Here is a 57,173-nt window from a genome sequence, read left to right as displayed (position 1 = left end):
ATCAGAAATCCGAAAGATGACGACTTCTATTCGGACGTTGGGTTCGCAACTGCCTGGGGAATCTCCGTTCCACTCACGCGCGAGCTCGGCCTGCTCATGAGTGACCCAATGGTCATCATCGAGCGCCTCGATCTCGCCGATCCGATGATTCAAGAGATCAGAACACGAACAAATGAGTGGCAGCTCTGACCGCGTCGAGTCCGGAACCACGGCTATGGAGCGCCTCTTCAATGAGCACACGGCTGAGAGTGCTCGCGAGTACATCTACTGATCCCAAGACAGCTAATCCGGCTCAACTAAGGTTGGTTCCATGACGCGATATGCGATCGACGCTCCAACGCTCCTGCATCTCGTCGCAGACAACTTCGGAGCCGATGTAAAGCACCAACTCGTGGCACCTAACCTGATCCGTTCCCAGTCGCTCTCGCTTTTATTCGAAGCCGTCCAACAGGGGCGAATTTCGGAGGACGAAGCTCTTCAACGGCATGAGCGGGTGACGGAAATGAAAATGCGATTGCTAGGCGACAGAGTATCCCGCCGTACGGCTTGGAGGATCGCCCGCGAGCAGCGCTGGGGATCAACCTATGACGCCGAATATCTGGCTGTCGCGAAACTGCAGGCCGACGCCCTCGTCACCATCGACGCGGAATTGCTGGTCAAGGCGCAGGGAATCGTGCCCTTTGCCCCACTCGAGGCACTTTTTAGTGACTGAGTCCAGACACAGTGACTTCGCAGATCACGAGAACAACACTCCGCCAAAGGCCGCGTAAGCCGAACGTCCAGCGCACGTCTCCGATTTGCGATCCCGCGGGAAGCACCGCGTGAAGGTCGGTGTGCATAAAGGCCGCACGCTACCCAATGCGACGAGGGCGGGATCAGCGCACGGGCGATTGGAGTGTGCTGCTATCTCGGCGGCACTCGATCTGAGCGGCTCATCCCGCCATTGATCCCGGGACCCAACCACTCGCACCGCTGCCCTGCCGATAGGCTAAGAGCCAGCCGCAAAGAGAGGAACACATGCCTGAGCCAAGCGTCGATCAGCAGTCCCACCCCTGGCAGCAGCTGGGGGACCGCGTGTGGAAACTTCAGAGCGATCCCTTCGGTGTGAACACCGGACTGGTGGTCGGATCGGAACGCGCGCTGGTGATTGACACCGGCGCCGGGCCGGTGCAGGCCGCGCAGATCCTCGACGCGGTGCGGCAGCTGACCGACCTGCCTCTCTCCGTAGTGAACACCCACTCGCATTTCGATCATGTCTTCGGCAACGCGTATTTCGCTGCCCACGGCGTTGAGGATTTCTGGGCAACCGGACGCTGCGCCGCCGTCGTCAGCGAAAGCGGGGACGCCCAGCGGGCCCAGGTGGCCGGGATGGAGCCGGCCATGGCAGCCGGCGACGGTGAGCATACGGCCCTCCATCCCGCGAACAGGCACGTTTCCGGATCACCGGTGGACCTGGATCTCGGCGGTATTTCAGTCACGCTGTTCCATCTGGGCCATGGCCACACGGACAACGACCTCCTGGTCGGCGCCGGCAACGTGCTGTTCACCGGAGACCTGGTGGAGGAAGGCGCAGACCCGGGCTTCGAGGACTCCTTCCCAACGGAATGGATCCGGACGCTCGGCAAGATCTCCGCCCTGGACGACCTCTACGACGTCTACGTCCCCGGGCATGGCGCCGCGGTGGATGTCGATTTTGTGGACACCCAGCTGAACAAGATGCGCAGCGCCGTCCGGGTCACCAAGACCGCCATGGACGAGGCCTCGGTGGACATGACCAAGGCGATTCCCATCCTGCCCTACGGCCCCGAGCAGTCCCGTGCACTACTGACACGCCTGCGCACCCTCGCCCACTGGAAGTGGCTGGAGCGCCAGCCCGGCAGGAGCTGACCGGGACTGAACGCCAGGCCGGAGCCTCGCCTCAATCAGCGCGAGGAGACCGGCTGCGGTATCCGCTTCCGTCCCCTCCGCATCGACGACGGCATACTCCCCGAACCCGGAGAGCTGCCGGTAGGCGGCGTCCAGCGCAGTAAGGAATTCCAGGCTTTCGGTGTCGGTGTTCCGTGCAGCGATGCGGCCCTGCGCGGTCTCTGGATCGACGCTCACATACACCACAAGATCGGGCTGAGGCAGCACACGCAGCAGCCACGGCAGCACAACCCCCGCCGGAAGCCCGCGCACGTGACGCAGCGCCAGCTGGCACTGCAGGTGGCGGTCGAAGAGGACCACGCCGCGTCGTCGTCGTGCCTGCAGTGTTGAACGCAGCACGGCCAGCACACGGAGGGTGCTCTCCAGCGCGTCCAGGCGGTGGGGACCAAGCAGCGCTTCGGCCGTGGGTGCGTGACGGGCAGCCCAGTGGTCGAGCGTGCGCCGCCCGCCCGGATTGCGGTACAGTGCGCCCTCGATGCCCTGCTGCTGCAGCGCCCGGATCACCGAACGGGCGGACGTGGTTTTGCCTGCGCCGTCGATTCCTAGGAGCACCACGTGAAGATCCTGTGGATTCCTTGGAACGGCGGTCATGTGAGCCTCTCGCGGGTGTACTCTTTCGGCATAATCTTCCACGGTAATCCTCGCAGGGATGGCTGGGTGAAGACTGGTAGCCGGCAGTGAGGGGACCACCATGAACATCCCACGCAGCGCGCTTGGCCTTGTGCTCGCAGCAGCCCTGGCCGGACTGGCTGGTTGTGGGTCCGGTGGAGAACCAACCAGCGAAGCCCCGCCGGCTGAAACAAGCGCCGCCGAAACAACCGCCGCAGAGCCTGAGGCAACGGCGGAAGAGACGGCGTCGTGGGCGGCCTCGGAACCAGCCGAGGAGGCACCGGCCGAGGAAATCGTCATCACCATCCGCAACTTCGAGTACGAGATGCCCGACTCTGTGCCCGCCGGCGCCGAGATCACCGTGATCAATGAAGACACTGCACCCCATACGGTGACGACCACCGAGACAGAGGACTTCGACGCCATCGTCGGAGGCGGCGAGACCACCACCTTCACCGCACCGTCGGAACCGGGCGACTACCCCTTCATCTGCACCTATCACCCGAACATGACGGGGACCCTGACGGTGAGCAGTGATGGCTAGCGCCGCAGCACACGGGCCCGTAGCGCACGGACGCTCGGCCCCGCTGATGATGGGCCTTCGCATACTCATTGCGCTGGGGCTCGCCGTCGACGCGTACGTCCACTTTGTCCTCGCGCCGCAATATCAGCAGGCGTATCCGGACGGCATCGGCGGCGGGAATCTCTTCCGGATCCAGGCCGCCGCGGCCATCCTCGCAGGGCTTTATGTGCTGGTCCGTGGGAGCCGCCTGTCCTATGCCATCGCCGCGGTGGTGGCGCTCTCGGCGTTCGCCGCCGTCGTACTCTCCGTGTACATCCAGCTTCCGCAGGTCGGTCCCATCCCGGCAATGTATGAGCCGCTGTGGTTCTTCGAGAAGACCGTGAGCGCGGTGGCCGAGGGAATCGCCGGAGTCCTCGCGATCGTCGGCTTCTTCCTGGTGCCGCGGAAGGACGCTCCTCTGCGCTAGCGTTGAACGGTGCGCCAGGAACCGTTCAGTCTTCGGAAGATCGCAGTCGGCGCCTACGGTCCGTCGCTCCTCTACGGCGCAGCCACCGGATCGATCGTCCCCGTCATCGTGCTCTCGGCCACCGAGCTGGGCGCCGATGTGGCAACCGCCGCGCTGGTCCTTACCCTCACCGGCATCGGATCGCTGGTCACCAACGTTCCGGCCACCCTGATCACCTCCCGTTTCGGCGAGCGCTGGGCGCTGGTCGGCGCATCCTTGTGGTGCTCCGCCGCGATGATCCTGGCGCTGTCCGCAACCAGCCTGGCGGTGTTCGCGGCGGCCATCTTCATGATCGGGATGGCCGGAGCGGTGTTCGGCCTTGCCCGCCAGAGCTACCTCACCGAGGCCGTGCCCCTGCACTTCCGGGCCCGCGCGCTCTCGACCCTGGGCGGGGTGACCCGCATCGGCGTCTTCCTCGGCCCGTTCGCGGGAGCGCTCGCAATGAGTGTCCTCGGACTCGACGGCGCCTACTGGGTGGGTGCCGGAGCCACCCTTCTTGCCTCCATCCTGAGCATCCAGGTTCCAGAGCTGGGAGCCCGCCGCACCTCGCCGGCAACGGCCGCCGCCGCGGTTGCCCCGCCCACCATGAGGAGGATTGTCCGCAGCCACGCCCCGGTCCTCGGGACTGTGGGAGTGGGCGTGCTCCTGATTGCGGCGGTACGGGCCACCCGGCAGGCCGTGCTTCCGCTCTGGGCACAGGAGATCGGTCTGGACCCGACGACGACGGCACTCATCTACGGCCTCTCCGGCGCCATCGACATGCTCATCTTCTACCCGGCGGGAAAGGTGATGGACTTATATGGCAGGCGGTGGGTCGCCGTTCCCTGCATGCTGATCATGGGGGCGGCTCTGCTCCTGCTGCCCCTGACAGGGGACGCACCGAGCCTGCTGGCGGTGGCCCTGCTGATCGGTTTCGGCAACGGCATCGGGTCAGGGATTGTCATGACGCTCGGCGCCGACTTCTCGCCCACGCCCGGCCGCCCGCAGTTCCTGGGGCTCTGGCGGCTGCTCACGGACATCGGGACCATGGCCGGTCCCGGAACGGTGTCGGCGGTGACCGCAGTGGCATCCTTGGCGGGTGGGATCTGGGCTACCGGTGTGCTGGGCCTGCTGGGGGCGCTTGTCCTGTGGCGGTGGGTGCCGCGGCGCCCGGCGCGGACGGACCGCCCCTAGGCGGAGTCCGGGCCATACAGCCGCGCCTGCCAGCCGAACAGCCAGCAGGCCGTCGCGCTGAGCGTGTAGCCCACGCCGACAATGAGCGAAAGCCCGGACCAGAAGAACAGCGGCACACCGGCCGTACCGGGCACGGGAGCCGGGCCGCTCAGCTGCACGTAGACGTACAAACCCAGCGACAGGGCCAGCCCGATCAGGCCCGGGACCCAGCACAGCGCCAGCCACACCCGTGACGCGGCCCAGAACTCGCCGAAACCGTCCCACACGTTCCAGCGGCTGCCGTTCCGCATGATCAGGAGACCGCCGATCAGGGTCCACGCCCCCACCACGAGGAACGCGGCGACCACGTCCGCAGGCCGGTGCCACAGGTTGATGAAGGTCGCCGCTCCCGCCAGGACGGAGTAGGTGCCTCCGGCTGCCGCGGCAAGGGGCCGCCAGCGGGGCGAGACGACCAGGAAGATCGCAGCCGCGGCGGAGGCGGCGAGCGTCGTGTGGCCGGAGGGAAGCGAATTGAAGTCGAGCGTGGGTACGCCCCGGTCGGGCCGGTCGAAGAGGAGGTTCTTCAGCACCTGGGTGGTGAGGTTGGCGCCGACGATCGTGCCGAGAGCTATGGCGGCGGCGGCCCACCGCCGTCGTCCCAGGGTGACGAACAGGATCACGGCGGCCGCAATGAACACCGAGATCACGGGCAGGCTGTCGAGAAAGCGGAGGAACGGGCCCTGGGTGTCCGGCGCTGCAATCCCCGCTTCGGCCCACGCAGATTCATCCGCGAACTGGCCGGTGGTGGTCCGGACGAAAGCCCAGTACGTCCACCCCAACGCCAGGAAGCAGCCGATGGCTCCAAGGACAAACAGCACGGGGTGCCGTGCGGCCGTGGAAAAGCGGTGTTTCTTGGTCGAGTGCTGGGTGCTCACGCGTTTAACACTGTCACAACTGCGTAAAGGTTCCGGTATCGGCTTGACTCGTCTGCAGGCCGCAGGCCGCGGGCCGCAGGCCGCTTCCGCGTACGCTGGGCGGATGGAGCACCCCACCACCGAGGAACTGCTGGCCTCCGCGCGCGTCGTCTCCCTGCCCATGCGGGTCCGCTTCCGCTCGGTGACCCACCGCGAGGTGCTGCTGCTGTGCGGACCGGCGGGCTGGGGCGAGTTCGCCCCCTTCCCGGAGTACGACGACGCCGAGGCAGCGGCCTGGCTGCGCGCCGCGGTGGAGGCCGCCTGGGAGGGATTCCCGACGCCGGTGCGCAGCCGCGTCCCCGTGAACGCGACCGTCCCCGCGGTGGCGGCGGCCGGCGTCGAACCTGTCCTTGCCCGTTTCGGTGCGGTCACCGCGGTGAAAATCAAGGTGGCCGAGCGCGGGCAGTCGCTGGACGACGACGTCGCGCGCGTCGCCGAAGTGCGCCGCCTGCTGCCCGCGGCCAACCTGCGCATCGACGCCAACGGCGGCTGGAACGTGACCGAAGCCCTCTCGGCGCTGGAGGCGCTGGCTCCCTACCGGCTTGAATACGCGGAACAGCCGGTCATGGCGGTCAGCGATCTGCGCGCCGTGCGGCTGGAGGTGCAGCGGCGCGGACTGCCCGTCCTGATCGCCGCGGATGAGAGCGTCCGCAAGGCGGAGGATCCGCTGCGGGTGGCCCGGGAAGACGCGGCGGACCTGCTTGTGGTGAAGGTGGCACCGCTGGGCGGGGTCCGGTGCGCACTGGACATTGTGGCGCAGGCCGGGCTTCCCGCCGTCGTCAGTTCCGCCCTGGACTCGTCGGTGGGAATCAGCGCGGGGGTGGCGCTCGCCGCCGCGCTTCCCGACCTGCCCTACGCCTGCGGACTGGCCACCCTGTCACTGATGGACGGCGACGTGTCTCCTGCGCCGTTACTGCCCGACGCCGGTTGGCTGGCGGTGCGCCCGGTGCCGGTTTCGGAGGAGCTTCTGGAGCGCTTCGCCGCTCCGGCGGACCGCACCCGGTGGTGGCTGGAACGGCTGGAGCGGGTGGCCGCGGCCCTGTAAAGCGAAAGGCCGGAGGTGCGCCGTTGCGCACCTCCGGCCGCATCTGCGGAAGGGGTTACTTCCGCAGGCCGTTACCGTTCTTGCCGCGGAACACCTGGACCACCGACGGGCGGGGTGCCGGGGTTCCGTCGTAGGGGAACAGCGAGGTGTTGTTGCCCCAGATGCCGTCCTCGCCCGGGTGCTGCACAGCAACAAAGACCATGCCTTCCTGGTCGTGGATGACGGGGCCGCAGGTTTCGGCGTCGCGCGGGACGGACAGGAACTGCTCCACCTTGCCGCGGTCCGCTCCCTCAAGCTGGACCTTGAACAGGCCGTCGTTGTAGCCGATGCCCGAGGGCGCGCCGTCGGTGGAGATCCAGAGGTTGCCCGCTGAATCGAACGCCACGTTATCCGGGCAGGAGATCGGGGAGACCTGATCCACCGGGTAACCGCTGAAGTAGGTGACGTCACCCTGCGCAGGATCACCGCAGACCATCAGGAGGTTCCAGTTGAACGTTGCCGCAGTGGCGTCGTTGTTGGTTTCGGTGATCTCGATGATGTGGCCGTCGCGGTTCTGCGTGCGCGGGTTGGCCTCGTCCGCCGGAGTGTTGGAGCCGACGCCGCGGTTGGAGTTGTTGGTGCAGGCCACGTAGATCCTGCCGGTGACAGGGTTGGGCTCCACGTCCTCGGGACGGTCCATTTTGGTGGGGCTGACTGCGTCCGCTGCGAGCCGGGTGTGGACAAGGACTTCCTCGGTGCTCATGCCCGGAACCGCGCTCCGGCCGTTTCGGGTCAGCGGGATCCACTCGCCGCTTCCGTCGAATGCGCCGTCGGTGGGGACTGCGCCGGAACCGTCGATCTCGGACTCCGAGTTGCCGCGGAAACGCGCCACGAAGAGGTCACCGTTGGCCATCAGGGTCTTGTTGTGTGCCCGGTTGCCCTCGATGTACTTGTCACGCGACACGAACTTGTACAGGTAGTCGAAGCGCTCGTCGTCGCCCATGTAGGCCACTACCCGGCCATCGGCGTTCACCCGGACGTTGGCGCCCTCGTGCTTGAACCGGCCCATGGCGGTGTGCTTGACCGGGGTGGAGGTGGGATCCATCGGGTCGAGCTCGACGATGTAGCCGAAACGGTTCGGCTCGTTCCTGTACTCTTCGGTGGACGCGTCGAAGCGCTGCTCGTCGAGGTGCCAGCCCCGGCCGGGGTTGGAATTGGTGAGTCCGTAACGGCGCTGTGCGGCCGTGGGCGCGGTCACCTTGAAGTAGCCGTTGAAGTTTTCCTCGCCGGAGAGGATGGTGCCCCAGGGGGTGGTGCCGCCGGCGCAGTTGTTCAACGTACCGAGAACGGTGCGTCCCTCGGAATCCGCTGCCGTCTTGACGAGGTCGGAACCGGCTACCGGCCCGGACAGCGTGAACGGCGTGGACATGGTGATGCGGCGGTTCAGTTTGGCGCCGCGCACGTACTTCCAGGGGAACCCTTCGGCCTTGCGTTCGAGTTCCACGACGCTCATCCCATGGGCGTTCTTTGCGATGGCGCGGACGGTGGCCGGATCCATGCTCGGCGGGAACATGATGCTCTCATTGGTGTATTCATTGTTGGCAACGAGCACTGCCCGGGTGTTCTTCTCATCCAGCGGAAGGATGTCCAGGTAGTCGTTGTTGTACCCGAACTGGCCGGCCTGTGACTCGGGGGTCTGGTTGTTGATGTCGAAATCCGGGGTGTCCCTGAACAGGGGATCTCCCCAGCGGATGACCGGCTCCCAGGAGTAGGTCTTCGGGACTGTGAACTCATCGACCGACGCCGACACGGGAGCAATGGCGGAGAACTGCAGGCGTCCGCCGGCCCTGGCGGCGGGGGAGAGTCCCTGGGCCTGGGCACCGGGTGCCTGGTTTACGGCATTGGCGCCGAGCAACAGGGTCAGGGCGCCGACGGCGCCGACGCCGAGGATGTTGCGGCGGGAGTACTCCGCGGAAACAATGTCCCGCATGTAGCTGTTGTTCGACGGGTTGCAGACGTCCTTGGCACACGCGTTGTCACACTTCAGCGCGCAGGTAACCGCGCTTCGCTTGCCCTTCACATGGTTGAGCATGGGCAGGAAACGGCGGGGGGATTCGAGAGTCATGGGAGGGAGCCTTCCGATGGTGAACGGTCGATTCCGAGGCTGTCAGCGCCACCTTTCCGCATGAGGACCAGAAGGTGAACCATGGGTGAAATCACGGACGTGCAACACAACAGTGTGAGGATGGAGGGGTGGACTCCTCTGACTCAGCCCGCCGCGTGACCGCCGCCCTCGCTACAGCCGGAATCACCGACGTCGTTCTTGCTCCCGGTTCCCGGAGCGCACCGCTGGCGTATGCGCTCGCCGAGGCAGCCGAACGCGGCGAGCTCCGCATTCACGTCCGCGTTGACGAGCGGGTGGCCGGGTTCACCGCGCTGGGGTTGGCCCTGGGCTCCCAGCGTCCCGCCGCCGTCGTCACCACCTCCGGCACCGCCGTCGGAGAACTGCTCCCCGCGGTGATGGAGGCCAACCACGCCGCTGTGCCGCTCGTGGTGCTCTCCGCCGACCGCCCGGACGAGCTCCGCGGCACCGGCGCCAACCAGACCACCCGGCAGGCGGGCCTGTTCGGGGTGCACGTGCGTGCCGCCGTCGACGTCCCGGCGGGCACCGACCCATCGCCTTACCTGGCGCGTGCACTTGCCGAGTCGCGCGGCGTCAACGGGCCGGCCGGTCCGGTGCAGGTGAACCTGGCGTTCCGCGACCCGCTGGTCCCCTCCATGCCTTCCACCGACACCGACGCCGAGGTCACGTCCGAGGCTGGGGTGCACGCCGCATCCGGGATGACAGGCGGTGATTCCGCAGGTCCAGACCGGGGTACGACGACGGCGGCACCCCCTTCCGGGGCAGCCGCGCGTACCGTGGTGGTCGCCGGGGACGGTGCGGGGGAGCTGGCGGCGGTGTTCGCGCAGCATCTTAGCCTGCCGCTGCTGGCCGAGCCGTCGTCGAACGCGCGGTTCGGCTCCTCGGTGATCGGCGCGTACCGGTTGCTGCTCGAGGGGTTCGGGCCACGGATTGAGCGCGTGGTGGTTTTCGGCCGGCCCACATTGTCACGTCCGGTCGCCGCCCTGCTGGCCCGAACGGATGTCGAGAGGGCACTGTACGTCCCGGAACAGCCGGCGTGGTTTGAGGAGGGCAGGCGCCCGGAGCGGCTGATCGGCACGCTCGATGAGCTTCTGGCCTTCGCCGGGCGCGGACCGGACGGCTGGCTGCGGCAATGGCGTGAGGCCGGTGCCCGCGCCGAGGCCGCACTGCAGTTGCTGCTGGACGAGGAACCTGCCCTGACCGGTCTTCACGTGGCGGACGCGGTGTGGGAGAACACGGCGGACAACCTCATGCTCGGGTCCTCGAACCCCATCCGGGACGTGGACCTTATGGCCTCCGGAGACTGGCACCCGCTCGAGGTGTACGCGAACCGGGGGCTCGCCGGGATCGACGGCTCCATCTCGACGGCCGGCGGCATTGCGCTCGCCGCCGGTATTCCCACCCGGCTGCTGGTCGGCGACCTGACCTTCCTGCACGACGCCGGCGGCCTCCTCCTGGGCCCCGGCGAGGAAGAGCCGGACCTGCAGGTGGTTGTCCTCAACGACGCCGGCGGCGGCATCTTCGGGCTGCTCGAGCACGGCCAGCCGGCCACGGTGGAACGCTACGGCACCGCCGTCGAACGCCTCTTCGGTACGCCGCACTCGGCTGATCTGGCGGCGCTGGCTGCCGGTTACGGCGTCCGGCACCGTCTCATCAGCACCGCTGCCGAGCTGGATGCGGCACTGGCGGAGCCGGTCACGGGCCGCTTGGTCCTGGAGGTCAGGACCGACCGCGCCGGGCTTCGCGGCTTCCACGCGCGTGTGAAGCAGGCGGTGCTGGCCGCCGTCGGGCACTGAGTACTCAGTAAGGTGGGTCAGTGTCCCCAAGGCGGTCAGTCTCCCCCAGCCAGGTCAGCTTCCTGGAGCCGGGTCAGTGGAACAGCCGGTAGGTCTGCCAGCCCTGCCCGATCGAGGCCGCGGTTCCCCACCGGTTGCCGGGCATCGGGTAATACCTCAGCTGCCCGGTGGACGTGCGCGCCCGCAGCCCGTACGAGCCCGGTCCCTGGAAGCCGGAGATGGCCTTGAGGCTGTCCATCGACTGCCAGCCGTTGCCGATGACGCGACGGGTCTCGTTGACAAAGGCACCGGCTCCGTTGGTGCGGTACAGCACCAGTGCGCCGGTGGGCCTGGCGGCCATGAGGTCCGAGTTGCCGTCACGGTCCCAGTCAGCGAGGGTGATGCGCAGGTCCTGCCAGCCGTGCCCGAGCCGGGCGGCGGTGGACAATCCCAGACCGGCGGGGTTGGCGTAGTGCCAGAGTCCGCCGCTTCCGTCCTTCGCCACCACTGACGGGAAGCGGCTTCCGCGCACCCACGTTCCGACGGAGATCTCGAAGGAACCCCAGCCGTGACCGATGCCGACGGGCGCCTGGAATCCTCCACCGACGAGGCCGCGGTACAGGGTCAGCCGTCCGTCATTCCACTGGGCGAGGATGTCCTGGATGCCGTCCGCGTTCCAGTCCGTGGTGAAGCCGGCCTTGAGGCTGGACCATCCGGCGCCGAGGCGGGCGCGCGGGCGGAACCCGTTCAGGTAGTTCGGCGGGTAGGTCCACAGCGTGCCGGTGGAATCGGCGGCCACAAGGTCCGCGGAGTCCTTGATGGACGGGTTGGAGCCGTTGTAGTAGTGCTCCATGGTGGGGATGCCGCGGGTCCGCATCTCGGTGGCCACGGACCGGCCGACATAGCGCAGGTGCCACGGCTCGAAGGTGTACCCGGTGGTGGACTGGTATCCGTCCGGGTAGCGGATGATGAACCCGTACCGGTAGGCGTTGGCCGCCACCCAGCGGCCGCCCGGCGTGGTGGCGAAGCAGGCGCCGAGCCCGCAGGAGCCGTCCACATTCCCGACGTCGACCGCCAGCCCGGTCTGGTGCTCGCTGTGCCCGGGGCGGGCGGAAATGGTGTCTGCGACAGCCTGGCCGTAGAGCGACACGTAGTAGTTGTAGAGCGACGCCTGCTCGTCATAGGAGCGGTAGGCGCTCACCACGGCAAGCGGCGCACCGGCATTCCGGGCGGCCGCGAACAGGTTCTGCAGCTGCCCTGAAACCTCGCGCCGCAGCAGGTAGCTGGTGCCGGGGTAGGCCACGAGGTCCGGTGGGACATACCGCAGCGGGTTCAGGGGCCGGGACTTGGTCACCAGCACCTGGACGTTGTTGGGGTCGCTGACCGGGAGCGCGGCGGTGGCCGGCGGCGCGGTGAGCAGCCCGGTAAGCAGGGAAAGACAAACAACGACGACGGCGGCGAACCGCGCCCTCAGGCGCGGACGTCCGGCGGTAACGGGCTCGGACATGGGATTCCTGGGGTAGGGGAGACCAGGCTGGTTGGTGCGTACATTGTTGCACGCACCAACCGGATGTGGAATGGGTCCTGCTCCGGGTCAGAGCACCTTTGAGAGGAAGCCCTGGGTCCGCTCGTGCTGCGGGTTTCCGAGGACGTCCTCCGGCTTGCCCTGCTCAACCACCACGCCGCCGTCCATGAACACCACGCGGTCGCCGACCTCGCGGGCAAAGCCCATCTCGTGGGTGACCACCATCATGGTCATGCCGTCGCGGGCGAGCTGCTTCATGACGTCCAGCACGTCGCCGACCAGCTCGGGGTCCAGTGCGCTGGTGGGCTCGTCGAAGAGCATCATGTCCGGGTCCATGGACAGCGCCCGCGCAATGGCCACGCGCTGCTGCTGGCCGCCCGAGAGCTGCGACGGGAAGGCATCGGCCTTCTCCGCCAACCCCACCTTGGCAAGGTTGCGCCGGGCGATCTCCTCCGCCTCGGCGCGGCCCCGTTTTTTCGCGCGGATCTGCGCCAGCGTCAGGTTGCGCAGCACGTTCAGGTGCGGAAACAGGTTGAACTGCTGGAACACCATGCCGATGCGGGTCCGGACCTTGTCCAGGTCGGTGTCCTCGTCGGTGATGTCGACGCCCTCGACGATGATGGTCCCGGAGGTGGGCTCCTCAAGCCGGTTGACGCAGCGCAGCAGCGTGGACTTGCCCGAACCGGAAGGCCCGATCACGCAGACCACCTCGCCCTGGTCAACATGGAAGTCAATGCCCTTGAGCACCTCGTTGTCCCCGAAGGACTTGTGCAGATCGCGTACCTCGATCGCGGGTACGTCGGTCCGTGGTGTTGCGGCCATGGCTTATCGGCCTCTCTTGTTATGGCGTTCCAGTTTGGCAACCAGCTGGGTCAGCGGGAGGGTGATCACCAGGTACATCAGCGCCGCGAGCACCAGCGGCGTCGCGTTTGCCTGGGACGAGACAGAGTCGCGGGCGAAGGTGGTCAGTTCCCGGTCTCCCAGCGCCATACCGGCGATGAACAGCAGCGAGGTGTCCTTGATGAGGATGACCAGCTCATTGGTCAGCGGCGGCGTGATGATCCGGAAGGCCTGGGGAAGGACTACGGACACCAGGGTCCAGGACGGCCGCATGCCCAGCGAACGGGCCGCTTCCACCTGGCCCTTGGGAACGGCCTCGATGCCGGCACGGATGGTCTCGGCGATGTAGGCGGCGGCGACCACGATGAGCGCGATCAGGCCGGCGCCCGCGCTGCCGCCCGGCGGACGCCACTGGAAGGCGATTGGAACCGCGAAGGCGAATCCGAAAATCACCAGCAGTGCGGGCAGGCCGCGGAACAGTTCAATGTAGGCGGTGGCCAGCCAGCGGTAGGGTCCGACGGGAGAGAGCTTCATCAGGGCCAGAATGAGGCCGCCGATCATGCCGCCCACAAAGGCGATGGCGGTGTAGACCACGGTGTTCTTCGCCGCGGTGGTGATGATCCCGGGAAACGCCTCTGCGGCGACGTCGAGATCGAAGAAGTTGGATTGGATTGCTTCCCAGTCAGCCAGCACAGCAACGACGACGACGGCGATGATGAAAATGGCGTACAGGGCACCCCGGAAGAGCCGCTTACGGGTGGTGGGTTTCACGTGTTATTTGCCTGTCTTTCAGGAGGTGAACACGGCTGCGGCAGTTCCAGCACCTGGAACTGCCGCAGATCCGTGGGGAGGTTACTTCTCCTCGAAGTAGGTGTTATAGATTTCGTCGTACCGGCCGCTCTCGCGCATTTCGGCGAGCTGGGTGTTCACGGCCTCGACCAGTGCCTCGCTGCCCTCCTTGGGGAACGCGAAACCGTACTGCTCATCTGTCTCGAACTCGGCGGCGATGGTGAAGTCGCCCTCCTGCGTGTGGTTGAGGTTGACGGGCAGGTCCTGGAGGATTGCCGCGACGTTGCCTGCCTGCAGGGCGGGGTAGAGCTCAGCATCGCTCGGGAAAGCCACTACTTCGGTGTCTTCGGGAACGTTGTCACGGGCGTACTGCTCACCCGTGGTGCCCTGCTGGACACCGAGGGATTCACCGGCGAGGTCCTCCAGGGAGGCGATGTCCGAGTCCGCCGGAACCAGCAGCGACTGCAGGGAATCGTAGTAGGGCTCGGAGAAGGTCAGGTTTTCCTCGCGCTCAGGCGTGATGGTCATGGCGCTGGCGCCGACGTCACACTGACCGGCGGCCAGGACTGCCCCGGACTGCAGGCCGTCGAAGCCGACATCCTGTACGGAGAACTCCAGGTCGAGACCGGTAGCGATCTCCTTCATCAGGTCCATGTCAAATCCGACGTACTCGCCGTTTTCTTCATACTCGAACGGCTCGTAGGGGATGTCGGAGCACACGGTCAGCGTGCCGGGCGACACGAGGTTCAGCTCGGAGCCTCCGGCTGCCTCGCCGCCCTCCTCTGGCTCGGAGCCGCCGCCGCAGGCGGTCAGTGCAAGGGTGCCGATGGCCATAACGGCAAACGACCGGGAAATCTTCGAAAACATGCAGTACCTCAGCTCGGGACGGGGTGTAAAGAAACGTCATCGACGATTCTAGCTGTAATAGAGATGTGCATCACAGGCTACAGGTATTGCCTATTGGTAACCAAGCGCCGGGTGAGAAGAAATCACGGCCGGAAGGGCGTGCGCAGTCCAAGGGCTTCGATCATGGGCCGGAACTTGCTCCAGGTCTCGGCCAGTTCCGCGACGGGTTGCGAGGCCTCGACGATCCCGCAGCCCGCGTACATGCGCACCCGCGTGGGCGTCTCCACCACTGCTCCACGCAGGGCGATGCCCCACTCGCCGTTCCCCTTCGCGTCCATCCAGCCCACCGGGCCGGCGTAGGGCCCCCGCTCGAGATGCTCCAGTTCACGGATCAGTTCACCGGCCACCGTGGTGGGCGTACCGCACACTGCCGCCGTGGGATGCAGTGCCTCCACCAGGGCAAGCGACGACGGCACATTCCCGTCGTCGTCGACCGCCAGTTCGGCACTGACATCGGAGGCCAGGTGCCACACGTTGGGAAGTTCGAGGACAAAGGGCTCGCTGTGCGAGGTCATGGTGCGGGTGAACGGCTCCAGCTGGTGCGTCAGGGAGTCGATCGCGATTTCATGCTCGTGCTGCTGTTTCTCGGAACCGGCCAGGACCCGCTCGGCGTAACCGGCCTCGCCCGCAGGAGCTGTGGACCGGTCAAGGGTTCCGGCGAGCACCCGGGCACGGGCCGTCTGGTTCTCGACCTTGATGAGCATCTCCGGAGTGGACCCGATCAGTCCGTCCACCGAGTACGTCCAGCAGTCCGAGTACCGGACGGCGAGCTCTCGGAGCACCTGCGCCGTCGAAATGGGCGAGCCGAGCTCGGCGACCACGTCCCGGGCCAGCACCAGCTTGGTCAGCTCACCCGCCCGGATGTGCGCGACGCCGCGGCTGACCGCCGTCATCCACTGTTCCTCGGTGAGGATGCCCGGCGCCAGCCGGTCCGCCGGACAGGGCTTGCGCTCCGGCTCGACCCCGTCGAGGTAGGAGGCGAGTTCCGCCTCGGCGGCGGAGGCACTCAACTCGGCGCCGCCGTCGTCCGTGATATAGGTCAGCCAGCTCCTGCCCTCGACACACCCGACGATGATCCGCGGCACGATCAGGCGGGACAGATGCCGGGACGTCTTCGAAAAGGCAAAGGAACCGAACGACGCCAGCCCTGTGCCGGGCTGGGAGACGGGGTCGACGACGTCGGCCGCCGCAACAATTTCCCGCCACCATGCCTGGGCCTGGGAGAACCGGTCGGGGCCGGCGGTGGTGAAGCGGGCGGCCTCCCCGAAGCCCACCATGCCGCCGCCGCGGCGGATCCAGGTGTGCACGTCACTACGTACTACATAGTCAAGAAGGCCGGTGTCCAGCTGGAGGTCGCCCCGCTCGAAGGTGATGCTCCGAAGCGCCGGCGCCTGCTGCAGCGGCGTCGCCACTGCAACTGGGGACGGATTGCTCATGATCCACTAGCGTACTCCCGCGCACTCTCCTCCCTGTTCCGCCCGTTCCACCGGATTGGGGGTGAGGTTCAATGTTTGAGACAATGACGGAGTGAATCGAGCATCGCTGGATAAGCGTCCCGACGAAGTAGCCGCAATGTTTGACGGTGTGGCGCCAAAATACGACGTCGTCAATGACGTCCTGTCGCTGGGGCAGACCCACCGGTGGCGGCGCATCGTGGTGGATGCGGTCGACGCGAAGCAGGGTCAGCGGGTACTTGACCTGGCCGCCGGAACCGGCACCTCAAGCGAGCCCTTCGCGGACGCGGGTGTGAACGTCGTGGCGTGTGATTTCTCTCTCGGGATGCTGCGCGTAGGCAAGCGCCGCCGCCCGGACATCGACTTCATCGCCGGTGACGCCACCAACCTGCCGTTCGCCGACAACTCCTTCGACGCGTGCACCATTTCCTTCGGACTGCGGAACGTGGACCGCCCCACCCGGGCTCTCGAGGAGATGCTCCGGGTCACCAAGCCGGGCGGCCGGCTGGTCATCGCGGAGTTCTCCCAGCCCACCGTCGCCCTCTGGCGGAACCTCTACACCGAGTACCTGATGCGCGCGCTCCCCGCGATCGCCACCAAGGTCAGCTCCAACCCCGAGGCGTACGTCTACCTCGCCGAGTCCATCCGTGCCTGGCCCAACCAGGATGAACTCGCCGCGTGGATCACGCAGAGCGGCTGGGAGTCGGTCCGGTACCGGAACCTGAACGGCGGGATTGTTGCCGTGCACCGCGCCACCAAGCCGGAAGGTGCCATCACCAGCACTGCCGCGGGCTCCCAGACGCGCCAGCGCCGCCGCAGCAGCAGGGCCGCAAACTAGGTGTCAGTCCTCATCATCGGCGCCGGCCCGGCCGGATCCACGGCCGCCTACTACCTGGCCGCCGCAGGCATTGAGACAACTGTCGTCGAGAAGACGTTCTTCCCCCGCGAGAAGGTGTGCGGAGACGGCTTCACGCCGCGCGCCGTCCGGGAGATCCAGTTGCTGGGCCTGCCCCACGGCGAGGAGCTCGGGTGGCGGCGAAACGTGGGGCTTCGCCTTCTTGCCGGCGGCAGGAAAGTTGAACTGCCCTGGCCGGAACTCTCCGACTTCCCGTCCTACGGCCTGGTCCGCACCCGGCTTGGCTTCGACGAGCAGCTCGCTTCGCACGCGCGGTCCGCTGGAGCGCAGATCCTCGAAGGCCACGCGGTGACCGAAGCGGTGCGGGACGCATCCGGGCGGGTGACCGGCGTCGTCGTCAACGTCCTTGGCCCCGACGGGCGCCGGACCGGTGAGAAGAAAACGCTGAGCGCCGACGTCGTACTGGCAGCCGACGGCAACTCGACGCGGACCGCCGTCAGCCTCGGCATGGCCAAGCGCGACGACCGGCCGCTCGGCGTTGCCGTGCGCACGTACTTCACCAGCCCCCGGCATGAGGATCCGTGGATGGAAGGCTGGCTCGAGCTGCCGGATGCTTCCGGCAAGCCGCTGCCCGGGTACGGCTGGGTGTTCGGTGTGGGCGACGGTACCTCGAACGTTGGGCTGGGGATTCTGAACTCCTCGGCGTCGTTCGGGAAGCTCGACTACAAGCAGGTGCTGCGCGACTGGACCGCCGGGATGCCCGCGGACTGGGGGTTCACTGCGGAGAACCAGGTGGGGGAGATCCGCGGGGCTGCGCTGCCCATGGGATTCAACCGGACCCCGCACTACTCCCCGGGCATGCTGCTGCTCGGCGATGCCGGCGGGATGGTGTCGCCGTTCAACGGCGAGGGGATTTCCTATGCCATGGAGTCGGCGCGGTATGCGGCCGAGTTCATCGAGCGGTCCCTGGCGGTCGTGCCCGGACTCGCGCGGGACAATGTGCTCTCCGGCTACGCGCCGTACATCCGGGACCAGTGGGGGAGCCACTTCACGCTCGGGCGGATCTTTGCGGGGCTGATCGGCAAACCGGCCATCCTGCGCCTTGCGTTGCGGACCGGCATGCCGATCCCGGTCCTCATGCGGTTTGTGGTGCGGATGCTGGCCAACCTGACAGACGCCCATGGGAAGGGGTTCGAGGACCGGCTGATCCACGTGCTCGAGAGCCTGGTCCCGGCCACGGACAACCAGTCCGCGGCCCGGACCCGGTAACCCCCGGGGAACTTTTGCGCACCTCTGGTGGGCTGAGCGGCCCGGAACCCGCCAGAGCTACACAAAAGTTCCGGCTGTTTCCCCCCAATACTCGCTGCGCTCGCATCGGGTCCCTCGCCCGATAGCGCCTGTCGGGCTCCCAATACTCGCTGCGCTCGCATCGGGTCCCTCGCCCGATAGGCTTAGCACCATGACGGATTCCCCCCCAACCAGCTGGACCAGTGCTGGCCATCCGCGCCCGCTCATCGAGGAGCTGGACCCGAGCACCGGCGTGATCGCTACCGGGCTGCGCCTGCCCGCGGGTTTTGCGCTGATCGCCGAGGACCCGGAACTCGGCCCGGCAGTGTCCACATGCCTGGCGAAGGTGGAGAAGCAGCTGCGCGAGGCGATCTCCAGTTCGGACCCCCTGGCCGATGCAACCTCACGCCACCTGGTGGAGGCCGGCGGCAAGCGGATCCGTCCGTTGCTGACCATCCTCGCCTCCCACCTCGGGGACGCAACGAAGCCGGAGGTGGTGGTTGCCGCCGTCGTCGTCGAACTGACCCACCTGGCCACCCTCTATCACGACGACGTCATGGACTCCGCGCCCTACCGCCGCGGTGCGCCGACGGCCCACGAGGTGTGGGGCAACTCCGTGGCCATCCTGACCGGTGACCTGATTTTTGCGCGGGCGTCGATCCTGGTGTCGGAGCTCGGGTCCCGTGCGCTGGGCATCCAGGCACGCACGTTCGAGCGGCTCTGCCTGGGACAGCTGCACGAGACGGTGGGCCCGCGGGACGGCGAGGATCCGGTGGAGCACTACCTGTCGGTCATCGCGGACAAGACGGGCTCCCTGGTTGCCGCGTCCGGCCAGCTCGGAGCGATTTTTGCTGATGCACCGGCGTCGGCTGTTGACGTCATGGTCTCCTACGGGGAGAAGGTCGGCGTAGCCTTCCAGCTCGCGGACGACGTCATCGATGTCACCGGCCTCAAGGTCAAGTCCGGCAAGTCCCCGGGCACCGACCTGCGGGAAGGTGTGCCGACGCTCCCCGTGCTGCTGCTGCGGCAGGCGGCTGCTGCCGGCGATGATTCCGCGCAGCGTGTGCTCACCCTGGTGGACGGGGACCTCACCTCGGACGAGGCACTTGCCGAGGCGGTCTCAGCGCTCCGGGAACACCCCGTCACCCAGCAGGCCTGGACGGTGGCGCAGCAGTGGGCGGAAGACGCCGTCGCCGCGCTGGATCCGCTGCCGGAGAGCATGGTCAAGCGGGCGCTCGCGAGCTTTGCCCAGGCGGTTGTCAGCCGCGACGTCTGATTCCGGCGTACCGCTGTGCCGGTTTGCTCAGTATTCAGGTCGTGTGACGGGGCGACCCCTGCAACGGGGGCGGTAACCAGCCGCAGCACCATGGAAAGCTGAGCAATCCGGCACGCGAGTTATGCACATAGCGGCATTTCCTGAGCCCGACGGGCTCATTCCCGGCTGAGCTGGTCCAATGGACACACTTGGACTAATGAGAAACTGGGGCGGCGTCGCCCGCACCGGAATGCTCCTTGACACGGGCGTCACAAACGGCAGATCGCAGCCCACGTCCGTCGCGGCGAGCTATTACGACTGCGGCCTGGGGGCGCTCGCATTGCCTGATGCACGCCACGATTTTCTGACCGCCATCCGGAACGACGGCTTTCTGACCTGCGTATCCGCGGCAAGTCACTATGGTTTATGGCTCCATACACCCTCGCCCTTACTCCACCTGAATTGCCTTCATGCACGCTCGAAAGATGTGGTCAACCACCGGTCCAGGAGCGTTCCTGCACACCCATACCTCCCACTGGTTGGCCTAGTCGATGTGCTGGTCCACGCGCTTCATTGTCTTCCGGGAGACCAGGCCGCGGTTATCGTCGAGAGCGCGTTGCGCCGGGGAGACACGGTCCGCAGCTTCCTGCTCGAGCGGCTGGAAGGACCCCGCAACGGGAAGGCCCGGGCCGCGCTCGATAGGGTGACAGGTTGCGCCGAGTCGCCCATTGAGGTTGTGGCCCGACTGTTGTTCAGGGACGCCGGTATCCGTTTACAGACACAGGTTCCTATCAGGGGCGTGGGCAGAGTCGACTTTTTGCTCGAGGGAATTCTCATTGTGGAGGTTGACGGAGATGCCTTCCACTCCAGCCGGAAGGAGCGGACCCGCGACCGCAGGAGGGACAACGCGGCGCTTGAGCAGGGGTATCCGAGCCTGCACTTCGGCTATGAAGACATCATGTTCAATCAGGAAAAAGTGCTGTCCCAGGTGATGGCCGTGCTTGCGAGGACTCGGAGGCGGTAGGCGTTCCGGTTTGCTCAACTTTCCGGCCTCGGCCGCCGCACCGCGAGTAGAATCCCAGGTCGCAGACGGGTCTATGCCGGAATCAGCCCGGGGACGGTGGGAATAGTGAGCAGTCCGGGACAGTGCACAGCTAAAGCGCATCCCGGAGTTCAGCAGCCTTGCGGGCACGGATGGCGGGATCAACCACGGGGCGCTTCGGCGTGAAGTAGAAGCCGTCGTCGTGCCAGCGGGGGAGCACGTGCTGGTGGTAGTGCCAGACGTGCTGGCTGCCGGCGGGCTCGTTGTGCTGGCGGGTGGAGACTCCGTCCGGATTCCAGGCGCGCTTGATGGCGATCGCCATGTCCCGGGTGACGGTCATGATGCGGCCGGCGACGTCGTCGGGCAGTTCATACAGCAGCTCGTAGTGGTCCCGCGGGGTCACCAGCACGTGGCCGGGATTCGGCTCGAACCCGTGGGAGGCAATGAACGCCATGACCAGGTCATCCGAGTAGATCAGGTCACCGGGCTCGCAGAGGTTCGAGGCGAACCGGAACTCGCCGGAGGCCAGATCGCAGAACGGGCACTCGTACCCTGCGGGAGCGTGGGTGTGCCAGGTCATTCTGCCTCGTCGTCGAACACCCAGTCGAACATGTCGAGCATGAACTCGCTGAACGTTCCTTCCTCGTTCTTCCAGGACCCCCGGGCGTTATTGCGCCGCCACACGATGGGATCGGGGACGGTCAGCTGATCCGCCTTGATGCCCCAGACGAACTTCTCATCCGCGTCTTCCATGAACAGCAGGAATCCGTCTTCGATCTCCAGCTCATCCGGGTCCCACACATAGTGGAAGGCTTCCATGAGGTCCTCGGAGGCGCCGACGGCGAGGTAGAACTCGCGCACGGCCAGAGGCAGCGGGAAATCCTGGCCCTCACGCAGCTCTGCAAGCTCGGCTTCGGAGAGTCCGTCTTCCGGGACCCAGGGCTCGTCAAAGTAGGCCGGTACGAGGGCGCGGAATTTATCCAGGAACAGCTCGGTCACGGTGGCTCCAGGTGAGGTTGGGGGATGCCCCCAATCCTATCCCGCCGTGGGAGGCTCGGAAGGACACGGTGCCCGGGTGGCCAGGGGAGCGTGCCAGCCGCCCCGCCAGGCAAGAACCCGGAGGAGGAACACCAGCGCAGCCACGGCGATGCCGGTGACCACGTTGAACAGGTCCAGCTTCGCAAGCACCACTGTGAGCGCCGCCCCGAGGAAGGCCGGCAGCGCATAAATGTCTCCCGGATTGAACAGTTGGGGAACCTCATTTGCGACGACGTCGCGCAGCAGTCCACCCCCGACGGCGGTAGTCACCCCGAGCAGCACCGCCGCCACCGGATTCCACCCCTCATCCACCGCCTTCAGCGCACCGACTATGCAGAACAGGGCCAACCCGCCGGCGTCGAACAGCATGAGCAGCGTGGACACCTTCTCGAGCCGCGAGAAGAGGAAGAACACCAGAAGGGTGGCCAGCACCGGCGGCGCGAGGTAGAGCGGGTTGGTGAAAGCCACTGGGTCGACGCCGATTATTACGTCGCGTGCCACACCGCCGCCCAGTGCCGCCAGGGACGCCAGAAGAAGCGAGCCGACCAGGTCGAACCCCTTGCGTGCAGCCAGCAGCGACCCGGAAACGGCGAAAAAGAAAACGCCGAACAGGTCGAGGATCAGCGCGGCGTTCATGAGGTCTTTTCGTTACGGCACACAACTGTCAATAGTCGCAGGCGGGTGCTTCAATGGCCAGCATGCAGACTTCCACGCCACCTGTGCTCATTGCGTGTTCACACGGCACCAGCAGCGCCGAAGGACAGGCGGCCGTCAACCGGCTGCGCGATGAGATGCGCGCACTCCGCCCGGAGCTGGACATCCGCGAAGCCTACGTTGACGTCCAGGAACCGGACCTTCCCGGGGTGGTGGCTTCCCTGCCGGACGGGCCCGCCGTCATCGTTCCGCTGCTGCTGTCGGTGGGTTACCACGTGAAGGTGGACATCGCCGAAGCGGTGCAGAGCCGGCCGGACACGTACGCCGCCGCCCCGCTGGGCCCCGACCCGCGGCTTGCCGCCCTGCTGCAGCAGCGGCTGGAGGAGGCGGAAGTGGGTCCGGGAGACGCCGTCGTCCTCGCCGCCGCCGGCTCTTCCGATGCCTGCGCGTCCGTTGACGTCGGAGAACTTGCGGAGCAGCTGGCCGCGTTGCGGTCCGGGCACATTGTGGTCGGGTACGGGGCGAGTGCGCGGCCGTCCGTTCCCGAGGCCGTCGCCCAGGCAGGGGAAGCCGCGGCGATCGCCTCCTACCTGCTGGCGCCCGGTTACTTCCACGACCAGCTGGCCAAGGCGGGCGCTCCAGTGGTGAGCGCGCCGCTGCTTCCCTCGAAAGCCGTCGCCGAGATTGCCCTCGCCCGGTATGACGACGCCGCCGCACGCCTTCAGGCGCCGGATCCCGCCCGGGACTGCGGCCGGCCGTGCCGGCAGCTTGTCACGGTGTGCGCCCGGCCCTAGCGCCCGCATTTCACGATTGAACGCGGAAGCTGTCAAGACCCTTACGGCATTGTGACGCGCCGTGTCCCCACGTGAACGGGTGTTGCCGAACCTTTGAAGGGGCTCTGACCCCGGTCCTACTGTCGTTACATGACGAGTTCAGTCGCAACCGAAGCAAGCCCGGCAGCCGCAGGGAAGCCCCGCGCATCCAGGCCTGCCGCCAAACCGCACGGCCAGTGGAAGGTTGACGGCACCACCCCCCTGAACGCCAATGAAACGTGGAAGCAGGAGGACAACGGCCTCAACGTCCGCGAGCGGATCGAGCAGATCTACGCGAAGAACGGCTTCGACTCGATTGACGGCACGGACCTCCACGGGCGCTTCCGCTGGTGGGGCCTGTACACCCAGCGCAGGCAGGGTATCGACGGCGGCAAGACCGCCACGCTGGAACCGCACGAACTCGAAGACAAGTACTTCATGCTCCGCGTCCGCATCGACGGCGGGGCGCTGACCACCGGGCAGCTGCGGGTCATCGGCGAGATCTCCACCGAATTTGCCCGGGACTCCGCTGACATCACGGACCGCCAGAACATCCAGCTGCACTGGATCCGGGTCGAGGACGTGCCGGAAATCTGGAACCGCCTCGAGTCGGTGGGGCTCTCCACCACCGAGGCCTGCGGCGACGTTCCCCGCGTGATCCTCGGTTCCCCCGTGGCCGGCATCGCCAAGGACGAGATCCTGGATCCCACCCCGCTGATCCACGAACTGAGCGAACGGTTCATCGGCGATCCGGAGCTCGCCAACCTCCCGCGCAAGTACAAGACCGCCATCACCGGCCACCCCAGCCAGGACGTGGTGCATGAGATCAACGACTTCGCCCTGGTGGGCGTGGTCCACCCCGAGCTCGGCGCCGGTTATGACCTGTGGGTGGGCGGCGGGCTCTCCACCAACCCCCGCCTGGCCGAACGCCTCGGCGTCTTCGTCTCCCCGGACGTCGCCGCCGAAGTATGGCTCGGAGTGACCAGCATCTTCCGCGACTACGGCTACCGGCGCATGCGCACCAAGGCCCGCCTGAAGTTCCTCCTGAACGACTGGGGAACCGCCAAATTCCGCCAGGTCCTCCAGGACGAGTACCTCGGCTTCGAGCTGCCAGACGGCCCGGCCGCACCGAAGCCCAGCACCCCGGGTGACCACGTCGGCATCCATGAGCAGAAGGACGGCAGGTTCTTCATCGGCGTTTCGCCGACGGTGGGCAGGGTCTCCGGAACCATCCTCACCTCGCTCGCCGACGCCCTCGAAGCCCACGGCTCAACCCGCCTGCGCACCACGCCCCACCAGAAACTCGTTGTCCTCGACGTCGAGAAGGACCAGGTGGAACCGCTGGTGAGCGAGCTCGAAGCCTTGGGACTCTCGGCCCGCCCGTCCCTGTTCCGCCGTTCCACCATCGCCTGCACGGGCATCGAGTTCTGCAAGCTCGCCATCGTCGAAACCAAGGCCACCGCGGCCACCGCCATCGCGGAACTCGAGCGCCGGCTCGCGGACCTCGTTGACAACGGCACCCTCACCCAGCCGATCGCCCTGCACATCAACGGCTGCCCCAACTCCTGCGCCCGCATCCAGACGGCGGACATCGGCCTCAAGGGCATGATGCTTCCAACGCCCGACGGCGACCCCACCCCGGGCTTCCAGGTGCACCTCGGCGGCGGGCTGGCCACCGTGGACCGCGGTGAAGCCGGCCTGGGCCGCACCATCCGCGGCCTCAAGGTCACCGTGGACAACCTGCCCGACTACGTTGAGCGCGTTGTGCGCCGCTACGCCGAGGACCGCCACGACAACGAGACCTTCGCCCAGTGGGCGCACCGTGCCGAGGAAGGAGTGCTGCAGTGAGCCTGTCACGCGAACACGTCGTCTCAGACACCGTGCGTCCCGCACGCCGCACCGAGGACGAGCTGAAGGCGCTCGCTGCCAGGGGCACCGAGGAACTGGGTTGGGACTCGCCCGCCGGGCAGGTCATCGCCTGGGTAGCCCGCAACTTTGACCTCTCCCAGGCGGCCGTCGCCTGCTCCATGGCCGACGCCGTCCTCCCGCATCTGGTCTCCCAGCAGTTCCCGGGCGTGGACGTGCTCTTCCTCGAAACGGGCTACCACTTCACCGAAACACACATCACCCGCAACGAGGTCGCTGACCAGCTGGATATCACGATCGTGGACGTGATGCCCGAGCTGACCGTCGCCGAACAGGACGCCCAGTACGGCAAGGACCTTTTCGGCCGGGACCCCGCCCAGTGCTGCGCCATCCGCAAGATGGACCCGCTCAAGAAGGCCCTCGCCGGCTACGAAGTGTGGTTCACCGGTGTACGCCGCGACGAGGCGCCCACCCGGACCAACACGCCCCTGGTCACCTGGGACCGGGTGCACAACCTGGTCAAGATCAACCCGCTGGCAGCCTGGAGCTTCGATGAGCTCCTCGACTACGCAGGCGAGCACCAGGTCCCCGTGAACATGCTCCTGTCCAACGGCTACCCCTCGATCGGCTGCAAGCCGTGTACCCGTCCGGTAGCCCCAGGAGAAGACCCGAGAGCCGGCCGCTGGGCCGGCCTAGCGAAGACAGAGTGCGGAATCCACCAATGAGCTCTTACACGAATACTTACGAGGTCGCCGTGGGCGCCGCATCCGATGCCGCCCCCGCCCCTTCGCGGGACGGCAATGCTGCAAGCAGCATTGCGTCCCGCTCCGACAGCGGTGGCAGCCTACCCAACGCTCGCGAGCTCGCGTCGGGACCCTCGGCTGACACCTTAGATGCCACTCCCTGGGCGGCATCGGATGCGGCTCCGCGAGTCGCTCACCAAGGGGCGGCATCAGCGGTTCCGGCTCGGCAGTCGGCCCACCTCGCTGCCTCCGCGCAGCACCGCTTGAGCTCACTGGACGCCCTCGAGTCCGAAGCTATTCACATTATTCGGGAGGTCGTCGCCGAGTTTGAGCGGCCCGCACTGCTGTTCTCCGGCGGCAAGGACTCCGTGGTCATGCTGCACCTTGCCACGAAGGCGTTCTGGCCCGGCAAGGTTCCGTTCCCGGTGCTGCACGTTGACACCGGCCACAACTTCCCCGAGGTTCTCGAGTTCCGCGACCGCACGGTTGAGCGGCTTGGGATTCGCCTGGTGGTCGGGTCCGTGCAGGAGTACATCGACCGCGGCGAACTGAGCGAACGGACCGACGGGACACGGAATCCGCTGCAGACCGTTCCGCTGCTGGACACCATCAACGCCAACCGGTTCGACGCCGTCTTCGGCGGCGGCCGCCGCGATGAGGACAAGGCCCGCGCCAAGGAACGCATCCTGAGCCTGCGTGACGAGTTCGGCCAGTGGGACCCGCGCAACCAGCGGCCCGAGCTGTGGAACCTGTACAACGGCCGGCACACCGTCGGCCAGCATGTGCGCGCGTTCCCCATCAGCAACTGGACCGAGCTGGACGTGTGGCGCTACATCGAGCGGGAGAACATCGAGCTTCCCGGCCTGTATTACGCCCACCCACGCGAGGTGTTCCGCCGCGACGGCATGTGGCGCGCCGTCGGAGAGGTCTCGCAGCCCACGGAGAAGGAAACCGTGGAGACGCGCACCGTCCGCTACCGCACGGTCGGTGACATGTCCTGTACCGGCGCAGTGGAATCCGACGCAGCGACCGTCGCGGAAGTAGTCCGCGAAGTCGCCCTCAGCACACTCACCGAACGCGGCGCCACCCGCGCGGACGACCGGATCTCGGAAGCCGCCATGGAAGACCGCAAGAAGGACGGCTACTTCTGATGTCTACCCCCACCGCTGTTGAGACAGCACTCGAACACTCCACGCTCTTCCGCTTTGCCACGGCCGGATCGGTCGACGACGGCAAGTCCACCCTGGTGGGCCGCCTCCTGCATGACAGCAAGTCTGTCCTCGCAGACCAGCTCGACGCCGTTGCCCGCACCTCCGCGGAGCGCGGTTTCGGCGGGGAACGTGGCGGCCTGGACCTCGCACTGTTGACCGACGGCCTGCGTGCCGAGCGTGAGCAGGGCATCACCATCGACGTGGCCTACCGCTACTTCGCCACCGCCAACCGGACGTTCATTCTCGCGGACACCCCGGGGCACGTTCAGTACACCAAGAACACGGTGACGGGCGCCTCCACGGCGGACGCCGTCGTCGTACTCATTGACGCACGCAAGGGTGTGCTGGAGCAGACCCGCCGCCACCTCGCGGTGGCGCGGCTGCTGCGGGTGGCGCACATCATCGTCGCGGTGAACAAGATCGACCTCGTGGACTACAGCGAAGCCGTGTTCCGCGACGTGGAAGCTCAGCTCAAGCAGGCCGCGCGGGAGCTGAAGGTCGACGAGCCGGCCATCATCCCGGTGTCCGCCCTCGAGGGCGACAACGTGGTGGACCGCTCGGAGAAGACACCCTGGTACGGCGGACCGTCGCTGCTCGAGACCCTCGAACAGCTGCCCGCGCTCGCCGACCTGGAAACCGACGTCGAAGCCTTCCGGTTCCCCGTCCAGACCGTCATCCGGCCGCAGGGCGCGGTGGCTCCCGGACTCGACGCCGACACGTACCGGGACTACCGCGGGTACGCCGGGCAGGTAGCGGCCGGGTCCATCCGGGTGGGTGACGCCGTCACCGTCCAGCCGGCCGGCCGCGTCACTACCGTCACCGGCATCGACTTCGCGGGTCAGGAACTGGACGAGGCCTTCGCCCCGCAGTCCGTGGTGCTGCGGCTTGCCGATGACATCGACATCGCGCGCGGTGATTTGCTGGCCGAAGCGGGACCGGCAGCTAGCCTCCCGCAGCCCACACAGGACCTCTACGCGGCTCTGTGTTGGCTCTCGCCGAAGCCGCTGAAGGAGGGCTCACGGCTCCTCATCAAGCACGGCAGCAGGACGGTCCAGGGACTGGTTCGCCAGGTCATCAACAAACTGGACCTCGCCACGTTCGCCGATCAGCCGGCGTCGGGCCTTGAGCTCAACGACATCGGGACCGTCCACATCCGGCTCGCAGCAGCGCTGCCCGTGGACAACTACATCAACTTCCGCCGTACCGGAGCCTTCCTGGTCATCGACCCTTCCGACGGCAACACCCTGGCCGCAGGCCTGGTGGAATCAGACCACCTTGAGCTGGCGGCCCGCGAGGACGAACGTTATGACATATGACCCCAACACAGCCACCAACGAGAATCTGATCCGCCCTGCAACCCGGGGCATTCTGCTGAAGAGCCGCACCGCTGAAGGCTTCATTGCCGGTGCGGCAATCGTCGCGGTTGCGACCGGCGCCGCGATCGCGGCCTATGCGTCCTCCCAGTCGTCACCCCAGACGACGACGGCGGCAGCACCTGTTTCCGATGCGGAACAGCTCCGGCTGGGCTACTTCGGCAACCTCACCCATGCCCCAGCGCTGGTGGGTTTGGAGAACGGCTACTTCGCCGAGGAACTGGGCGACACGGAGCTGGCTACCCAGGTGTTCAATGCAGGTCCTTCGGCGATCGAGGCACTGAACGCAGGGGCTATTGATGCAACCTTTATCGGTCCCAACCCCGCCATCAACTCGTATGTTCAGAGCAAGGGCGAGTCCCTGCGGATCGTGGCAGGCGCCACGGCAGGCGGTGCGCAGCTTGTAGTGAATCCCGGCGTCGAGTCGATCGAGGACCTCGCAGGCAAGACACTCGCCACACCACAGCTTGGCAACACCCAGGATGTCGCGCTGCGCGTATGGCTCGGCGAGCAGGGCTACGAGACCACGATCGACGGCGGCGGGGACGTCGCCATTGTTCCCACCGAGAACGCGACAACGCTTCAGCTGTTCCGGAACGGCGACATCGACGGTGCCTGGCTGCCCGAGCCCTGGGCTTCCCGGCTTGTGGTGGACGCGGGCGCCGAAGTGCTGGTCGACGAGGCGGATCTGTGGCCGGAGGGCAAATTCGCCACGACCGTACTGGTGGTGAACAAGCAGTTCCTCGCCGAGCATCCGGACCAGGTCGAAGCCCTCTTGCGGGGCGAGCTGCGCGCCATCGAGTGGTTGAACGAAAACCCGCAGGAGACTCCAGCGCTCATCAACGCGGGACTCACGGCAGCGGACGCCAAACCGCTCGCGGAAGCGGTCCTGGAGCGGGCGTTGGAGAATGTGACCTTCTCGCAGGACCCTTTGGCTGGGGCACTCGCCCAGCTTCTCGCGGACGGGGTAGCGGCCGGAACCACCTCTGATGCCGACATCACCGGCATCCTGCACCTCGATCCGCTCAATAGTCTGCAGGAAGAATCCGGCGGCCCAGTGTACGACGACGCGGGGCTTGGCTCCGGGACCACCTCCCCATGAGCAGCGCACAGATCAACATCGCCGGACTCTCCAAGCGGTTCTCCGCCGGCGCGCCGCTGGTCCTCGACAACGTCAACCTGCAGGTCCAGCAGGGCGAGTTCGTCGCCCTGCTGGGCGCTTCGGGTTGCGGCAAGTCCACGCTCCTGAATCTGATCGCGGGACTGGAGGAGCCGACGTCGGGCACCATCGCCTCACCCAAAGCCGCCTTCATGTTCCAGGACGCTTCACTGTTTCCGTGGCTGTCCGCGCAGGCAAATGTTGAGCTTGCGCTGCAGTTGCGCGGAGCCTCGAAGTCCGAGCGGCGTTCCGAGGCTGCCCGGCTCCTGGAACTGGTGCATCTGTCCGATGCCGCTGCGAAGCGGCCGCACGAGTTGTCGGGCGGCATGCGTCAGCGGGTCGCGTTGGCACGGTCCTTGGCCCAGAACCGGGACATTCTCCTTATGGATGAACCGTTCGCTGCGCTCGATGCCATCACACGCGACCTGCTCCACGATGAGCTGCAGCGGGTCTGGAAGGAAACGGGACGGACCATCGTGTTCATCACGCACAACGTCCGTGAAGCCGTCCGTCTAGGCCAGCGCGTGCTGCTGATGTCGTCTCGCCCCGGCCGGGTGGTCGCCGAGTGGCCCGTAGGAGAGCAGGACCCGGCGGTCCTGACTGCGGACATCACCACAGAGTTGCGCAAGGAGATCCGCCGCCATGCAGCCTGAATCAACGCTGACAAAGGCAGAACCGTCCTCGGGTCCGCTGACGAAGCTCCCCGCCGAGGACGATCGCGCCCTTGAGAAGGGCCTGGACAACCTTCAGCAGGAAGCGCGCGTCCAGTCGTCCTGGAAGTCCAGCATCACCAAGGCCCTGTTGCCGGTCGCTGCACTGGTTGCGGTCATCTACCTATGGCAGATGTACGTATGGATTGTCCGTCCACGGCCCGACCAGTTGCCCGGTCCCGCCGACGTCTTCGGAACCCTCGGCTCGCTGTGGCAAAACGGCGACGCAGTTGAGACAGTCCTGACAAGCCTGCAGCGCGGCGTTGTCGGCTTCATCATTGCCGTCCTCATCGCCACCCCGCTTGGACTCGTGCTCGCGCAGAGCAGGGTCCTGCGGGGTGCTTTCGGTCCGTTGATTTCCGGTCTGCAGGTGCTGCCTTCCGTGGCGTGGGTTCCTGCTGCGGTCATCTGGTTCGGGCTGAGCGATGCCACCGTGTACTTCGTGGTGCTGATGGGTGCCATCCCGTCCATCACCAACGGGCTTATCGCCGGCGTCGACCATGTCCCTGACCAGCACCGCCGCGTCGGGCACGTGCTGGGCGCCAGCCGGTGGCAACTTGCTATCCGGATCATTCTTCCGGCTGCGCTGCCCAGCTACGTGGCCGGCCTGAAGCAGGGGTGGGCATTCTCCTGGCGCTCGCTCATGGCTGCGGAGATCATTGCGACCGGCGGAACCCTCGGGTTCGGACTGGGTGCACTGCTGGACCAGGGACGCCAGTTTTCCTCGATGGCCACGGTTATCTCGGCCATTCTCCTCATCCTTTTCATCGGAATCGTCGTGGAGCTCCTTATCTTCGGACCGCTTGAACGCCGTCTGCTGCGCCGCCGCGGCCTGCTCGTTGGAGGCTCACAATGACCTACCCGCTTGGACTTCAGCTCCGCGGCCGCCGCGTCCTGGTGGTCGGCGGCGGTCCCGTCGCCGCCCGCCGGCTGCAGGCACTGCTCGACGACGGCGCCCTGGTCACGGTCGTGGCCCCCTACGCCTGTGAGGACATCACCGAAGCCGCTGCAGCCGGCCTCGTGGACTGGCAGCAGCGCGAGTACGGCTCCGCGGACCTCGACGGCGCGTGGCTGGTCCTGGCACACTCCGGCTCCGCCGAGGTGCAGGACCGGATCGCCGCCGAAGCCGAGGAGTTGCGCATCTGGTGCGTCAAGGGCGGCGACTCGGCAGCCTCCGCCGCCTGGGTTCCCGCCGTCGCGCGGATCGACGACGTCACGGTGGCGGTCAATACGAACGGTGACCCGAAACGCGCGGCCGCCCTGCGCGACGGCGTTGCCGCCGCCCTGGAATCCGGTGAACTGCCGCTGCGGCGGCACCGCCGGTCTCCGGAAGACGCCATCGGGACTGTCGCCCTGGTGGGTGGCGGACCGGCCGACGCCGGCCTTCTGACCGTCCGTGGGCGCCGGCTCCTGGCGCAGGCCGACATCGTCGTTGCTGACAGGCTGGGGCCGCGCTCCCTGCTCACCGGGCTGTCCGCGGACGTCCAGGTGATCGAGGTCGGCAAGCTCCCCGGCCACCACCCGGTACCGCAGGATGAGATCAACCGCATCCTCGTCGAGCAGGCGCTGCTCGGACACCGGGTGGTCCGGCTGAAGGGCGGCGACCCCTACGTCCTCGGACGTGGGGGAGAAGAGGAAGCCTACTGCCGCGACCACGGCATCGCCGTCGAAGTGGTTCCCGGCGTCACCTCCGCCATCTCGGTGCCGGCGGCTGCAGGAATTCCGGTCACGCACCGGGGAGTGGCGAAGGGCTTCAGCGTCATCACCGGGCACGAGGACATCCGGCAGCAGGCCGGGCACATCCCGCCGGGCAGCGACCACACGCTGATCCTCCTCATGGGAGTGTCACTGCTGCGGTCCTCCGCCGCCTCGTTGATCACCGGCGGCCGGACGCCGTCCACTCCCGTCGCGGTCATCGAGGACGGGTGGATGGAATCGCAGCGCGTCACCACCGGAACCCTCGCGACCATCGCGGACCTCGCGGAAGCGCGCGGGGTGAAGTCTCCGGCCGTGATCGTGGTGGGAGACGTCGTCGCGCTTTCACCGCATTGGAAACCCCCAGTCTCCCGCTGAACCCAGCCCTTCCGACCTGCGCACCCAGCGCCGCTTCACACGAACCACCATCCACAGCAAAGGAACACAGCCGTGTCGCAACCGTCCACGTTCTCCTTCCAGCGTCCCCTGCGCGTCGCCGTCGTCGGATCCGGTCCGGCCGGAGTCTACGCCGCCGACATCCTGACGAAGTCCGCGCCCGTCGCCTCCGGGGAACTGACCGTCAGCATCGACCTCTACGACCGCTACCCGGCACCGTACGGCCTGATCCGCTACGGCGTGGCCCCGGACCACCCGCGCATCAAGGGCATCGTCAACGCCCTGCACAAGGTCCTGGACCGCGGCGACATCCGCTTCTTCGGGAACGTTGAATACGGCACGGACCTCACCCTGGAGGACCTGCGCACCCATTACGACGCCGTCATCTTCGCCACCGGCGCCATCAAGGACGCTGACCTCAACATCCCGGGCATCGAGCTCGAGGGCTCCTTCGGCGGCGCCGACTTTGTCTCCTGGTACGACGGGCACCCCGATGTTCCGCGCGAGTGGCCGCTCGAGGCGAAGGAGGTCGCCGTCATCGGCAACGGCAACGTGGCGCTCGATGTAGCCCGCGTCCTGTCGAAGCACGCCGAGGACCTGCTGGTCACCGAAATCCCGGACAACGTCTACCAGGGGCTGAAGAACTCGCCTGTGACGGACGTTCACGTGTTCGGCCGCCGCGGCCCCGCGCAGGTGAAGTTCACGCCGCTGGAGCTGCGCGAGCTCTCCCACTCCCGCGACGTCGACATCGTGCTCTACCCGGAGGACTTCGAGTTCGACGCCGAGTCTGACCGGCAGATCCAGACGAACAACCAGACCAAGACCATGGTCGGGACCCTGACCAACTGGATCGCCGAACAGCCCGAGGACCCGGCGGAGTTCACCGCGTCCCGCCGGCTGCACCTGCACTTCCTGCACAACCCGGTGGAGGTTCTCGGTGAGGACGGCAGGGTCACCGGCATCAAGTTCGAGCGCACCGAACTGGACGGCACGGGCAACGCCGTAGGAACCGGCGAGTACATCGACTACCCGGTGCAGGCGGTGTACCGCGCGGTGGGCTACTTCGGTTCGGCGCTGCCCGAGGTGGAGTTCGATCACCGTCGCGGTGTGATCCCGAACGACGGCGGCCGGATCCTGGACGCCGCCGGCACCTCCGTGCCCGGTCTCTATGCGACCGGCTGGATCAAGCGCGGACCTGTGGGGCTCATCGGGCACACCAAGGGCGATGCCCTGGAGACCGTCACCTACCTGCTGGAGGACCTTCAGGACCTGCCCGCAGCCTCCGCGCCGGAGGAGGGCGCCGTCGTCGGGCTTCTTGCGTCACGCGGGGTGCAGTTCACCACTTGGGAAGGGTGGCTGGCGCTGGATGAGCACGAGCGCGCGCTCGGTGGCGCTGCGACGGAAATCGACGGGGTGGTCCGCGAACGCATCAAGGTGGTGCCCCGCGAGGACATGGTGGCGATCTCCCGCAGCGTCCACGCCGAAGCGCACCGCTAGGGGAGCGGCCCCTCGAAGCGGGAAGGGGTCAGCGGATCCGGGTGGCCAGGCCGGGGTATTCGAGGACAATCCCTTCCCGGTCGATCTCCAGCTCGGCGGTGAAGCCGTGGTTGTCGGAGCTGTAGAGCACCACCCCGTTGCGGTCTCCATCCGAGGACCGCAGCTGGCTGTACATCTGGCTGCTGCGCTTGACCTGGAGGCTGGGAACGTCAACCCATGCCATCACCATGGACGTCTCATCGACGGGTGCCAGCTCCTCGGAGTGGAGGTTCAGCCGCAGGATGGGCATGGTGTTGGTGACCGGGCACAGGCCGAGATCGCAGTCCAGGGCGCCGGTCAGCAGGGACGGATCCTCGATGCCGGGTGCGGGGAGGCTGCACTCGCCGGCGGTGGAGCCGGTGGCGGACCAGACGCCGTCGTCGTCTCGTTCCAGCTCAAGGTGCCGGCTCCAGCCGTGGCCGTGGACCGTGGCAGTCAGGCGGCGGGTGACCCAGCCGTCGGTGGTGGTGAGCGCCCAGCTCATGGCATACGAGTCCGTCCGGGAAGTGCCGTGCGCGCTTAGCCGGCCCGGCTCCAGGTTGATGGTGGCGGAATCCAGGCGAGCCGGATCGTCGATGCCCTGCCAGGTGTGCAGCAGGCTCGTATGCAGTTGATTTCCCATTCGCTTACCTTATGGAGCGGTGGGGGCGGCGCGCCAGAGGGCGGCCCGGAGTTCGTCCCTGCGCTGGAGTTTTTGTCGCTTATCTGCTGGAATTACGCCTCCAGAACAGCAGATAGGCGACAAAAACTCACCGGAGGACGCATGGGCGTTTCTGAGCATTTCCGACCGCTGCTTGTGCGCGAGCTTACCGAGACGAGGAAGGCCCGGGCGGGCCTGAGCACGGACATCACCTCGACCAGCGACCTGCGCCGGGAATCCAACGTGGACGATGAACACGACCCCGAGGGCTCAACCATCGCCTTCGAACTGTCGCAGTCGGCAACGCTGCTGCGTGATGCCGATGCCCGTATCGCCGAGCTCGAGGCTGCGCTGCTGCGGCTGGAGGAGGGGCGGTACGGTTCCTGCGAAGTGTGCGGGACTGCTATCGCCGAGGGGCGGTTGGAGGCACGGCCGTGGACGCGGTTCTGCATCAACCACGCCGGCGGCCGCTGAAAAACTCACCGGAGAGCGCGGACGTTCAACGCGAGGTAGAGGTGCACCCGGTCCGCGGTGACGGCCGGGTCATAGCCGGTCAGGTCCACGATCTGCTGCAGCCGGTACCGCACGGTGTTCCGGTGCAGCTGGAGTACGTCCGCGACGGCGGCCACCGACCCGTTGTGCGCGAGGTACTTCTCCAGCGTGAGCATCAGCTCGGCGCCGTGTCCCTCGTCGAAGGCGGCCACGGGGTCCAGTGCTTCGGCGGCCAGGTCCGCCAGCGGCACATCCTCGCTCGCCATGAGGAGCGAGGTGAGGCTGAGGCGGTCGGGCCGGTTGACCGCCTGCCCGCGGGTCAGCGACTCCCGCGCCTCGAAGTAGCTCCAGCGCAGCCCGCTGGCCTGTGCGTAACCGCCGCCGAAACCCACCTTCGCCGTGAAACCGGCCCCGTGCAGGTAACTGCTCAGCGCCCGGCCGAGGGACTCACCGTCACTTTCCGGCACCGCGATCACCAGACGGTCATCCACCACGGCCGTGACGACGTCGTCGTACTTCCCCGGCAGCGGCAGGGTCCGCAGCGCGCGGCGCTGGCCGGTGGCAACATCGGCCAGGACAATGCACTGCCGGCGCGCCGTATCGATGCCCGCGCTCCCGAGCCGGGCCGCCGCATCACTGCCCGTCAGCGTCCCGCGCACCACATCCTGCAGCAACTGCCCGACGACGGCGCGGTCACTGGCCCTGCGCCGCGCCTGGTTGCTCAGCTCGACGCTGATGAGGCTCTGCGCGTAGTCCGTGATGGCGTCGCGCTGGTAGGGCTCCGCGATGGCCAGGGTGCAGCGGTCCTTCAGCCCGGTGGCCACGGGCACCCGGTGCCAGTCCCGGTCCTCACCTTCGCGTGCAGGCCCGGTAGCGAACAGCTCGGTCCCGTATTGGGAAAGCGCGACGTCGGTGCGCAGCATCGCAGCGAGCTCCCGGAGGAGCTGGGGCAGGCCCCCTCCGCCCAGCAGGGCAGCGGCGAGAATCTGGTGCCCCCGAAGCAGGTGTTCGAGGCGTTCATAGTGCTCGGCGGAGAGCGAATCGGCAACGATTTTCCCGATCGCAATGAACGGGGTCTCGTACGGCACGAGGAAGACCGGCAGGCCCAACTCATCCGCCTGGTCGAGGAACGCGGCCGGAACCTTCTCGTGGCTGAGGCCGGTGGCGAACCCGACGGCGAGCGCACCGGAGGCATGCACATGGCGGACAAAATTGCGCTGTGAGGTGGCCGATTTCTGCCTCAGGCCGGTGGTGAGCACTACCTCCCCGCCGCTCAGGAACGGTTTGGGATTCTCGAGCTCGGTGACCGCAACCCACTGGACCGGCACGTCCGTGACCTCGCTGGTCCCGACCCGCTGGAGCTTCAGTGCGGGCGTGGCCAGCAGTGCCGACAGTGTGATCGCCATAACGTCCACTATAGGGCTGGAGGCTTGTGCGGCTGCATCACGGTTTTGGGTATGCATTGTGCGGATCACCCTAGGCGGCGTGGCGTGCACCACGTAGGGTCGGCAGTGAATTTGGGCACCCCCTGTCCGGGAAACGAGAGGAAAAACGCTGTGGTCGCAACCCTGCAGAACTTCATCAACGGCCAGTTCGTGACGCCGGGCGGCAGCGAGCTGCTCGACATCGTCAATCCGACCAACGGCGAGGTGGTCGCCAAATCGCCGGTGTCCGTCCAGGCGGACGTCGACGCCGCGATGAGCGCCGCCAAAACGGCCTTCACCTCGTGGAAGCGGGTCACCCCCGGCCAGCGCCAGCTGATGCTGCTCAAGCTCGCCGACGCCGTCGAGGCCCACAGTGAAGAACTCGTCGAGGCCCAGCACCGCAACACCGGGCAGGTCCGGGAGATGATCGCCGCCGAGGAGGTTGCCGCCGGAGCGGACCAGCTGCGCTTCTTCGCCGGCGCTGCCCGCCTGCTCGAGGGCAAGTCCGCCGGGGAGTACCTCGAAGGCCACACCTCGTACGTCCGCCGGGAACCGGTGGGAGTTGTTGCGCAGGTGGCGCCGTGGAACTACCCGTTCCTGATGGCCATCTGGAAGATCGGGCCGGCGCTGGCCGCGGGCAACACCATTGTGCTCAAGCCCAGCGACACCACCCCGGAATCCACGCTTGTCCTCGCCCGCCTCACCCAGGGCATCCTGCCCGACGGCGTTCTGAACGTGGTCCTCGGCACCGGTGAGACCGGCGCTGCCATGGTGGAACACAAGACCCCGGCCATGGTGTCCATCACCGGTTCGGTGCGTGCGGGCATCGCCGTCGCCACCGGAGCGGCGAAGGGGCTCAAGCGCGCTCACCTCGAGCTGGGAGGCAAGGCTCCCGCCGTCGTCTTCGCTGACGCGGACATCAAGAAGACGGCAGCGGCCATCGCGGAGTTCGCCTTCTTCAACGCAGGCCAGGACTGCACCGCCATCACCCGCGTGCTGGTGCAGGATTCGGTCCACGACGACCTCGTGGCCGCCATGGTCGACCACACCAAAACCCTCACCACGGGTAATGCGGATGACTCGAAGAACTACTTCGGGCCGCTGAACAACATCAACCACTTCAACGCCGTCAACGCGGTCATGGATGCGCTGCCGTCGCACTGTTCCGTGGCGGTCGGCGGCAAGCGCTCCGGTGACAAAGGGTACTTCTACGAGGCCACCATCATCACCGGCGCCAGGCAGACCGATGACATTGTGCAGAAGGAGACCTTCGGCCCGATCATCACGGTGCAGAAGTTCTCAACGGAGGATGAAGCCGTCGAGATGGCGAACGACGTTGAGTATGCGCTCGCCTCGAGCATCTGGACCACCGACCACGGCACCGCCATGCGCGTCTCCCGCGACCTCGACTTCGGGGCCGTCTGGATCAACACGCACATCCTCCTCACCGCCGAAATGCCCCACGGCGGGTTCAAGAGCTCCGGCTACGGCAAGGACCTCTCCATGTACGGCGTAGAGGATTACACCCGCATCAAGCACGTCATGAGCGCGCTGGACGCCTAAGCCACGCTTTCCGCCCACGAAAGGACTCTTCCCATGACCACCCAGGCACTCCAGCCGCAGTTCAGGCTCGAGCAGAAGCGCCGCATCATCGGCGATTTCCCCGGACCCAAGTCAACCGCCCTCAATGCCCGCCGCTCCGCCGTCGTCGCCAAGGGTGTTGCCTCCGGCGTTCCCGTGTATGTCGCGGACGCTGACGGCGGCATTGTGCACGACGTCGACGGCAACTCGTTCATCGACTTCGGCTCCGGTATTGCGGTGACCAGCGTCGGTGCGTCCGATCCCGCCGTCGTCGGCGCCGTGAAGGAGCAGGTTGAGCACTTCACCCACACCTGCTTCATGGTGACCCCGTATGAGGGCTACATTGCCGTCGCCGAGAAACTCGCGGAACTGACGCCGGGTGACTTCGACAAGCGCACCGTCCTCTTCAACTCCGGCGCGGAAGCAGTGGAGAACGCCGTCAAGGTTGCGCGGCTGGCCACCGGCCGGTCCGCCGTCGCCGCGTTCGACCACGCGTACCACGGGCGCACCAACCTCACCATGGCGCTGACCGCCAAGTCGCTGCCCTACAAGGCCGGCCCGGACGGCACTTTCGGTCCGTTTGCCCCCGAGGTGTACCGCCTGCCGATGAGCTACCCGTTCCGTGAGGAGAACCCGTCCATCACGGGCGAGGAAGCGGCAAAGCGCGCCATCACGCTGATGGAGAAGCAGATCGGCGTCGAGTCGCTGGCCGCGATCATCATCGAACCTGTGCAGGGCGAGGGCGGCTTCATTGTCCCGGCCGACGGTTTCATGCCCACGCTCGCCGCCTGGGCGAAGGAGAACGGCGTGGTCTTTATCGCCGACGAGGTCCAGTCCGGCTTCTGCCGTACGGGCGAATGGTTCGCCGTGAACCATGAGGGCGTGGTCCCGGATCTGGTGGCCATGGCCAAAGGCATTGCCGGCGGCATGCCGCTCTCGGCCGTCACGGGCCGGGCCGAAATGCTCGACGCCGTCCACCCCGGCGGCCTCGGCGGCACCTACGGCGGCAACCCCGTTGCCTGTGCGGCAGCCCTCGCGGCGATCGGCACCATGGAGGAACTGGACCTGTCAGCGCGGGCGCGGCGGATCGAGGAGATCGTGGTGCCGCGGCTGAAGGCGCTTCAGGAGGAGAGCGGCATCATCGGTGAGGTGCGCGGCCGGGGCGCCATGCTCGCCGTCGAGTTCGTGATGCCCGGCTCCAAGGAGCCCAACCCGGTGGCCACCAAGGCCATTGCCGCGGCCTGCCTCGCGGAGGGCGTCATCATCCTCACCTGCGGAACCTACGGCAACGTCATCCGCCTGCTGCCGCCGCTGGTCATCGGCGAGGACCTCCTCAACGACGGCCTCGATGTCCTCGAGGCGGCCATCCGCGCGGCGAAATAGGACGCGGCGAGGTAGCGCGCGCGGTGAAGTAGAGCGCAGTGAAGTAGATCGCGGGGAGGTAGCGCGCGCGGTGAAGTAAGCCTCACTGCAAGCACGACGACGGCGGTCGGCTGGACGGTTCCCTGCGGACCGGCCTGGCCGGCCGCCGTCGTCGTTTGTGCGTTCTCTGCGTTTGGGGCGTTGAATTCGCAGGACACGCCCCGAATAGCGCGGGATAAACGGCGTGTCCTGACAACTCAACGCGGGGGGAATCTTGCGCGGGGGAGCTGTAGCCTGCATACTAAACGAACGCAATTCGTTTATGAGTGACGCCGGTGACAGTGGAGATCCCATCCCACCCGGCAGCCCGAAACTCTTTTTCCGCAAGCTTTCCTGCGACAGCTTTTCCTACAACGAGGTAAGGAACCCATGAGCACTATGCAAGTGCGCACCGGCGCTCCCGACGGCACACCCAAGTTCTCCGGCAAGGGACTCAAGACCGGGCAGTTGGGCCTGCTTGCCGTCGTCGTCATCGGTATTTCCACCATTGCCCCCGCCTACGTCCTGACAAGCACGCTGGGCCCCACCGTGCAGAGCATCGGAGTGCACCTCCCGGCGATCTTCATCGTCGGGTTCATCCCGATGTTCCTCGTGGCGCTGGGGTACCGCGAGCTGAACGCGGACACCCCGGACAGCGGCACCACGTTCACCTGGGTGACCAAGGCGTTCGGTCCCTACCTCGGCTGGATCGGCGGGTGGGGGCTGCTGGCGGCAAACATCATTGTGCTGTCGAACCTCGCGGGCGTGGCCGTGGACTTCTTCTACCTCTTCCTCGCGCAGATCACCGGACAGGACGCCATTGCGGACCTGACCGGCATCCGGTGGCTGAACATCCTGACGTGCCTGGTGTTCGTCGGCGCTGCGGTGTGGGTCTCCTGCCGCGGCGTGAAGACCACCAAGGCCGTGCAGTACGCGCTGGTGGGCCTGCAGGTCGCGGTGCTCGCCTGGTTTGTGATCGCTGCCTTCAGCCGGATCCAGCAGGGCTCCGCGGCCGGCGCCGTCGCGTTCAGCTGGGATTGGTTCAACCCGTTCGCCATTGAGAGCTTCTCCGCCTTTGCGCTGGGCCTGTCACTGTCCATCTTCGCCTTCTGGGGCTGGGACGTGTGCCTCACGGTCAGCGAGGAATCCCGCAACGGCAGGCGCACGGCGGGCCTGGCAGCCGCGGTGACCGCCGTCGTCGTCCTGGGGATGTACCTGCTCGGCGCGATCGCGACGGTGATGTTCGCCGGCGTCGGGACCGAGGGTCTCGGCCTCAACAACGCCGACATTTCGGAGAACGTCTTCGCGGCGCTTGCCGCTCCGGTCATGGGGCCGTTCGCGATCCTGCTCTCGCTCGCGGTGCTGTCCAGCTGCGCGGCGTCGCTGCAGTCCACGTTTCTGTCACCGGCGCGCAGCCTGCTCGCCATGGGCTACTACAAGGCGTTGCCGGAAAAGTTCGCGACCGTGCACCCGACCTACCGCTCGCCCGTCTTCGCCACGGTGGTGGCCGGGGTGATCTCCGCAGGCTTCTACTCGCTCATGCGGATCATCAGCGACAACGTCCTCAATGACACCATCATGGCCCTGGGCCTGATGATCTGCTTCTACTACGGGCTCACCGCGCTGGCCTGCGTCTGGTATTTCCGGCACTCGGCGTTCAGGTCCGTACGCAATGTCGTGTTCCGCTTCCTCGCGCCGCTGCTCGGCGGAATCGGCCTCGTGGTCGTGTTCCTGCAGACCGCCGTGGACAGCTGGGATCCGGCGTTCGGCAGCGGATCGGAAATCCTCGGGGTGGGGCTGGTCTTCGTGATCGGTGTGGGGATCATCGCGCTGGGGGTGCTGGTCATGTTCATCGTCCGCCGGACCCACCCCGGGTTCTTCCGCGGCGAGACGCTGCGGCGGGACACACCGGCCCTTGAGGTGGCCGACTAACCGGCTACACGCCGGCGGGCTCCTCCAGGGGAGTGCCCCGGCGGGGCCTCGCGTTCTTCCGTACCGTACGGAGCATGTCCACGGTGAGGAGCGCGAGGCCCACCCAGACCAGGCCGAAACCGACCCACCGTTCCAGCGGCATCTCCTCGCCGAAGACCGTCAGGGCAAGAATGAACTGGAGTACCGGAGCAAGGTACTGCAGCATCCCGATGGTGGTCAGCGGAAGCCGCCGGGCCGCCGCGCCGAAGAAGATCAGCGGCACCGCGGTGATCACCCCGGACGCGGCCATGATCCAGAAGTGGCCCGGACCCTCCGTGGTCAGCGTTGCACCGCCGGACAGCGTCAGCCAGATCATCACACCCGCGGCAATCGGCGTCAGCACTGCCGTCTCGACGCTGAGGCTGGTCACGGCATCGACGCTCGGACCCACCCGCTTCTTCACAAACCCGTAGAAGCCGAAGGAGAACGCCAGCGCCAGCGCAATCCACGGCACGTTGCCGTAACCGACCGCCAGAACGACGACGGCGACAAGCCCCATTCCCACGGCTGTCCACTGCAGCGGGCGGAGCTTTTCCCGAAGCACGAGTACGCCCAGAAGCACCGACACGATGGGGTTGATGAAGTAGCCCAGGGACGCCTCGACCGCGTGGCCGTTGGTCACGCCGTACGTGTACACGAGCCAGTTCACGGCGATCAGCAGCGCGGCCACCGTCAGGGTGCCGAGCATCCTGCGGTCGGCAAGAGCCGCGCGCACCTTCCCCCAGGACCGAAGCACGGTCAACAGCAGGGCGCAGAAGATCAGCGACCACAGCACCCGGTTCGCCACGATCTCCACCGCGGTGGCGGGCAGAAGGATCAGAAAGTAGAGGGGGAGCATGCCCCACAGGCCGTAGGCGCCGATACCGAAAAGGATGCCCGTGGCATTGTCGCTTCGGGCGGGACGCTGGGAGGTGCGGGTGCGGCTCACATGCGTGCCAACCGCCGTCGTGCCGTTCCTATTCCGGGGTTCCGGAACGGGCTGTCCGGGTGAGCCCCGCCACTGGTTTAGACGCGCACTCAACAGGGGATTTAGAATAGGAAACTGTGCGCTAATGTGCGTGCCGTTGACCCTCGGGAGACCCCGGGTAAATCCACCAGGAAGAAGGCTTCAGTGTCCAGCACGACGTCGGCCCGTCCGCTTCGGGTCGCCATCATCGGCGCAGGCCCGGCCGGTGTCTATGCCGCAGACATTCTGACCAAATCGCAGGAGGTCAAGGGCGGAGACTTCGAAGTGTCGATCGACCTGTTCGACCAGTACCCGGCACCGTATGGGCTGATCCGCTACGGTGTGGCGCCCGACCATCCGCGCATCAAGGGCATTGTGACCGCCCTGCACAAGGTTCTCGACCGCGGCGACATCCGATTCCTCGGCAACGTGAACTACGGCCGCGACCTCACCCTGAAGGATTTCCGCACGTTCTACGACGCCGTCATCTTCGCCACCGGCGCGGTGAAGGACGCGGACCTCAACATTCCCGGAGTGGAGCTTGAGGGCTCCTTCGGCGGTGCGGACTTTGTCTCCTGGTATGACGGGCACCCCGACGTTGACCGGGACTGGCCGCTGGACGCCAGCCAGATCGCGGTGATCGGCAACGGCAACGTGGCCCTGGACATCGCCCGCGTGCTGTCGAAGCATGCCGATGACCTGCTGACCACGGAAATCCCGGCCAATGTCTACGCCGCGCTGAAGAAGTCGCCGGTCACGGACGTCCACGTCTTCGGCCGCCGGGGCCCCGCGCAGGTCAAGTTCACGCCGCTGGAACTGCGGGAACTCTCGCACTCCCGCGACGTCGACATTGTGCTCTACCCCGAGGACTTCGACTTCGACGAAGCCTCCGAGCAGCAGATCGCGAGCAACAACCAGACCAAGACCATGGTCAAGACGCTGACCAACTGGCTGGTCGAGCAGCCCGAAGACCCCAGCGAATTCACGGCCTCGCGCCGGCTGCACCTCCACTTCCTGCACAGCCCCGTGGAGATCACCGATTCACCGGAAACCCCCGGCAAGGTGGCCAACATCCGCTTCGAGCGCACGCGGCTGAACGGCACCGGCGGCGTCGAGGGCACCGGCGAGTACATCGACTATCCGGTGCAGGCGGTCTACCGCGCCATCGGCTACTTCGGGTCGGAATTGCCGGAGGTCGGCTACGACGAGCGGAACGGCGTCATCCCCAACGAGGGCGGCCGCGTCATCGACGAGTCGGGCAACGTCGTCCCCGGTATCTACTGCACCGGCTGGATCAAGCGCGGCCCGGTCGGCCTGATCGGGCATACCAAGGGTGATGCGCTGGAGACCATCGGCTTCCTCCTGGAGGACCGCCTGAACCTTCCGCCGGCCGAGCACCCGTCGGAGGATGCCATCATCGACCTCCTCGAGAAGCGCGGTGTCCGCTACACCACGTGGGAGGGCTGGCTGAAGCTCGATGCCCACGAAATGAAGCTGGGCGCCAACTACGTGCACGACGACGGCAGTATCTCCGATCTCGTCCGTGAACGTGTGAAGCTGGTTCCCCGTGAGGACATGATCGCGATCTCCCGCGGGGAGTAGCGCGCCCGGCCGTGCCGGATCCCCCTGCTTCTCGCAGGCCGATGACCAAACAGGCGGCGTGTCGCTATGCGACACGCCGCCTGTTCGTCAGGACCTGGGGAGAGTGGCCCGCGGAAGACGGGTGCCTACGCCAGGAACCGGACGTGGTCCTCATTGAGGTCCGACACCCTGTTGACCCCAAGCAGCTGCATGGTCCGGGCCACCTGGGTGCCGAGGATCTCGATCATGCGGTCCACGCCGGGCCGTCCGCCCGCCATCAGGCCGTACAGGTAGGCCCGTCCCACCAGGGTGAAGTCCGCCCCCCGGGCCAGCGCGGCCACGATGTCCCCGCCGCTCATGATGCCGGTGTCCAGGATGATGTCGGTCTTGCCCTTGAGCTCGGCGGCGACCTCGGGCAGCAGGTGCAGGGGGATGGGCGCCCGGTCCAGCTGCCGTCCGCCGTGATTGGAGAGCACAATCCCGTCCGCGCCGTGATCGACCGCCTTTTTGGCGTCGTCGAGCGTCTGGATTCCCTTGACCACCAGCTTGCCCTTCCACACCTCCCGCAGCCAGTCGAGGTCCTCGTAGGTGAGCGTGGGATCGAACATCGAGTTGATCAGGTCCGCCACGGTCCCCGAGTAGTGGGAGAGCGAGGCGAAGGTGAGCGGTTCGTGGGTGAGGAAGTTGATCCACCACGCGGGCCGGTAGGAAGCATCCAGCACCGTTTTGACGGTCAGTGCCGGCGGGATGGTCATGCCGTTGCGTACGTCCCGCAGCCTGGCGCCGGCGACGGCGGTGTCAACGGTGACCATCAGTGTGTCATTGCCGGCCGCGGCGGCACGGCTGATCAGCTCCATGGACCGGTCGCGGTCCGTCCACAAATAGAGCTGGAACCAGTTCCGCCCGTTCGGTGCTGCCGCAGCGACGTCTTCGACGGACGCGGTGCCCATGGTGGACAGCGTGAAGGGTATCCCGGCGGCTTGGGCCGCCTGCGAACCGGCGTACTCGCCCTCGGACTGCATCATGCGCGTGAATCCTGTGGGCGCAATGCCGAACGGGAGGGCGGAATCGGCACCCAGCACCGGCGTCGCGGTGTCGACAGTGGAAACGTTCCGCAGTACTCCGGGTCGGAACTCCAGATTCTTGAAGGCGTTCCTCGCCCTGGAAAGGGTGATCTCCTCCTCAGCACCGCCGTCCGTGTAGTCGAACGGGGCCTTCGGCGTCCGTCGCTTCGCGATGGCCCGCAGATCTGCGATGGTCTGCGCCTTCGCCACGCGGTTCCGCGCGGTGGGGAGGGATGGGGTCTTGAACTGGAGGAGGGGAGCCAGGTCGGCCGGCTTGGGAATCCGGCGGCGCAGCGCTTCCGGGGTGGCTCCTTCAGCTGCCGGAGCCGCGGACGAGACGGACGGTGCCGGCACCGCTCCCGCCTCGGCGGGCTGGGGCTGCTGTTCTGCTACGGCCTGATTGGACATGGGCATCCCTCTCCTGACACGGATATGTGGTTGGACCACATAGTGATGCAGGACACGCTACCGCAATGGTCCGACCACATCAACTAGGGTTGGTGCATGAAGGCCTACAGGACCGTCCTCGGGTGGGTCGAGCAGGAGATCACCGAGGGTCGCTTGCATATCGGCGAACGGTTACCTCCCGAGCGCAGTATCGCGCAACGGCTGAACGTGTCCCGCACCTCCGTGCGGGAGGCCATCCGGGTCCTGGAAGCCATGGGAATGGCCCGGTCCGGAGTCGGATCAGGGCCCGACGCCGGCACCCTCATCACTGCCGATCCCTCCACTCCCTTCACCTCGGCCATGCGGCTGCACTTCGCCACCTCCCACCTTCCCGCAGGGGATATTGTCCAGACCCGCCTGCTGCTGGAGGCGTGGGCCGTGGAGCACATCGATGCGGCGTCGCCGTTCCTGGATTCCGCCCGGGTGCTGCTTGTTGCCATGGATGACCCGGCTCTGGAGGCGGAACGCTTTCTGGAACTGGATGCCGAGTTCCACGTCGCACTCGCCCAGGCCGCCGGCAACGTCCTGATCAGCACCATGATGGGCTCGCTCCGCGACGCCATCGGCCAGTACACCCTGGATATGATCAGCAATCTGTCGGACTGGGGTGCCACCGCCGCCCGGCTCCGCTCCGAGCACCATGCCATCCTCGGCGCTGTGCTGACGGGCAATCCGTCCGAGGCATCCCGGCTGGTAACCGCCCATATCGAGGGTTATTACCGTGAGGCGGGCTTCCCCTCCCGGGTCGGCTAGGGCAGAAACTTGCACTCGGTGCAACGTTGCACTTAGTGTAACTATGTGACTGAACCCGAGCTCAGCCGCCGTGAGCAGAACAAGCTAGACACCCGACGGGCCATCGCGCAGGCGGCCCTCGACCTCGCACGCACCCGCGGCATGGGCGGCTTCACCGCGGAGCAGATCGCGGACCAGGCCGGCGTCTCCCGCCGGACCTTCTTCAACTACTTCCACAGTCCGGAAGAGGCGCTTATCGTCTCGACGGAGTCCTTCCTCGACCGGGCCGAGGCCGAGCTGCTGGCCCGCCCCGCGGAGGAGCCCATCCTCGACGCCATGATCGCCGCGCTCGCCGCCACCACCAAAGTGGAGAACCTGAAGGACTGCGGGGATCTCTTCCGCCTGTCCGCCGGCAACCCCGATCTGCTCGGCACCCACCTCCTGGCGTGGGAACGCGCCGAGGCCCGCATTATCAGTGCAGTGGAAGACCGCCTGCAGGGCCGCGCATCCAGCCTCTACATCCACGCCCTCGTCGGATCCCTGCTGTCCTGTGCCAAGGCCGCCATGCGCGAGTGGGTCTCCGCTGACACCCCGGATGCCGACGCCGCGCAGACCCTCGAACACCACATCGTCGCGACGCTGACCATGCTCCGCGACGGCTTTTCCAGTCCTTCTTCCTAACCCGACCCGCTAACCCAGGGAACACCATGGCCTTCCTCCTGTACCGACTCGGCACCTTCGCCTACCGCCGCCGCTGGTGGGTGGTTTCCGCCTGGCTGGCCGTCATGGTTGCCGTCGGAAGCTCCGCCGTCGCCTTCTCCGGCACGCTGAGCAACAACTTCACCATCCCCGGCACTGAATCCCAGCGCGTCCTCAACCAGCTCCGGGACACCATGCCCGAGGCGGTCGGCGGCATGGGAACCATCGTGTTCCAGAACCCCGACGGCGAATTCACTCCCGCGCAGCAGGAGGCAGTCGGTGCCGCCCTCACCGACGTTGGCGAGCTCGACGGCGTTGAAGCGGTCATCGATCCCTTCCAGACCGCGCAGCAGCTGGCTGACAGCCGTGCCGACATTGAGAACGGAAAGGTGGAGCTGGAAGCCGGAGCCCGGGAACTGATCGACGGCGCCGCCCAGCTCGATGCCGGGCAGGCCCAGCTCGACGCGCAGCGGGCCCAGTTCGAGGCAGGAAAGACCTTCCTTCCCGCCGAGCAGATCGACGCCACCGTTGCCCAGCTCGACGCCGCCCAGGCCGAGATCGATGCCCAGCGCAGGCAGCTCGACGAAGGCCAGACAGACCTCGACGCCGCCCGCGTCGAGCTGGAGCGCGGGGAGCGGCTCCTCGAGGCAACCTCCGGGATCCAGTTCGTGTCCGACGACGGCACTACCGCGGTTGCCAGCGTCCAGTTCACCACCGCTGTCGACGCCGTGACCCCGGAAACCCGCGAAGCGGTCCAGGAAGCGGCCAATCCGGCAGCCGAGGCAGCCCTGAACGTCGAATACAGCAAGGAAATTGTCCAGGACATCTCGGAGATCTTCGGCCCGGCGGAGGTGATCGGCCTCCTGGTTGCGGCCGTTGTCCTTCTCGTCATGCTCGGCACGCTGGTCGCCGCAGGGCTGCCGCTGCTCATGGCCATTGTCGGCGTCGGCGTCGGCGTGGGCATCACCTTCGCCCTCACCGGCATCATCCAGATGAGCTCCATATCACCGGTGCTCGCGCTGATGCTGGGCCTGGCCGTCGGGATCGACTACTCCCTCTTCATCGTCAACCGCCACCGCACGCAGCTGCTCCACGGCATGCCGATGCAGGAATCCATCGCCCGGGCCACCGGCACAGCGGGCAACGCCGTCCTCTTCGCCGGCATCACCGTCATCATTGCGCTGGCGGCGCTCGCCGTCCCGGGACTACCGTTCCTGACCATCCTCGGACTGTCCGCAGCCGGAACCGTCGCCGTCGCCGTGCTGGTCGCGCTGACACTGACGCCGGCGCTGCTCGGTGTCATGGGCCGCAGGGTCATCTCGAAGCGACGCTGGAAGACCGCACCGGCGGTCAGCGAAGCGGAGGCCAACGAACACGCCGTTGACGATTCCTACGCCGCCGGCCGCGGCTGGGGCGGCATGGTCACCCGCAGGCCGCTCCTCACGGTGCTGGCCGGCGTCGTCGCGCTTGGAGTGCTGGCGCTGCCGGCGCTGGAACTGCGCGTCGGGCTGCCCGACGGCGGCTCGGAACCGGCCGACTCCACCGCCTACGAGGCCTACACACTGGTGGGGGAGAAGTTCGGCGAGGGCACCAACGGCCCGCTCCTCGTGGTCGGGGAACTTCCGGCGATCGAGGACGAGGGCGAACGCACCGACCTCCGGCTCGACGTCGCCGAGCGGCTCGCGGAGATTGGCGACGTCGCCGCCGCTGTCCCCGCAGGCATCAGCGACGACGGACGCACCGCCATCTACCAGGTCATCCCGGAGGAGGGCCCGGCAAGCGAAAGTACCGAACAGCTCGTCCGCGACCTGCGCGCCGAGGCCGGCAGCATCGCGGACGCAACCGGGGTCACCGTGTCAGTCACCGGTCAGACCGCCGCCAACATTGACGTCTCCGCCAAGCTCATGGAGGCCATGCCCCTGTACCTGGGCATCGTCGTCGGGCTCTCCCTGGTCCTGCTGCTCCTGGTGTTCCGCTCCATCCTGGTGCCGCTCATTGCCACCGCGGGCTTCCTGCTCTCGCTGTTGGCCAGCTTCGGCGCCACCGTGGCGATCTACCAGTGGGGGTGGCTGGGCGATTTCTTCGGCGTCAGCAACCCCGGCCCCATCCTGAGCTTCCTCCCGATCATCCTGATCGGCGTGCTCTTCGGCCTCGCCATGGACTACCAGATGTTCCTGGTCTCCGGCATGCGCGAGTCCTTTGTCCACGGCCGGCCGGCCAGGGAAGCGGTCCGGGTCGGCTTCAGCCACGGAGCGCGGGTAGTGACGGCGGCGGCCATCATCATGGTCTCCGTGTTCGCCGGGTTCGTATTCTCCCACCTCACCATGGTCCGGCCGATCGGCTTCGGACTGGCCTTCGGCGTGCTCCTCGATGCGTTTGTTGTCCGCATGACGCTGATTCCCGCAGCCATGCACCTGCTGGGCCGCTGGGCCTGGTGGCTGCCGGCGTGGCTGGACCGCATCCTGCCGGATGTCGACGTCGAGGGCGCCCGCCTCGTGGAGAAAACGGACGACGACGGCGCACGCCGGGTGCCGGCGTCGGACGCGGCCGGCGTGCGCTGAGACAGAAATCACCCGGTGTTCCGTCTCGCATGGTGAGATTCAAGGCGAAGAAAAACGGGCCGAATAACTAGGATTACCCGGTCAGTTTTCCCCATCAAGGACACATAGCCGTGAATCTTTTCCGTACCAAGTCGATCGAACAGTCGATCGCGGACTCGGGTGAAAAGGGCCGCACACTCAAGCGGTCACTGACCACCTGGGATCTCATGATCATGGGCGTCGCCGTCGCCGTGGGTGCCGGTATCTTCTCCGTCGGCGCACAGGCGGCGGCGTTCAATGCCGGGCCCGCGGTCACCGTCTCCTTTGTGCTGGCCGCCATCACCTGCGCCCTGGCCATCATGTGCTACGCCGAGTTCGCCACGGCCATCCCCGTGGCAGGCAGCGCCTACGTCTTCACCTACGCCACGATGGGTGAGCTGCTCGCCTGGATCATCGGGTGGAACCTGATCCTCGAACTCCTCATGGCCGGTGCAGTGATCGCCAAGTTCTGGGGCGTGTACCTCAGCGACCTGTTCGCGGTGCTCAACCTGGACGTCCCGTCGCAGGTCAACGTCCTGGGGGTCACCCTGTACTGGGGGCCGCTGGTCATCGTGGCGATCTTCACGGCGATCCTCGTCCTGGGAACAAAGCTCTCCGCCCGGGTGAACAACATCTTCACGATCATCAAGATCGCCATTGTCCTGTTTGTCATCGTGGTCGGCTTCTTCTACGTCAACGGCGAGAACTACGCCCCGTTTGTTCCCGCCGCAGAACCTGCGGCCGAGGCTGCGGGCAGCTGGACCACCCAGCCGTTCCTGTCCTTCCTGAGCGGCGCCACCCCGGCGATGTACGGCTTCACCGGCATCATCTCCGGCGCCGCGCTGGTGTTCTTCGCCTTCATCGGATTCGACGTCGTGGCAACCTCCGCCGAGGAAGTGAAGGACCCGCAGAAGACCCTCCCGCGCGGAATCTTCGGGGGGCTCGCGCTCGTGACCGTCCTCTACATCCTGGTGACGCTCGCGGTCACCGGCATGGTCTCCTACCAGGAGCTGGCGGCGACCGAATCGCCGTCGCTGGCTACCGCCTTCCAGCTGGTCGGCGCGGACTGGGCCGCCGGAATCATTTCCGTCGGCAGCCTGATCGGGCTGACCACGGTCATCATGGTGCTGCTGATGGGCCTGGCCCGGGTGATCTTCGCCATGAGCCGCGACGGCCTGATGCCGCGCGGACTCAGCCGCACCTCTGCCAAGCGCAGCACTCCGGCACGCACGCAGATCCTGTGCGGCGTCGTCGTCGCACTCCTGGCCGGCTTCACCGAGGTGGAGCTGCTTGCGGAGATGATCAACATCGGCACGCTCTCCGCCTTTGTCACCGTCAGCCTGGGCATCCTGGTGCTCCGGAAGAAGCGGCCGGACCTCAAGCCGTCCTTCCGGGTGCCCTTCGGAAAAGTCATCCCCATCCTGTCCGCGCTGCTCTGCACGTACCTCATGCTGAACCTGGCCACCGTGACCTGGGTGTTCTTCGCGATCTGGCTGGTGATCGGCTTCGCGATCTACTTCGCGTACGGGCAGCGGCACTCGCGGCTGGCCGGATCCGGCGCGGGCGAGCCCGACCGGGAGGAAGTCCGGACGGGAAGCTAGGACCGTGCGCGGGGGCGCGCCGTACGGCTGTACTATTCAGCCATGGCGCGTCCCCCGAAACCGGAACGGAAGATCGAGCTTCTGGATCAGATTGTCGAGTATCTGCTCGACAAGACGTTCGCGAGCCTGAGCTTCCGGACTCTCGCTGACGGACTGGGCATCAGCAGTTACGTGCTGGTGTACCACTTCGGCAACCGTGAGGAACTGATCAACGAGATTGTGCGGCACATCGAAGCCCGACATGACGCGATGAAGCCGGAAAACCCTGAAGACCTCACGCCGGAAGGCTTCCGCGAGTGGCTCCGGGAGGGTTGGGACTGGCTGTTGATCGACCGGAACCGCAATCTGCAGCGGCTGGAATTCGAGGCGGCCGTCCAGGATCCGGTGAGTCCCGCGCCGCGCGGCAGCGCCACGAGGAAGTTCGCGTTCTGGCATGCCTTCATCACGGACTGGCTGGTCGCGCAGGGCGTTCCCCGGGAACGTGCGGATCCGGCGGCCCGCGTGTTCACGTCCAGCCTCTACGGGCTCCAGTATGACTACGTGCTGAACAATGACCGTGCGGCCGTCGAGCAGGCGGTGGACCTGTCCCTGGATCTGTTCCTGCAGTCCCTCGAAACGTCGCTGCAGCGCGGTCGCTGAGGCCGGTATACCGCGCCGCAGACGCAGTAAGGGTGGGTCCGTGACGGACCCACCCTTACTGCGTGACAGAGCCTAGAACTTGTTGGCGGCCTCAGCGTCGGAGTTCTGTGCCGCGCCGGACGCGGTGCCCAGGTTCGCGCGGAGCTTCGCACCGAGCTCGGCGTCCACGTTGGTCCAGTACTGGATGGCGCGTTCGCGGATGTCGGCGATGGTCACGCCGCCGACAGCACCAGTGATGGTCTCCAGGAACCGTGCCTTCTCCGCGTCGTTGTACACCTCGCGGTACAGCGTGCCGGCCTGGCCGAAGTCATTATCCTCGGCATGGAGGGTGTGCGCTGCACGTACCAGGTCGCCGTCGTTCTCCCAGCCGCCCTCCGGGCCGGTCAGCGACGGATCGGCGGCGGGGCCGCCCACGGAGTTCGGCGCGTAGACCGGGGTCTGCGGCGAGTTGAAGAAGAACCGCGAAGCGCCGTCCTTCGAGTAGTTCCGCACCTCGTTCTTTGGTGCGTTGACCGGCAGCTGCGCGTGGTTGGTGCCCACACGGTAGCGGTGCGCGTCGGCGTAGGAGAAGATGCGTGCCTGGAGCATGCGGTCCGGGGACGCCGCGATGCCCGGGACAAAGTTCGACGGCGCAAAGGTGGCCTGCTCGATCTGCGCGAAGTAGTTCTCGGGGTTGCGGTTCAGGGTGAGCTTGCCGACCGGGATCAGCGGGTAGTCGCCGTGCGGCCACACCTTGGTGAGGTCGAACGGGTTGAACCGGTAGTTCTTGGCGTCCTCATACGGCATGACCTGGACCTTGAGGTCCCAGCTGGGGAAGTTGCCCTGCTCGATGTTCTCGTAGAGGTCACGGATGTGGTGGTCGGCGTCCGATCCGGCCAGTGCCTCGGCCTCGTCGCCGGTGAGGGTTTCGTGGCCCTGGTTGGACTTGAAGTGGTACTTGACCCAGAACTTCTCGCCGGCTTCGTTGATCCACTGGTAGGTGTGTGAGCCGTAGCCGTTCATGGTGCGCCAGGAGGCGGGCAGACCGCGGTCGCCCATCAGCCAGGTCACCTGGTGTGCGGACTCGGGGGAGAGGGTCCAGAAGTCCCACTGCATGTCGGCGTCGCGCAGGTTGGAGCCGGGCAGGCGCTTCTGGGAGTGGATGAAGTCGGGGAACTTGATGCCGTCGCGGATGAAGAAGACGGGAGTGTTGTTGCCCACGAGGTCGTAGTTGCCCTCGGAGGTGTAGAACTTCAGGGCGAAGCCGCGGGGGTCGCGCCAGGTGTCGGGGGAGCCCTGCTCACCGGCCACGGAGGAGAAGCGCAGCAGCGTCTCGCTGGTCGTACCGGGCTGGAACAGTGCAGCCTTGGTGTACTTGCTGACGTCCCCGGTGGTCTCGAACACGCCGAATGCGCCGCCGCCCTTGGCGTGCACAACGCGCTCCGGAACCCGCTCGCGGTTGAACTGGGCGAGCTTCTCGATCAGGTAGTGGTCAGTCAGCGGGATGGCGCCGTCGCGGCCCAGTGCCGAGGAATTGCTGTCGTCAACGACCGGTGCGCCAGACTGGGTGGTGCTGAAATTCGCAGTCATGGATTCTCCTTCTTTCAGTGTTTTTCTGTGTGTTCGGGAAAGGCTGGAACATCTTCAGGGGACGCCTCGCGGCAGTCGGTGCACAGGCCCTGGTACACCACATCGGCGATCTGGATGGTCATCCGGCTGGACCCCGGTGACCAGGAGGGTGTGAGGCAGGGTGCGTGCCCGACGGCGCAGTCCACGTCTTCGATCCGGCCGCACCCGGTGCAGACGGCGTGGTGGTGGTTGTCATTGACCCGGGTCTCGTACCGTGCCGGAGAGTTGGGAGGCTCGATCCTGCGCAGCAGTCCGCTCACGGTCAGGTCGGACAGGACCACGTAGACCGACTGGACTGTAATGTCGGCGAGCTCGGCGCGGGCCGCGCTGACGACGTCGTCGGCGGTTGAATGCGGGGAACGCTCGACGGCGGCGAGCACAGCCAGGCGCTGCTTCGTCACCCTGCGTCCCACTGAACGCAGGGACGCAGCCCAGGTCTCCGTGGGGGTGGTCTGCAGGGTCATAAAACCAGTGAAACATCTAATGTGAGTAATTCATAATAAGGCATGCCTAACGGGTTAGGGTGGAGAAAGACGTCAGCTATGAGGGGTTGTGGAATGGGCCGTACGCCCTGGGAAGAAGTGCGCCGTGAGCGCATAGCAGACTGTGTTCTGACCGTGCGCAGAACCGGACAGGGGCGCCCGCCGGTTGTGCTTGTCCACGGGATCGGTGTCTCTGCCCGGTACTTCCAGCGTCTGGCTGCGGAGCTCTCCCGGAGCAACACGGTCTACGCCATTGAATTGCCCGGATTCGGACCGACTCCTGATCCGCACCGGGCGCTGTCGGTGCCGGAGCTGGGGGCACTCGTGGTCGCGGCCCTGCGATCCCTGGAATTGGGCGGCGTTGTGCTGGTGGGGCACTCGATGGGCTGCCAGGTGGCCACCGAGGCCGCGGCCAGTGCGCCCGACCTGGTGGACAGGCTCGTGCTGCTCGGTCCCACCGTGAACGATCAGGAGAGGTCCATCGGCAAACAGGCGCTCCGGCTGGCGCAGGACACCCTGCGCGAATCACCCGCCGTGAACTGGATCGTGTTCACGGACTACCTGCGTTCGATGGTGCCGTATCTGCGGATCCTGCCCGCCATGGTGGGCCACCGGCTCGAGGAGGCGCTCCCACGGGTTTCCTGCCCCGTGGTGCTGATCCGCGGCGAGCGTGACCCGATTGTGCCGGCGGACTGGTTGCAGCGGCTCGCCGCCGGCAACCCGGGCGCCAGGATCATCGAGGTGCCGGGGGCGCCGCACGTCCTGATGCACAGCCGCCCGGCGGAAACCGCCCGCGCCCTGCTCACCGGGAATCCGCATGCGGCTGCTTAGGCGCGGCTGGGCGTGGGCGCTCGACTATGCGTACGTGGGCTTCTGGCAGGCGCGCGGATTTGTGTTCCGCGGCGACGTCCGCCGCCAGCTGACCGGGGACAAGGCGCCGGTGATCCTCCTCCCGGGGATCTACGAACCGTGGCAGTTCATGCACCCGGTAGCGTCCCACCTCCATGCACAGGGGCACCCCGTGCACGCGGTCACGGCGCTCGGCTACAACCGCGGAACGGTTCCGGCGATGGCGGAGCTGGTAGCCCGGTATCTCCAGGACCAGGACCTGCACAACGTGATTCTGGTGGCGCACAGCAAGGGTGGGCTCATCGGCAAGTACGTCATGACCCTTCCCGACTCCGCGCCGCGCATCCGCCAGCTCATCGCCGTGAATTCGCCGTTCTCGGGTTCGGTCTACGCCATGTTTGCGCTGCTGCCGAGCCTCAGGGCCTTCTCGCCGCGGAACCGTACGCTCAACGCGTTACGCGCCAACCTGGCGGTGAACTCGCGCATCACCTCGGTCTACGGGACGTTCGATCCGCATATCCCGGGTGGCAGTGAACTGGTCGGAGCCACGAACGTGCAGCTGGATGTGATGGGACACTTCCGGGTTCTCGGCCATGACAGCGTGCTCAGGGCGATCGACACGGCGATTGCTGAGCACGTCCCTGATCCGGCAGCGTAGGCCGCTACGAGGGGCCGATGCGTTTGGCGATTGCGACGGCGTCTGCCGGGCTTGAGAGCCACGGCTCACCGTGGCCGGTGAGGACCTTGTCCGCCGGCAGAGCGGCAATGCGGTCCAGGGAGGAAAGGGCCTGCGCTGAGTCGGCCGTGGCTGCGCCGGAGACGATCTGCGGTCCTTTCATCCCGGTGTAGGGGTTGAGGGTCACCAGTGCGTCTCCGACAATGAGCACGCCGCGGTCCGGGAAATGCAGGGCGATGTGCCCGTCGGTGTGGCCGGGGACGTGCAGTATCTCGGGGGTTCCCGGCAGATTCCGCGCGGTCCCCGGCACCAGCGGCAGGGTGTCGGTGACGCCGCGGACAAACAGCGCTCCGGCCATCTTCATCCGACCGATGATGGGCAGGCTTGCGGGGTGGCGGAGGGGGACCAGCACCCGGTTCAGCTCGTGTTTGTAGCTGTAGGGATGGGCGGCGATCCAGGCGTCGTCGGGATGGACCAGAATCGGCACCCGGTAGGTGTTCCGCAGCCAGGCGGCCGTGCCCACATGGTCGAAGTGCCCGTGCGTGAGGACCAGCGCCACCACGGAGTCCTCGTATCCCAGGGCGCGCAGCCCTGCGCGGATGTGCGGCCGGCTGCCGGGCAGACCGGCGTCGATGATCATCACGCGGCCGTCCTGCTCCACGAAATACACATTCACGTGGGCATGCTCGAGCCAGTGGATTCCCTCGGCGACCTCGCTGGTATGCACGGTGATTCCCTCCCGTAGGCGCTCCGGTTGTGAGAGCAACACTAGCCACCGGAACGGTAAAAGTCAGCAGGCTGAGTAACCGGTGGAACGGATGCGGGTCGTTGCCGGAGGTAACCGCACCGCCGGTAGACTTGCCCGGTGCCCAGACTCCTTGCAGACATCACTCCGCTGAAGGAAAGTCCGGCATTCCGGAGGATGTATTTCGGTACCGCGCTGTCCGCGATCGGCACCAACCTCACCCTGGTGGCCGTCAGCCTTCAGGTGTATGACATCACCGGGTCCAGCCTGAGCGTCGGCCTGATCGGCCTGTTTGCGCTGGTGCCGCTCATCTTCGCCGGGCTGTACGGCGGGGCCGTCGCCGATGCCCACGACCGCCGCAAGGTGGCACTTCTCTCCGGCGCAGGGCTGTGGGGCTCCACCATCGGCATCGCGCTGCAGGCGTGGGCCGGCGCGGACAACGTCTGGCTGCTGTACCTCCTCATCGCCGTCCACAGCGGGTTCGCGGGCATCAACCAGCCCACCCGGACGGCCATCATCCCGCGGCTGGTGCGCCCGGAACTGCTGCCCGCCGCCAACGCGCTGTCCATGATCACGTTTGGCCTCGCGTTCACCGTGGGCCCCATGCTTGCGGGCGTGCTCATTGCGCAGGTGGGTTACGGCTGGACGTACACAATCGACGTCGTCACCTTCACGGCCGCACTGTGGGCGCTCTTCCGGCTTCCCGCCATGCCCCCGGAGGGCCCGGTGCGCCGGGCGGGACTCGGCACGGTCATCGAGGGGTTCCGCTACCTCGGCACGCGGCCAAACATCCGGATGACCTTCCTGATTGACCTCGCCGCCATGGTGATGGCCCAGCCGCGGGTGCTCCTGCCCGCAGTGGGGGCCGTGTTCATCGGCGGCGGTGAGCTGACCGTCGGTATCCTCCTCGCGGCCAGTGCATTCGGCGCGGTTCTCGCCGGGTTGTTCTCCGGCCCGCTGGGCCAGGTGCACCGCCAGGGCCGGGCCGTCCAGTGGGCGGTGGTGGGCTGGGGTGCCTCCATCAGCGGCTTCGGGCTGGTGGTCATCCTCTCCGCGCGTACCGGGGACGGTGCCATGACGCCGTGGATCATCCCCGCTGCAGCCTGCCTGCTCCTGGCCGGAGTGTCCGATTCCATCAGCGGGGTCTTCCGGAGCACCATCCTGCAATCGGCCACCCCAGACGCCATGCGGGGGCGGCTGCAGGGCGTGTTCATCGTCGTCGTCGCCGGAGGTCCGAG

General features: G+C 66.8%; 52 protein-coding genes and 1 pseudogene (2 of these 53 only partly in view). 35 read left to right on the top strand and 18 right to left on the bottom strand.

What is annotated here, in order from left to right:
• The 3 genes and pseudogenes from BLS52_RS18760 to BLS52_RS02110 form a co-directional block, all read left to right on the top strand.
• Positions 1 to 189: pseudogene (locus tag BLS52_RS18760) on the top strand (DUF4238 domain-containing protein) (its annotated part extends 354 nt beyond the left edge of the window); the annotation flags it as partial.
• Positions 190 to 310: 121 nt separating this feature from the next.
• Positions 311 to 712 (top strand): type II toxin-antitoxin system VapC family toxin, encoded by a 402-nt coding sequence (locus BLS52_RS02115; protein WP_090584306.1) that lies wholly within the window; start codon positions 311 to 313, stop codon positions 710 to 712.
• 305 nt (positions 713 to 1,017) lie between these two features.
• Entirely contained in the window at positions 1,018 to 1,887 is an 870-nt protein-coding gene (locus BLS52_RS02110; protein WP_090584305.1) for an MBL fold metallo-hydrolase, read from the top strand.
• Here BLS52_RS02110 and BLS52_RS18425 read toward each other — a convergent pair.
• Entirely contained in the window at positions 1,822 to 2,481 is a 660-nt protein-coding gene (locus BLS52_RS18425) for a dTMP kinase (protein WP_175460060.1), read from the bottom strand. The genes BLS52_RS02110 and BLS52_RS18425 overlap by 66 nt on opposite strands.
• 136 nt (positions 2,482 to 2,617) lie before the next feature.
• Between BLS52_RS18425 and BLS52_RS02100 the strand changes: the two genes are divergently transcribed.
• Genes BLS52_RS02100 through BLS52_RS02090 form a run of 3 tightly spaced genes read left to right on the top strand, consistent with a single transcriptional unit; the run spans position 2,618 to position 4,736 of the window.
• Positions 2,618 to 3,079, top strand: coding sequence for a cupredoxin domain-containing protein (locus BLS52_RS02100; protein ID WP_090584303.1), 462 nt, complete (start codon positions 2,618 to 2,620; stop codon positions 3,077 to 3,079).
• Positions 3,072 to 3,524 carry a hypothetical protein gene (locus BLS52_RS02095; RefSeq protein WP_090584302.1) on the top strand — a complete coding sequence of 151 codons (453 nt, stop codon included), beginning with the start codon at positions 3,072 to 3,074 and terminating at the stop codon, positions 3,522 to 3,524. The genes BLS52_RS02100 and BLS52_RS02095 overlap by 8 nt, the downstream gene beginning before the upstream one ends.
• A gap of 9 nt (positions 3,525 to 3,533) precedes the next feature.
• The gene (locus BLS52_RS02090) at positions 3,534 to 4,736 is read left to right on the top strand and encodes an MFS transporter (protein WP_090584301.1); all 1,203 of its coding nucleotides are present in this window, start codon (positions 3,534 to 3,536) and stop codon (positions 4,734 to 4,736) included.
• Here BLS52_RS02090 and BLS52_RS02085 read toward each other — a convergent pair.
• A complete protein-coding gene (locus BLS52_RS02085; protein ID WP_090584300.1) occupies positions 4,733 to 5,650 on the bottom strand; it encodes a phosphatase PAP2 family protein in 918 nt (305 codons plus the stop codon). The genes BLS52_RS02090 and BLS52_RS02085 overlap by 4 nt on opposite strands.
• A gap of 103 nt (positions 5,651 to 5,753) precedes the next feature.
• Between BLS52_RS02085 and BLS52_RS02080 the strand changes: the two genes are divergently transcribed.
• Positions 5,754 to 6,734 (top strand): o-succinylbenzoate synthase, encoded by a 981-nt coding sequence (locus tag BLS52_RS02080; protein ID WP_090584299.1) that lies wholly within the window; start codon positions 5,754 to 5,756, stop codon positions 6,732 to 6,734.
• 55 nt (positions 6,735 to 6,789) lie between these two features.
• Here the strand turns inward: BLS52_RS02080 and BLS52_RS02075 are convergent, their stop codons facing one another.
• Entirely contained in the window at positions 6,790 to 8,838 is a 2,049-nt protein-coding gene (locus tag BLS52_RS02075; RefSeq protein ID WP_090584298.1) for a PhoX family protein, read from the bottom strand.
• A 128-nt stretch (positions 8,839 to 8,966) separates the two neighbouring features.
• Here BLS52_RS02075 and menD point away from each other — a divergent pair, with 128 nt between their 5' ends.
• Positions 8,967 to 10,652 (top strand): 2-succinyl-5-enolpyruvyl-6-hydroxy-3-cyclohexene-1-carboxylic-acid synthase, encoded by a 1,686-nt coding sequence (gene menD / locus BLS52_RS02070; RefSeq protein WP_090584297.1) that lies wholly within the window; start codon positions 8,967 to 8,969, stop codon positions 10,650 to 10,652.
• Between the two features lie 73 nt (positions 10,653 to 10,725).
• On the opposite strand, the gene BLS52_RS02065 is transcribed toward menD, so the two are convergent.
• The 5 genes from BLS52_RS02065 to BLS52_RS02045 all read right to left on the bottom strand — a co-directional run bounded on the left by BLS52_RS02065 (position 10,726) and on the right by BLS52_RS02045 (position 16,127).
• Positions 10,726 to 12,138, bottom strand: a complete 1,413-nt coding sequence (locus BLS52_RS02065; RefSeq protein ID WP_245702650.1) for a D-alanyl-D-alanine carboxypeptidase family protein — start codon at positions 12,136 to 12,138, stop codon at positions 10,726 to 10,728.
• Positions 12,139 to 12,225: 87 nt separating this feature from the next.
• On the bottom strand, positions 12,226 to 12,978 hold the full coding sequence (locus BLS52_RS02060) for an amino acid ABC transporter ATP-binding protein (RefSeq protein ID WP_026545375.1): 753 nt from the start codon (positions 12,976 to 12,978) through the stop codon (positions 12,226 to 12,228).
• Positions 12,979 to 12,981: 3 nt separating this feature from the next.
• On the bottom strand, positions 12,982 to 13,767 hold the full coding sequence (locus BLS52_RS02055) for an amino acid ABC transporter permease (RefSeq protein WP_026545376.1): 786 nt from the start codon (positions 13,765 to 13,767) through the stop codon (positions 12,982 to 12,984).
• An 81-nt stretch (positions 13,768 to 13,848) separates the two neighbouring features.
• Complete coding sequence (locus tag BLS52_RS02050) at positions 13,849 to 14,652, bottom strand: transporter substrate-binding domain-containing protein (protein ID WP_090584296.1); 804 nt, start codon at positions 14,650 to 14,652, stop codon at positions 13,849 to 13,851.
• Positions 14,653 to 14,774: 122 nt separating this feature from the next.
• Positions 14,775 to 16,127, bottom strand: a complete 1,353-nt coding sequence (locus tag BLS52_RS02045; protein ID WP_090584295.1) for an isochorismate synthase — start codon at positions 16,125 to 16,127, stop codon at positions 14,775 to 14,777.
• Between the two features lie 91 nt (positions 16,128 to 16,218).
• Between BLS52_RS02045 and BLS52_RS02040 the strand changes: the two genes are divergently transcribed.
• From BLS52_RS02040 to BLS52_RS02025, 4 genes are all read left to right on the top strand, one after another.
• Positions 16,219 to 16,983 (top strand): demethylmenaquinone methyltransferase, encoded by a 765-nt coding sequence (locus BLS52_RS02040; protein WP_026545378.1) that lies wholly within the window; start codon positions 16,219 to 16,221, stop codon positions 16,981 to 16,983.
• Complete coding sequence (locus BLS52_RS02035; RefSeq protein ID WP_090584294.1) at positions 16,984 to 18,270, top strand: geranylgeranyl reductase family protein; 1,287 nt, start codon at positions 16,984 to 16,986, stop codon at positions 18,268 to 18,270.
• Between the two features lie 190 nt (positions 18,271 to 18,460).
• Positions 18,461 to 19,564, top strand: a complete 1,104-nt coding sequence (locus BLS52_RS02030) for a polyprenyl synthetase family protein (protein ID WP_090584293.1) — start codon at positions 18,461 to 18,463, stop codon at positions 19,562 to 19,564.
• A gap of 196 nt (positions 19,565 to 19,760) precedes the next feature.
• Positions 19,761 to 20,567, top strand: coding sequence for an endonuclease domain-containing protein (locus BLS52_RS02025; protein ID WP_175460059.1), 807 nt, complete (start codon positions 19,761 to 19,763; stop codon positions 20,565 to 20,567).
• Positions 20,568 to 20,697: 130 nt separating this feature from the next.
• Here BLS52_RS02025 and BLS52_RS02020 read toward each other — a convergent pair whose 3' ends face one another.
• From BLS52_RS02020 to BLS52_RS02010, 3 genes are read right to left on the bottom strand one after another with little or no spacing between them, the layout of a single operon-like run.
• Entirely contained in the window at positions 20,698 to 21,165 is a 468-nt protein-coding gene (locus tag BLS52_RS02020; protein ID WP_090584291.1) for an HIT family protein, read from the bottom strand.
• A complete protein-coding gene (locus BLS52_RS02015) occupies positions 21,162 to 21,584 on the bottom strand; it encodes a hypothetical protein (RefSeq protein WP_090584290.1) in 423 nt (140 codons plus the stop codon). The genes BLS52_RS02020 and BLS52_RS02015 overlap by 4 nt, the downstream gene beginning before the upstream one ends.
• Before the next feature lie 36 nt (positions 21,585 to 21,620).
• Positions 21,621 to 22,259: a trimeric intracellular cation channel family protein gene (locus tag BLS52_RS02010; RefSeq protein ID WP_051470792.1), complete on the bottom strand. Its 639-nt coding sequence runs from the start codon at positions 22,257 to 22,259 to the stop codon at positions 21,621 to 21,623.
• A gap of 62 nt (positions 22,260 to 22,321) precedes the next feature.
• Here BLS52_RS02010 and BLS52_RS02005 point away from each other — a divergent pair, with 62 nt between their 5' ends.
• The 10 genes from BLS52_RS02005 to BLS52_RS01960 all read left to right on the top strand — a co-directional run bounded on the left by BLS52_RS02005 (position 22,322) and on the right by BLS52_RS01960 (position 33,739).
• The gene (locus tag BLS52_RS02005) at positions 22,322 to 23,071 is read left to right on the top strand and encodes a sirohydrochlorin chelatase (RefSeq protein WP_090584501.1); all 750 of its coding nucleotides are present in this window, start codon (positions 22,322 to 22,324) and stop codon (positions 23,069 to 23,071) included.
• 129 nt (positions 23,072 to 23,200) lie between these two features.
• Entirely contained in the window at positions 23,201 to 24,937 is a 1,737-nt protein-coding gene (locus tag BLS52_RS02000) for a nitrite/sulfite reductase (protein WP_090584289.1), read from the top strand.
• Complete coding sequence (locus BLS52_RS01995) at positions 24,934 to 25,680, top strand: phosphoadenylyl-sulfate reductase (protein ID WP_245702649.1); 747 nt, start codon at positions 24,934 to 24,936, stop codon at positions 25,678 to 25,680. Before BLS52_RS02000 ends, BLS52_RS01995 begins: the two co-directional genes overlap by 4 nt.
• Before the next feature lie 281 nt (positions 25,681 to 25,961).
• On the top strand, positions 25,962 to 26,849 hold the full coding sequence (cysD, locus tag BLS52_RS01990) for a sulfate adenylyltransferase subunit CysD (protein ID WP_090584499.1): 888 nt from the start codon (positions 25,962 to 25,964) through the stop codon (positions 26,847 to 26,849).
• Positions 26,849 to 28,225, top strand: a complete 1,377-nt coding sequence (locus tag BLS52_RS01985; RefSeq protein ID WP_090584288.1) for a sulfate adenylyltransferase subunit 1 — start codon at positions 26,849 to 26,851, stop codon at positions 28,223 to 28,225. Before cysD ends, BLS52_RS01985 begins: the two co-directional genes overlap by 1 nt.
• Positions 28,215 to 29,384, top strand: a complete 1,170-nt coding sequence (locus BLS52_RS01980; RefSeq protein ID WP_090584287.1) for an ABC transporter substrate-binding protein — start codon at positions 28,215 to 28,217, stop codon at positions 29,382 to 29,384. The genes BLS52_RS01985 and BLS52_RS01980 overlap by 11 nt, the downstream gene beginning before the upstream one ends.
• Entirely contained in the window at positions 29,381 to 30,094 is a 714-nt protein-coding gene (locus BLS52_RS01975; protein WP_090584286.1) for an ABC transporter ATP-binding protein, read from the top strand. Before BLS52_RS01980 ends, BLS52_RS01975 begins: the two co-directional genes overlap by 4 nt.
• Entirely contained in the window at positions 30,084 to 31,007 is a 924-nt protein-coding gene (locus tag BLS52_RS01970; RefSeq protein ID WP_090584285.1) for an ABC transporter permease, read from the top strand. The genes BLS52_RS01975 and BLS52_RS01970 overlap by 11 nt, the downstream gene beginning before the upstream one ends.
• Positions 31,004 to 32,224, top strand: coding sequence for a uroporphyrinogen-III C-methyltransferase (gene cobA / locus BLS52_RS01965; protein WP_090584284.1), 1,221 nt, complete (start codon positions 31,004 to 31,006; stop codon positions 32,222 to 32,224). Before BLS52_RS01970 ends, cobA begins: the two co-directional genes overlap by 4 nt.
• A 72-nt stretch (positions 32,225 to 32,296) precedes the next feature.
• Positions 32,297 to 33,739 carry an FAD-dependent oxidoreductase gene (locus BLS52_RS01960; RefSeq protein ID WP_090584283.1) on the top strand — a complete coding sequence of 481 codons (1,443 nt, stop codon included), beginning with the start codon at positions 32,297 to 32,299 and terminating at the stop codon, positions 33,737 to 33,739.
• A 28-nt stretch (positions 33,740 to 33,767) separates the two neighbouring features.
• On the opposite strand, the gene BLS52_RS01955 is transcribed toward BLS52_RS01960, so the two are convergent.
• Entirely contained in the window at positions 33,768 to 34,400 is a 633-nt protein-coding gene (locus BLS52_RS01955; RefSeq protein WP_090584282.1) for a putative glycolipid-binding domain-containing protein, read from the bottom strand.
• Positions 34,401 to 34,541: 141 nt separating this feature from the next.
• Between BLS52_RS01955 and BLS52_RS01950 the strand changes: the two genes are divergently transcribed.
• Complete coding sequence (locus BLS52_RS01950; RefSeq protein WP_090584281.1) at positions 34,542 to 34,892, top strand: TraR/DksA family transcriptional regulator; 351 nt, start codon at positions 34,542 to 34,544, stop codon at positions 34,890 to 34,892.
• Positions 34,893 to 34,897: 5 nt separating this feature from the next.
• On the opposite strand, the gene BLS52_RS01945 is transcribed toward BLS52_RS01950, so the two are convergent.
• Positions 34,898 to 36,316, bottom strand: coding sequence for a PucR family transcriptional regulator (locus BLS52_RS01945; RefSeq protein WP_090584280.1), 1,419 nt, complete (start codon positions 36,314 to 36,316; stop codon positions 34,898 to 34,900).
• A 150-nt stretch (positions 36,317 to 36,466) separates the two neighbouring features.
• Between BLS52_RS01945 and BLS52_RS01940 the strand changes: the two genes are divergently transcribed.
• From BLS52_RS01940 to BLS52_RS01930, 3 genes are all read left to right on the top strand, one after another.
• Positions 36,467 to 37,897, top strand: coding sequence for a gamma-aminobutyraldehyde dehydrogenase (locus BLS52_RS01940; protein WP_090584279.1), 1,431 nt, complete (start codon positions 36,467 to 36,469; stop codon positions 37,895 to 37,897).
• A 33-nt stretch (positions 37,898 to 37,930) separates the two neighbouring features.
• Positions 37,931 to 39,298, top strand: a complete 1,368-nt coding sequence (gene gabT / locus BLS52_RS01935) for a 4-aminobutyrate--2-oxoglutarate transaminase (protein WP_090584278.1) — start codon at positions 37,931 to 37,933, stop codon at positions 39,296 to 39,298.
• Between the two features lie 408 nt (positions 39,299 to 39,706).
• Positions 39,707 to 41,248, top strand: coding sequence for an APC family permease (locus BLS52_RS01930; RefSeq protein ID WP_090584277.1), 1,542 nt, complete (start codon positions 39,707 to 39,709; stop codon positions 41,246 to 41,248).
• Between the two features lie 4 nt (positions 41,249 to 41,252).
• On the opposite strand, the gene rarD is transcribed toward BLS52_RS01930, so the two are convergent.
• Positions 41,253 to 42,215, bottom strand: a complete 963-nt coding sequence (rarD, locus tag BLS52_RS01925) for an EamA family transporter RarD (RefSeq protein WP_281241667.1) — start codon at positions 42,213 to 42,215, stop codon at positions 41,253 to 41,255.
• Positions 42,216 to 42,398: 183 nt separating this feature from the next.
• Between rarD and BLS52_RS01920 the strand changes: the two genes are divergently transcribed.
• On the top strand, positions 42,399 to 43,835 hold the full coding sequence (locus BLS52_RS01920; protein WP_090584276.1) for an FAD-dependent oxidoreductase: 1,437 nt from the start codon (positions 42,399 to 42,401) through the stop codon (positions 43,833 to 43,835).
• Positions 43,836 to 43,960: 125 nt separating this feature from the next.
• Here BLS52_RS01920 and BLS52_RS01915 read toward each other — a convergent pair whose 3' ends face one another.
• A complete protein-coding gene (locus BLS52_RS01915; RefSeq protein WP_090584497.1) occupies positions 43,961 to 45,286 on the bottom strand; it encodes an alpha-hydroxy acid oxidase in 1,326 nt (441 codons plus the stop codon).
• A 96-nt stretch (positions 45,287 to 45,382) separates the two neighbouring features.
• On the opposite strand from BLS52_RS01915, the gene BLS52_RS01910 reads away from it, so the two are divergent.
• The 5 genes from BLS52_RS01910 (at position 45,383) to BLS52_RS01890 (ending at position 51,575) form a co-directional block, all read left to right on the top strand.
• Positions 45,383 to 46,078 (top strand): FadR/GntR family transcriptional regulator, encoded by a 696-nt coding sequence (locus tag BLS52_RS01910; protein WP_090584275.1) that lies wholly within the window; start codon positions 45,383 to 45,385, stop codon positions 46,076 to 46,078.
• Positions 46,079 to 46,123: 45 nt separating this feature from the next.
• On the top strand, positions 46,124 to 46,738 hold the full coding sequence (locus tag BLS52_RS01905) for a TetR/AcrR family transcriptional regulator (protein ID WP_090584274.1): 615 nt from the start codon (positions 46,124 to 46,126) through the stop codon (positions 46,736 to 46,738).
• 26 nt (positions 46,739 to 46,764) lie between these two features.
• Positions 46,765 to 49,317 carry an MMPL family transporter gene (locus tag BLS52_RS01900; RefSeq protein ID WP_090584273.1) on the top strand — a complete coding sequence of 851 codons (2,553 nt, stop codon included), beginning with the start codon at positions 46,765 to 46,767 and terminating at the stop codon, positions 49,315 to 49,317.
• 110 nt (positions 49,318 to 49,427) lie between these two features.
• On the top strand, positions 49,428 to 50,936 hold the full coding sequence (locus BLS52_RS01895; RefSeq protein ID WP_090584272.1) for an amino acid permease: 1,509 nt from the start codon (positions 49,428 to 49,430) through the stop codon (positions 50,934 to 50,936).
• A gap of 42 nt (positions 50,937 to 50,978) precedes the next feature.
• The gene (locus BLS52_RS01890; protein ID WP_090584271.1) at positions 50,979 to 51,575 is read left to right on the top strand and encodes a TetR/AcrR family transcriptional regulator; all 597 of its coding nucleotides are present in this window, start codon (positions 50,979 to 50,981) and stop codon (positions 51,573 to 51,575) included.
• A gap of 72 nt (positions 51,576 to 51,647) precedes the next feature.
• Here BLS52_RS01890 and BLS52_RS01885 read toward each other — a convergent pair whose 3' ends face one another.
• Together BLS52_RS01885 and BLS52_RS01880 are read right to left on the bottom strand one after the other, a co-directional pair.
• Positions 51,648 to 53,144 (bottom strand): catalase, encoded by a 1,497-nt coding sequence (locus tag BLS52_RS01885; RefSeq protein ID WP_090584270.1) that lies wholly within the window; start codon positions 53,142 to 53,144, stop codon positions 51,648 to 51,650.
• Between the two features lie 14 nt (positions 53,145 to 53,158).
• Complete coding sequence (locus BLS52_RS01880) at positions 53,159 to 53,647, bottom strand: Fur family transcriptional regulator (RefSeq protein ID WP_090584269.1); 489 nt, start codon at positions 53,645 to 53,647, stop codon at positions 53,159 to 53,161.
• Positions 53,648 to 53,740: 93 nt separating this feature from the next.
• Between BLS52_RS01880 and BLS52_RS01875 the strand changes: the two genes are divergently transcribed.
• Positions 53,741 to 54,496 carry an alpha/beta fold hydrolase gene (locus BLS52_RS01875; protein ID WP_175460057.1) on the top strand — a complete coding sequence of 252 codons (756 nt, stop codon included), beginning with the start codon at positions 53,741 to 53,743 and terminating at the stop codon, positions 54,494 to 54,496.
• Positions 54,483 to 55,172 (top strand): esterase/lipase family protein, encoded by a 690-nt coding sequence (locus BLS52_RS01870; RefSeq protein WP_035779246.1) that lies wholly within the window; start codon positions 54,483 to 54,485, stop codon positions 55,170 to 55,172. Before BLS52_RS01875 ends, BLS52_RS01870 begins: the two co-directional genes overlap by 14 nt.
• Positions 55,173 to 55,176: 4 nt before the next feature.
• Here the strand turns inward: BLS52_RS01870 and BLS52_RS01865 are convergent, their stop codons facing one another.
• A complete protein-coding gene (locus tag BLS52_RS01865; protein ID WP_090584267.1) occupies positions 55,177 to 55,917 on the bottom strand; it encodes an MBL fold metallo-hydrolase in 741 nt (246 codons plus the stop codon).
• A 138-nt stretch (positions 55,918 to 56,055) separates the two neighbouring features.
• On the opposite strand from BLS52_RS01865, the gene BLS52_RS01860 reads away from it, so the two are divergent.
• Positions 56,056 to 57,173: the 5' portion of an MFS transporter gene (locus tag BLS52_RS01860; RefSeq protein WP_090584266.1), read on the top strand. Its footprint extends 154 nt past the window's final position; 1,118 of the gene's 1,272 nt are visible here — the first part of the coding sequence; the start codon lies at positions 56,056 to 56,058; its stop codon lies beyond the right edge, outside the window.

It is taken from the genome of Arthrobacter subterraneus (assembly GCF_900099735.1).
Taxonomy (GTDB): domain Bacteria; phylum Actinomycetota; class Actinomycetes; order Actinomycetales; family Micrococcaceae; genus Arthrobacter_D; species Arthrobacter_D subterraneus.
Note: the sequence above shows the minus strand (reverse complement) of the source record. Positions and strands in the feature narration are given on the sequence as shown.

Coding starts and splice junctions, on each gene's coding strand:
- BLS52_RS02115 (WP_090584306.1), top strand. CDS start 311: ATGACGCGATATGCGATCGACGCTCCAACGCTCCTGCATCTCGTCGCA.
- BLS52_RS02110 (WP_090584305.1), top strand. CDS start 1,018: ATGCCTGAGCCAAGCGTCGATCAGCAGTCCCACCCCTGGCAGCAGCTG.
- BLS52_RS02100 (WP_090584303.1), top strand. CDS start 2,618: ATGAACATCCCACGCAGCGCGCTTGGCCTTGTGCTCGCAGCAGCCCTG.
- BLS52_RS02095 (WP_090584302.1), top strand. CDS start 3,072: ATGGCTAGCGCCGCAGCACACGGGCCCGTAGCGCACGGACGCTCGGCC.
- BLS52_RS02080 (WP_090584299.1), top strand. CDS start 5,754: ATGGAGCACCCCACCACCGAGGAACTGCTGGCCTCCGCGCGCGTCGTC.
- BLS52_RS02075 (WP_090584298.1), bottom strand. CDS start 8,838: ATGACTCTCGAATCCCCCCGCCGTTTCCTGCCCATGCTCAACCATGTG.
- BLS52_RS02065 (WP_245702650.1), bottom strand. CDS start 12,138: ATGTCCGAGCCCGTTACCGCCGGACGTCCGCGCCTGAGGGCGCGGTTC.
- BLS52_RS02060 (WP_026545375.1), bottom strand. CDS start 12,978: ATGGCCGCAACACCACGGACCGACGTACCCGCGATCGAGGTACGCGAT.
- BLS52_RS02050 (WP_090584296.1), bottom strand. CDS start 14,652: ATGTTTTCGAAGATTTCCCGGTCGTTTGCCGTTATGGCCATCGGCACC.
- BLS52_RS02045 (WP_090584295.1), bottom strand. CDS start 16,127: ATGAGCAATCCGTCCCCAGTTGCAGTGGCGACGCCGCTGCAGCAGGCG.
- BLS52_RS02030 (WP_090584293.1), top strand. CDS start 18,461: ATGACGGATTCCCCCCCAACCAGCTGGACCAGTGCTGGCCATCCGCGC.
- BLS52_RS02025 (WP_175460059.1), top strand. CDS start 19,761: ATGAGAAACTGGGGCGGCGTCGCCCGCACCGGAATGCTCCTTGACACG.
- BLS52_RS02020 (WP_090584291.1), bottom strand. CDS start 21,165: ATGACCTGGCACACCCACGCTCCCGCAGGGTACGAGTGCCCGTTCTGC.
- BLS52_RS02010 (WP_051470792.1), bottom strand. CDS start 22,259: ATGAACGCCGCGCTGATCCTCGACCTGTTCGGCGTTTTCTTTTTCGCC.
- BLS52_RS02005 (WP_090584501.1), top strand. CDS start 22,322: ATGCAGACTTCCACGCCACCTGTGCTCATTGCGTGTTCACACGGCACC.
- BLS52_RS02000 (WP_090584289.1), top strand. CDS start 23,201: ATGACGAGTTCAGTCGCAACCGAAGCAAGCCCGGCAGCCGCAGGGAAG.
- BLS52_RS01985 (WP_090584288.1), top strand. CDS start 26,849: ATGTCTACCCCCACCGCTGTTGAGACAGCACTCGAACACTCCACGCTC.
- BLS52_RS01980 (WP_090584287.1), top strand. CDS start 28,215: ATGACATATGACCCCAACACAGCCACCAACGAGAATCTGATCCGCCCT.
- BLS52_RS01975 (WP_090584286.1), top strand. CDS start 29,381: ATGAGCAGCGCACAGATCAACATCGCCGGACTCTCCAAGCGGTTCTCC.
- BLS52_RS01970 (WP_090584285.1), top strand. CDS start 30,084: ATGCAGCCTGAATCAACGCTGACAAAGGCAGAACCGTCCTCGGGTCCG.
- cobA (WP_090584284.1), top strand. CDS start 31,004: ATGACCTACCCGCTTGGACTTCAGCTCCGCGGCCGCCGCGTCCTGGTG.
- BLS52_RS01955 (WP_090584282.1), bottom strand. CDS start 34,400: ATGGGAAATCAACTGCATACGAGCCTGCTGCACACCTGGCAGGGCATC.
- BLS52_RS01950 (WP_090584281.1), top strand. CDS start 34,542: ATGGGCGTTTCTGAGCATTTCCGACCGCTGCTTGTGCGCGAGCTTACC.
- BLS52_RS01945 (WP_090584280.1), bottom strand. CDS start 36,316: ATGGCGATCACACTGTCGGCACTGCTGGCCACGCCCGCACTGAAGCTC.
- gabT (WP_090584278.1), top strand. CDS start 37,931: ATGACCACCCAGGCACTCCAGCCGCAGTTCAGGCTCGAGCAGAAGCGC.
- BLS52_RS01930 (WP_090584277.1), top strand. CDS start 39,707: ATGAGCACTATGCAAGTGCGCACCGGCGCTCCCGACGGCACACCCAAG.
- BLS52_RS01915 (WP_090584497.1), bottom strand. CDS start 45,286: ATGTCCAATCAGGCCGTAGCAGAACAGCAGCCCCAGCCCGCCGAGGCG.
- BLS52_RS01910 (WP_090584275.1), top strand. CDS start 45,383: ATGAAGGCCTACAGGACCGTCCTCGGGTGGGTCGAGCAGGAGATCACC.
- BLS52_RS01900 (WP_090584273.1), top strand. CDS start 46,765: ATGGCCTTCCTCCTGTACCGACTCGGCACCTTCGCCTACCGCCGCCGC.
- BLS52_RS01890 (WP_090584271.1), top strand. CDS start 50,979: ATGGCGCGTCCCCCGAAACCGGAACGGAAGATCGAGCTTCTGGATCAG.
- BLS52_RS01885 (WP_090584270.1), bottom strand. CDS start 53,144: ATGACTGCGAATTTCAGCACCACCCAGTCTGGCGCACCGGTCGTTGAC.
- BLS52_RS01880 (WP_090584269.1), bottom strand. CDS start 53,647: ATGACCCTGCAGACCACCCCCACGGAGACCTGGGCTGCGTCCCTGCGT.
- BLS52_RS01875 (WP_175460057.1), top strand. CDS start 53,741: ATGGGCCGTACGCCCTGGGAAGAAGTGCGCCGTGAGCGCATAGCAGAC.
- BLS52_RS01870 (WP_035779246.1), top strand. CDS start 54,483: ATGCGGCTGCTTAGGCGCGGCTGGGCGTGGGCGCTCGACTATGCGTAC.